Origin of the sequence: Acinetobacter sp. Res13-Abat-PEC15-P4-01 (assembly GCF_015676285.1) — a bacterium.
GTDB classification, from domain to species: domain Bacteria; phylum Pseudomonadota; class Gammaproteobacteria; order Pseudomonadales; family Moraxellaceae; genus Acinetobacter; species Acinetobacter nematophilus.
Genome location: NZ_JADAIN010000010.1, coordinates 1 through 57523, shown reverse-complemented (window position 1 = coordinate 57523; position 57523 = coordinate 1). Strand labels below are relative to the sequence as shown.

General features: G+C 38.2%; 60 protein-coding genes (1 of these 60 cut by a window edge). 37 read left to right on the top strand and 23 right to left on the bottom strand.

Features of this window, described 5'->3' with window-relative positions; genetic code table 11:
* Positions 1-372 carry the 3' portion of a 3-deoxy-7-phosphoheptulonate synthase gene (locus IMO47_RS03085; RefSeq protein ID WP_196076883.1) on the top strand. Its footprint begins 684 nt before the window's first position, so only the last 372 of its 1056 coding nucleotides appear in the window; its start codon lies off the left edge, out of view; its stop codon occupies positions 370-372.
* 156 nt (positions 373-528) lie between these two features.
* Here IMO47_RS03085 and IMO47_RS03080 read toward each other — a convergent pair whose 3' ends face one another.
* The 5 genes from IMO47_RS03080 to IMO47_RS03060 all read right to left on the bottom strand — a co-directional run bounded on the left by IMO47_RS03080 (position 529) and on the right by IMO47_RS03060 (position 2257).
* Positions 529-837 (bottom strand): ABC transporter ATP-binding protein, encoded by a 309-nt coding sequence (locus IMO47_RS03080; protein ID WP_196076881.1) that lies wholly within the window; start codon positions 835-837, stop codon positions 529-531.
* A 59-nt stretch (positions 838-896) separates the two neighbouring features.
* Positions 897-1232, bottom strand: coding sequence for a hypothetical protein (locus IMO47_RS03075; protein WP_196076880.1), 336 nt, complete (start codon positions 1230-1232; stop codon positions 897-899).
* 12 nt (positions 1233-1244) lie between these two features.
* Positions 1245-1475, bottom strand: a complete 231-nt coding sequence (locus tag IMO47_RS03070) for a hypothetical protein (protein WP_227552137.1) — start codon at positions 1473-1475, stop codon at positions 1245-1247.
* A 119-nt stretch (positions 1476-1594) separates the two neighbouring features.
* Positions 1595-1912, bottom strand: a complete 318-nt coding sequence (locus tag IMO47_RS03065) for a hypothetical protein (RefSeq protein WP_196076878.1) — start codon at positions 1910-1912, stop codon at positions 1595-1597.
* Positions 1913-1921: 9 nt separating this feature from the next.
* Positions 1922-2257, bottom strand: a complete 336-nt coding sequence (locus IMO47_RS03060) for a hypothetical protein (RefSeq protein ID WP_196076877.1) — start codon at positions 2255-2257, stop codon at positions 1922-1924.
* A gap of 110 nt (positions 2258-2367) precedes the next feature.
* Between IMO47_RS03060 and IMO47_RS03055 the strand changes: the two genes are divergently transcribed.
* From IMO47_RS03055 to IMO47_RS03040, 4 genes are read left to right on the top strand one after another with little or no spacing between them, the layout of a single operon-like run.
* The gene (locus IMO47_RS03055) at positions 2368-2709 is read left to right on the top strand and encodes a hypothetical protein (RefSeq protein WP_196076875.1); all 342 of its coding nucleotides are present in this window, start codon (positions 2368-2370) and stop codon (positions 2707-2709) included.
* Positions 2710-2746: 37 nt separating this feature from the next.
* The gene (locus IMO47_RS03050) at positions 2747-7540 is read left to right on the top strand and encodes an RHS repeat protein (protein WP_196076873.1); all 4794 of its coding nucleotides are present in this window, start codon (positions 2747-2749) and stop codon (positions 7538-7540) included.
* A 34-nt stretch (positions 7541-7574) separates the two neighbouring features.
* Positions 7575-8618 carry an RHS repeat-associated core domain-containing protein gene (locus IMO47_RS03045; protein WP_196076885.1) on the top strand — a complete coding sequence of 348 codons (1044 nt, stop codon included), beginning with the start codon at positions 7575-7577 and terminating at the stop codon, positions 8616-8618.
* Between the two features lie 16 nt (positions 8619-8634).
* Positions 8635-9159 carry a hypothetical protein gene (locus tag IMO47_RS03040; protein ID WP_196076872.1) on the top strand — a complete coding sequence of 175 codons (525 nt, stop codon included), beginning with the start codon at positions 8635-8637 and terminating at the stop codon, positions 9157-9159.
* Here IMO47_RS03040 and IMO47_RS03035 read toward each other — a convergent pair.
* Complete coding sequence (locus IMO47_RS03035) at positions 9149-9745, bottom strand: DUF4291 domain-containing protein (RefSeq protein WP_196076870.1); 597 nt, start codon at positions 9743-9745, stop codon at positions 9149-9151. The two genes, IMO47_RS03040 and IMO47_RS03035, sit on opposite strands and share 11 nt — an antisense overlap.
* A gap of 99 nt (positions 9746-9844) precedes the next feature.
* On the opposite strand from IMO47_RS03035, the gene IMO47_RS03030 reads away from it, so the two are divergent.
* Positions 9845-10171 (top strand): hypothetical protein, encoded by a 327-nt coding sequence (locus tag IMO47_RS03030; RefSeq protein WP_196077859.1) that lies wholly within the window; start codon positions 9845-9847, stop codon positions 10169-10171.
* A gap of 73 nt (positions 10172-10244) precedes the next feature.
* On the opposite strand, the gene gcvH is transcribed toward IMO47_RS03030, so the two are convergent.
* The 8 genes from gcvH to IMO47_RS02990 all read right to left on the bottom strand — a co-directional run bounded on the left by gcvH (position 10245) and on the right by IMO47_RS02990 (position 17750).
* The gene (gcvH, locus tag IMO47_RS03025; RefSeq protein ID WP_196076654.1) at positions 10245-10619 is read right to left on the bottom strand and encodes a glycine cleavage system protein GcvH; all 375 of its coding nucleotides are present in this window, start codon (positions 10617-10619) and stop codon (positions 10245-10247) included.
* 117 nt (positions 10620-10736) lie between these two features.
* Positions 10737-11768, bottom strand: a complete 1032-nt coding sequence (locus tag IMO47_RS03020) for an AraC family transcriptional regulator (protein WP_196076653.1) — start codon at positions 11766-11768, stop codon at positions 10737-10739.
* 93 nt (positions 11769-11861) lie between these two features.
* Complete coding sequence (locus tag IMO47_RS03015) at positions 11862-12311, bottom strand: MaoC family dehydratase (protein ID WP_004830661.1); 450 nt, start codon at positions 12309-12311, stop codon at positions 11862-11864.
* A 247-nt stretch (positions 12312-12558) separates the two neighbouring features.
* Entirely contained in the window at positions 12559-13044 is a 486-nt protein-coding gene (locus IMO47_RS03010) for a GNAT family N-acetyltransferase (protein WP_196076652.1), read from the bottom strand.
* Positions 13045-13161: 117 nt separating this feature from the next.
* Entirely contained in the window at positions 13162-14361 is a 1200-nt protein-coding gene (locus IMO47_RS03005; protein WP_196076651.1) for an acyl-CoA dehydrogenase family protein, read from the bottom strand.
* A 23-nt stretch (positions 14362-14384) separates the two neighbouring features.
* Complete coding sequence (locus IMO47_RS03000) at positions 14385-15671, bottom strand: acyl-CoA dehydrogenase family protein (RefSeq protein WP_196076656.1); 1287 nt, start codon at positions 15669-15671, stop codon at positions 14385-14387.
* A gap of 249 nt (positions 15672-15920) precedes the next feature.
* Complete coding sequence (locus IMO47_RS02995; RefSeq protein ID WP_196076650.1) at positions 15921-17294, bottom strand: AarF/ABC1/UbiB kinase family protein; 1374 nt, start codon at positions 17292-17294, stop codon at positions 15921-15923.
* Between the two features lie 150 nt (positions 17295-17444).
* Positions 17445-17750, bottom strand: a complete 306-nt coding sequence (locus IMO47_RS02990) for a hypothetical protein (RefSeq protein WP_196076649.1) — start codon at positions 17748-17750, stop codon at positions 17445-17447.
* 219 nt (positions 17751-17969) lie between these two features.
* Between IMO47_RS02990 and IMO47_RS02985 the strand changes: the two genes are divergently transcribed.
* The 3 genes from IMO47_RS02985 (at position 17970) to aroC (ending at position 20585) form a co-directional block, all read left to right on the top strand.
* Entirely contained in the window at positions 17970-18353 is a 384-nt protein-coding gene (locus tag IMO47_RS02985; protein ID WP_196076648.1) for a lysozyme inhibitor LprI family protein, read from the top strand.
* Positions 18354-18467: 114 nt separating this feature from the next.
* Entirely contained in the window at positions 18468-19478 is a 1011-nt protein-coding gene (gene prmB / locus IMO47_RS02980; RefSeq protein WP_196076647.1) for a 50S ribosomal protein L3 N(5)-glutamine methyltransferase, read from the top strand.
* A 12-nt stretch (positions 19479-19490) separates the two neighbouring features.
* Complete coding sequence (gene aroC, locus IMO47_RS02975) at positions 19491-20585, top strand: chorismate synthase (protein WP_196076646.1); 1095 nt, start codon at positions 19491-19493, stop codon at positions 20583-20585.
* Positions 20586-20727: 142 nt separating this feature from the next.
* On the opposite strand, the gene IMO47_RS02970 is transcribed toward aroC, so the two are convergent.
* Positions 20728-21201, bottom strand: coding sequence for a hypothetical protein (locus IMO47_RS02970; RefSeq protein WP_196076645.1), 474 nt, complete (start codon positions 21199-21201; stop codon positions 20728-20730).
* A gap of 131 nt (positions 21202-21332) precedes the next feature.
* Entirely contained in the window at positions 21333-21812 is a 480-nt protein-coding gene (locus IMO47_RS02965; protein ID WP_196076644.1) for a CinA family protein, read from the bottom strand.
* Positions 21813-22195: 383 nt separating this feature from the next.
* On the opposite strand from IMO47_RS02965, the gene IMO47_RS02960 reads away from it, so the two are divergent.
* Complete coding sequence (locus IMO47_RS02960) at positions 22196-22429, top strand: hypothetical protein (RefSeq protein WP_196077645.1); 234 nt, start codon at positions 22196-22198, stop codon at positions 22427-22429.
* 68 nt (positions 22430-22497) lie between these two features.
* On the opposite strand, the gene IMO47_RS02955 is transcribed toward IMO47_RS02960, so the two are convergent.
* Together IMO47_RS02955 and IMO47_RS02950 are read right to left on the bottom strand one after the other, a co-directional pair.
* Positions 22498-22941 (bottom strand): universal stress protein, encoded by a 444-nt coding sequence (locus IMO47_RS02955; protein ID WP_196077646.1) that lies wholly within the window; start codon positions 22939-22941, stop codon positions 22498-22500.
* Positions 22942-22976: 35 nt separating this feature from the next.
* A complete protein-coding gene (locus IMO47_RS02950) occupies positions 22977-23438 on the bottom strand; it encodes a universal stress protein (RefSeq protein WP_196077647.1) in 462 nt (153 codons plus the stop codon).
* 366 nt (positions 23439-23804) lie between these two features.
* Between IMO47_RS02950 and ureE the strand changes: the two genes are divergently transcribed.
* From ureE to IMO47_RS02870, 16 genes are all read left to right on the top strand, one after another.
* Positions 23805-24287 (top strand): urease accessory protein UreE, encoded by a 483-nt coding sequence (gene ureE, locus IMO47_RS02945; RefSeq protein WP_196077655.1) that lies wholly within the window; start codon positions 23805-23807, stop codon positions 24285-24287.
* Entirely contained in the window at positions 24274-24939 is a 666-nt protein-coding gene (locus IMO47_RS02940; RefSeq protein ID WP_196077648.1) for an urease accessory UreF family protein, read from the top strand. The genes ureE and IMO47_RS02940 overlap by 14 nt, the downstream gene beginning before the upstream one ends.
* Before the next feature lie 66 nt (positions 24940-25005).
* Positions 25006-25620, top strand: coding sequence for an urease accessory protein UreG (gene ureG, locus IMO47_RS02935; RefSeq protein WP_196077649.1), 615 nt, complete (start codon positions 25006-25008; stop codon positions 25618-25620).
* 52 nt (positions 25621-25672) lie between these two features.
* Complete coding sequence (locus tag IMO47_RS02930) at positions 25673-26239, top strand: HupE/UreJ family protein (protein WP_196077650.1); 567 nt, start codon at positions 25673-25675, stop codon at positions 26237-26239.
* Between the two features lie 40 nt (positions 26240-26279).
* Complete coding sequence (locus IMO47_RS02925; RefSeq protein WP_196077651.1) at positions 26280-27149, top strand: urease accessory protein UreD; 870 nt, start codon at positions 26280-26282, stop codon at positions 27147-27149.
* 73 nt (positions 27150-27222) lie between these two features.
* Positions 27223-27525 carry an urease subunit gamma gene (gene ureA / locus IMO47_RS02920; protein WP_004830684.1) on the top strand — a complete coding sequence of 101 codons (303 nt, stop codon included), beginning with the start codon at positions 27223-27225 and terminating at the stop codon, positions 27523-27525.
* A gap of 27 nt (positions 27526-27552) precedes the next feature.
* Positions 27553-27873, top strand: a complete 321-nt coding sequence (locus IMO47_RS02915; protein WP_196077652.1) for an urease subunit beta — start codon at positions 27553-27555, stop codon at positions 27871-27873.
* Positions 27874-27875: 2 nt separating this feature from the next.
* The gene (gene ureC, locus IMO47_RS02910) at positions 27876-29576 is read left to right on the top strand and encodes an urease subunit alpha (RefSeq protein WP_196077653.1); all 1701 of its coding nucleotides are present in this window, start codon (positions 27876-27878) and stop codon (positions 29574-29576) included.
* Positions 29577-29730: 154 nt separating this feature from the next.
* Positions 29731-30333, top strand: coding sequence for a lysozyme (locus IMO47_RS02905; protein ID WP_196077957.1), 603 nt, complete (start codon positions 29731-29733; stop codon positions 30331-30333).
* 54 nt (positions 30334-30387) lie between these two features.
* Complete coding sequence (locus tag IMO47_RS19535) at positions 30388-31506, top strand: hypothetical protein (protein ID WP_196083703.1); 1119 nt, start codon at positions 30388-30390, stop codon at positions 31504-31506.
* Between the two features lie 92 nt (positions 31507-31598).
* Positions 31599-32180: a histidine phosphatase family protein gene (locus IMO47_RS02895; protein WP_196077233.1), complete on the top strand. Its 582-nt coding sequence runs from the start codon at positions 31599-31601 to the stop codon at positions 32178-32180.
* 176 nt (positions 32181-32356) lie between these two features.
* Positions 32357-33253, top strand: a complete 897-nt coding sequence (locus IMO47_RS02890; protein ID WP_227552135.1) for a hypothetical protein — start codon at positions 32357-32359, stop codon at positions 33251-33253.
* Between the two features lie 79 nt (positions 33254-33332).
* On the top strand, positions 33333-34298 hold the full coding sequence (gene puuE, locus IMO47_RS02885; RefSeq protein ID WP_196077235.1) for an allantoinase PuuE: 966 nt from the start codon (positions 33333-33335) through the stop codon (positions 34296-34298).
* A gap of 82 nt (positions 34299-34380) precedes the next feature.
* Positions 34381-34887 (top strand): 2-oxo-4-hydroxy-4-carboxy-5-ureidoimidazoline decarboxylase, encoded by a 507-nt coding sequence (gene uraD / locus IMO47_RS02880; protein ID WP_196077236.1) that lies wholly within the window; start codon positions 34381-34383, stop codon positions 34885-34887.
* Between the two features lie 24 nt (positions 34888-34911).
* Positions 34912-35232 carry a hydroxyisourate hydrolase gene (uraH, locus tag IMO47_RS02875; RefSeq protein ID WP_196077237.1) on the top strand — a complete coding sequence of 107 codons (321 nt, stop codon included), beginning with the start codon at positions 34912-34914 and terminating at the stop codon, positions 35230-35232.
* A gap of 143 nt (positions 35233-35375) precedes the next feature.
* Positions 35376-36098: an outer membrane protein OmpK gene (locus tag IMO47_RS02870; protein WP_196077238.1), complete on the top strand. Its 723-nt coding sequence runs from the start codon at positions 35376-35378 to the stop codon at positions 36096-36098.
* A gap of 469 nt (positions 36099-36567) precedes the next feature.
* Here the strand turns inward: IMO47_RS02870 and IMO47_RS02865 are convergent, their stop codons facing one another.
* Positions 36568-37062, bottom strand: coding sequence for an ureidoglycolate lyase (locus IMO47_RS02865; protein WP_196077253.1), 495 nt, complete (start codon positions 37060-37062; stop codon positions 36568-36570).
* Between the two features lie 4 nt (positions 37063-37066).
* Positions 37067-38074 carry an allantoicase gene (gene alc, locus IMO47_RS02860; RefSeq protein ID WP_196077239.1) on the bottom strand — a complete coding sequence of 336 codons (1008 nt, stop codon included), beginning with the start codon at positions 38072-38074 and terminating at the stop codon, positions 37067-37069.
* Between the two features lie 212 nt (positions 38075-38286).
* On the opposite strand from alc, the gene hpxO reads away from it, so the two are divergent.
* Entirely contained in the window at positions 38287-39444 is a 1158-nt protein-coding gene (gene hpxO, locus IMO47_RS02855; protein ID WP_196077240.1) for an FAD-dependent urate hydroxylase HpxO, read from the top strand.
* 171 nt (positions 39445-39615) lie between these two features.
* Here the strand turns inward: hpxO and IMO47_RS02850 are convergent, their stop codons facing one another.
* Positions 39616-40542, bottom strand: coding sequence for a LysR family transcriptional regulator (locus IMO47_RS02850; RefSeq protein WP_196077254.1), 927 nt, complete (start codon positions 40540-40542; stop codon positions 39616-39618).
* Positions 40543-40836: 294 nt separating this feature from the next.
* Here IMO47_RS02850 and IMO47_RS02845 point away from each other — a divergent pair, with 294 nt between their 5' ends.
* On the top strand, positions 40837-41892 hold the full coding sequence (locus tag IMO47_RS02845) for an aromatic ring-hydroxylating dioxygenase subunit alpha (protein ID WP_196077241.1): 1056 nt from the start codon (positions 40837-40839) through the stop codon (positions 41890-41892).
* A gap of 174 nt (positions 41893-42066) precedes the next feature.
* Here IMO47_RS02845 and yddG read toward each other — a convergent pair whose 3' ends face one another.
* Positions 42067-42993, bottom strand: coding sequence for an aromatic amino acid DMT transporter YddG (gene yddG, locus IMO47_RS02840; protein WP_196077242.1), 927 nt, complete (start codon positions 42991-42993; stop codon positions 42067-42069).
* A 428-nt stretch (positions 42994-43421) separates the two neighbouring features.
* Between yddG and IMO47_RS02835 the strand changes: the two genes are divergently transcribed.
* Positions 43422-45629 (top strand): OsmC domain/YcaO domain-containing protein, encoded by a 2208-nt coding sequence (locus tag IMO47_RS02835; RefSeq protein ID WP_196077243.1) that lies wholly within the window; start codon positions 43422-43424, stop codon positions 45627-45629.
* A 77-nt stretch (positions 45630-45706) separates the two neighbouring features.
* Here the strand turns inward: IMO47_RS02835 and IMO47_RS02830 are convergent, their stop codons facing one another.
* Positions 45707-46588, bottom strand: a complete 882-nt coding sequence (locus IMO47_RS02830; protein WP_196077244.1) for a LysR family transcriptional regulator — start codon at positions 46586-46588, stop codon at positions 45707-45709.
* A gap of 165 nt (positions 46589-46753) precedes the next feature.
* Between IMO47_RS02830 and IMO47_RS02825 the strand changes: the two genes are divergently transcribed.
* From IMO47_RS02825 to IMO47_RS02790, 8 genes are all read left to right on the top strand, one after another.
* Complete coding sequence (locus tag IMO47_RS02825) at positions 46754-48271, top strand: CoA-acylating methylmalonate-semialdehyde dehydrogenase (RefSeq protein ID WP_196077245.1); 1518 nt, start codon at positions 46754-46756, stop codon at positions 48269-48271.
* A gap of 15 nt (positions 48272-48286) precedes the next feature.
* Complete coding sequence (gene mmsB / locus IMO47_RS02820; RefSeq protein ID WP_196077246.1) at positions 48287-49177, top strand: 3-hydroxyisobutyrate dehydrogenase; 891 nt, start codon at positions 48287-48289, stop codon at positions 49175-49177.
* Positions 49178-49278: 101 nt separating this feature from the next.
* Entirely contained in the window at positions 49279-50940 is a 1662-nt protein-coding gene (locus IMO47_RS02815) for an AMP-binding protein (RefSeq protein ID WP_196077247.1), read from the top strand.
* Positions 50941-51003: 63 nt separating this feature from the next.
* Positions 51004-52131 carry an acyl-CoA dehydrogenase family protein gene (locus tag IMO47_RS02810; RefSeq protein WP_196077248.1) on the top strand — a complete coding sequence of 376 codons (1128 nt, stop codon included), beginning with the start codon at positions 51004-51006 and terminating at the stop codon, positions 52129-52131.
* A 52-nt stretch (positions 52132-52183) separates the two neighbouring features.
* The gene (locus IMO47_RS02805) at positions 52184-52957 is read left to right on the top strand and encodes an enoyl-CoA hydratase (RefSeq protein WP_196077249.1); all 774 of its coding nucleotides are present in this window, start codon (positions 52184-52186) and stop codon (positions 52955-52957) included.
* A 15-nt stretch (positions 52958-52972) separates the two neighbouring features.
* Complete coding sequence (locus tag IMO47_RS02800) at positions 52973-53998, top strand: enoyl-CoA hydratase/isomerase family protein (RefSeq protein WP_196077250.1); 1026 nt, start codon at positions 52973-52975, stop codon at positions 53996-53998.
* Positions 53999-54146: 148 nt separating this feature from the next.
* Positions 54147-55484: an MFS transporter gene (locus IMO47_RS02795; protein ID WP_196077251.1), complete on the top strand. Its 1338-nt coding sequence runs from the start codon at positions 54147-54149 to the stop codon at positions 55482-55484.
* 221 nt (positions 55485-55705) lie between these two features.
* Positions 55706-56923, top strand: a complete 1218-nt coding sequence (locus IMO47_RS02790; protein WP_196077252.1) for an acetamidase/formamidase family protein — start codon at positions 55706-55708, stop codon at positions 56921-56923.
* The last annotated feature ends 600 nt before the right edge of the window (positions 56924-57523 follow it).

Sequence of the window (57523 nt, the reverse complement as noted above, 5' to 3'; positions counted from 1 at the left end):
CCTTTGGCGCATATCATCTTGCGTGGTTCAAACAAAGGGACCAATTATGATGCAGAATCGATTCAGCAAATCCGTCATCAACATCAGGGAAAATTACCTGCATTGGTGATTGACTGTAGCCATGGCAACAGCAGTAAAGATCCTTTAAAACAACCATTGGTTTTACAGCAGATTATTGAAGAAAGACATTTAACCCATGTATGTGGTGTCATGTTGGAAAGTCATTTGGTTGATGGCAATCAGAAAATTTCTTGTAATATGACCTATGGTCAATCTGTTACGGATGGTTGTCTAGGTTGGACTAAGACTGAGCAGTTGCTTTTAGATGTGGCTGAACAGCTTTCTGAAAAGACTTTAGCGTGTTCGGCGTAAATACAAATTAAATTGTATTTCTAAATAACAGGTTGTCTTAAAATCCCCCACTTAATTTTTTATAGATAAAGTGGGGTATATTTAAATATTTTGTATAGTGCGATGAATCAGAAATATATCTTTAAATATCTGTAAGGCTTAAATTTATATATTTCACTAGCCAGGTTGTACTTGGGTCACTCTACAAAACCCATTACCAGAATAAGGTTCAACGTAGACAACTACACTTCGCTTCTTTTGATACCATTGGGCCAAAGTTACCCCTAGGATAACTTTACTAGTTTGAGGAATCAGCATCCAACCGTAAGGAGTGCCATTACAAACTGTGGGAAGATTTCCTTCTTCAAGTCGAATAAGTAATCCTTCAGTAATGCTAGTTATTGAGGTTATATTTCCATGTACATATGTTTCAGCTGCAAAAACTTGCTGAGTAAGTAGAATCACCAGTAATAATATTTTCTTCATCGCTGTATTTCCTTGATTTAAATGTTATTGTTTGAATTTTAGAATGCATTTGTAGTCAATTAATCGTTTAAAATATAATGATAAAATCCTCCAGCTAAAGTCCATGGTTGAAAATCTGAGCAACTTTGTGGACCAGAAAAAAATAAAGTTACTGATTTCTTTGTAACCTGTGCGGTGAGCAATACAGCAAATAACTTATTACAATTTGAGGGAGAAATTTCATTTAATGTTGTTGATGTACTGCACAGTAAAGGGCTACTTAAACCTCCTACACTAGAGGCAAAAACTCCACCTGTACGCGGATTTATTGACACACCACTTACTCGTCCTGTACACATTGCAGCAAAAACAGATTGGTTGAGCAAAATAAGTAACAACAAGATTATTCTTTTCATTTTTTTGCTACCTTAATTGACGTGATAATAGGTAATGGTTGGACTACCTGTTTCATAACAACCATCTATATAAACTTCTACAGTTTTTTTTGATAAGAAAGCGCCATAAAAACTAGCATAAGCCCTACGCCCATGGATTGAACTGCTATTAAATCTAAATGTATTTGTCATTTTACTTGGACAATTTTCATATGCGCCAAATGATTCACCAGTTAGAGTTACGTAACATGTTCCATCAGTCATGTGGCACCCTATGTCTAATATTTATCTATTTAAAACATTTTCACCAGCAGAAGTAATTGATGATAAAAGTAAGGCAATTACGAATATAATTTTTTATTCATTTTAATTTTCCGATTAAGTTATGACATTCTTAGCATCCACGGTACGGTTACATAGTCAGTTTCATCACAATTATAACTGTCAGCAATATAGCGCAAAGTAATATTCTTTTTCATTGCATAGGCTTGCATAAGAATCGCTAAATATGGTTTTGTTGATGGTTTTGACCATGAACCGATTTGCCTCCATGATTCTCGACCATTTTGGGATTTTAGTAATGCTAATAAATCTGTTTCTTGTGTTTGAATACTCATAACTTTATAAGGTCCACAATCAACTTGTGCGAAAGAGAGATTGCAAAAAAACATACTGAATATTAAAACTAAAATGTATTTCATTTTTTACCTCTAATAAATCGTATACCATGCGATAGATGGTCTTCCATCCGATGAACACCCGTCTAAATAAACATCAACAAATTTTTTAGCTAAGTAAGCAGCATAAAGTGATGCATATGTTCGTTTCCCAATAACAGTAGATGCGTCAAAACGAAATTGATTTATATTTTTATATGGACAACTCAAAGTGTTGCCGAAAGGTTCTCCTGATAAACTTACATAGCATGTACCATCAATATGGTGACAACCAATACTCGTAATTTTTCTATATGTAATATTCTCAGCAGCAAACGATGAAAAATTAATCGTCATCAGTATGAAGAGCAACATCATTTTTTTCAGCATTTGAAGCCTCACTAATAAATATTATGAATTAATTGTGTGGATATTGTATTTTTTCTTAAAAATATGTATTTTTTATATACGACTTATTAGAAAAAGTAAACAGGATTAAAATGAAAAAAATATCATTCGTTGTTTTTATCATGTTTCAATTGATCTTTGTTGGAAATGCTTTAGCGAGTACATACAAGGGGAAAGTTCAGGCGATTAACGTGAGAGATGAAGATGGTTTAGTTTGGGTATATATCTCAGGTGAACGAATAGGAAATAGACCTACGTGCGCAACGAATTGGTACATGGTGATTAAAAATGAAAATAGCCCAGCGGGGAAAAGGCAATTAGCACTCTTGATGATGGCTCAGGCTACTAATAAAACTGTATTTATAGAAGGATCAAATACTTGTAATCGTTGGGGTGATGGTGAAGATATAAGTATGGTTAGTGTAGAACGCTAATTATAAATACAATCTAATTATAAAAATGGAAATACTTATGAAAATAATACTTAGTTTGATATTCAGTTTATTTTGTTCGGTCCTCTATGCAGGACCAATTGACTGGTCTGTTGCAATGACTTCATTTCCTTCTGATCAAAGTGTTGGGGATACAGGACAAGAAAAAACACCGAATGGTTATGTTGACTTAATGAGTGGAAACCTTGTCTATGATATTCCAGAAGTTACTTTAAAGGGCGAGCGAGGGTTGAATTTTACACTTTCCCGTTCTTATGGAAAGGTCAATAATGGTTTTCGTTCTATGGGGAATTGGGAGTTAGAGTCACCAAGATTGGTGATGATGACTGGACCCTCAACTAAGCTCCAAGGCGACAGTGGTTCAGGCATATGTGAAGAGAATGGTGATGCAACCAATAATAGTTCTGGACGACCAAGTTATTCTGCATCTCTTACAAATTCTAGTTTTAGAGATAAAATTGAAAAGACGTATGTAAATCAAGCAAATGCAGCATTAGCTAATCAAACATTAAATACAATTATAAATTTAGTGCAGTATTTTGGTAGTTTAACAGGGGATGCAAATGCCCAATATAATAAACAACAAGCGCAAAATGCTACTTTTAACTTGCAAATGCAATTATTTAATGCATTCAAAAACAATGTAAATGCTTTAAGTATATCTCAGGCTCAGGCTACAACTGAAAAAGGAAAATATAGGCAAAGTATAACTAATGTGTTGCAAACTGGGCAGGTAACGATTTTAATTAATGGTACAAGATTAACGACAGGCAATATTAGTACAGTTTTAGATAATCTTGCAGTTAATTCATCTTTTACAGTACAAACAAATAACGCACTGATGGATGGCGTTATTAGACAAGTAATAATAGGATATCTGTATTATCACAATATTGAAAAAATAAAATCTCCATTTCTTCTAAATGGAATATCACAAACTTCATCTTTAAATACTTCATCTAATGTTGATTCAAGACAAAGACCAATTAGTCTATATTTACCTGGTCAAAAAAATATAACTTTTTACCCAATTAAGGCAGGTATTTCTGGGTACCCCCAATCAGCAAAATATATTTCTCAAGATAATTGGTATATCAGCTGTACAAATTCAGGAAAAGATTTTGTTGTAAGATCAATCAGTGGTGTTACGTACCATTTCCCTAGTGAAAACCGAGAAAATCAAACAGGTTTCACTTCATTTTTTGGGAGTGAATATATTCCTGGACGTGTTTCAATTTATGCTTCAAGAATTGAAAATCAATTTAATGAAGCTTATCTACTTAATTATTCTAATAAAAAAACCAATACTTTGATTTACAATGGATTCAATTATACAAATAAATTTTTCTTAAAATCAGTGCAACATACCCTTGATGGGAAAATTGTGAATGAAAATGCTCCTGAACTCGTACTCAACTATGTAAAGAGCAAAAATGGAACTGAAAATGCAGATGAAAGCCAATTCGATAATATTTCAGGAGATATAACACTTAAGAAAATTCTTAGGTATATCAATGGGGGTTATAAGCAATGGACTTCTTATAACTACACGAGCCAAAAAAATTTATCGAACTATAAGTTGACAGATACAATACCAACAGGAGGTACTATAGGCGATTTTCAAGACAAAAATTCTGCATTTATTTATTTACAAACAGCTGGTTATATTTCAGGTGACGCTGTAAATTATAGTTATGGTGGTCCTTATCGAATTGTTGGTAATGCTACACCAGCATCGACAAGTATGACAGACCAAGATTTTCTATGGTTTTACAGCGATTTAACGGGTATTAATTATTATAAGAGTTCTTCAAATGGTTTAGTGAATACAAAATCAGTCAACTGGACATATTCACTCATCAATGAATCTCGTCCAGGGTTTGCTGAAACGAAATCTTATAAAGTAACCAGTTCAAGTTATTCAGGTATAGATACCAATTCATTGCAAATTAGCTATGTATACAGCCGTAATAAAGATGCAAAAGAACAAACAACTACTGTAACAACCAAAGATACAACTACAGGTCTTACGAAGGCATATGTTTATGTCATGAATGCTTTTGAAGGTGGAATTGCTGAAAGCTTTTTACATGGTTTACTTAAGCGAGTAACGATTGATTCACGAACTGAATCCTATGAATGGGTGTTACTCAATCTCATTGGGCAAAAACCAAAAACAACCAATGATAATTATACGGATAACGAAGATGTTTCACTGGTGAGAATGTCTAAAAAAACAGTGAATCATCATGGTTCGTATAGCACAATCTATAAAGATTTTGACCAATATGGAAATGCTCAAACAGTTGAGTCGACAGGACTAAAAGGCACCAGCAATCTATCTTTGCCAAGTGTCAGCATAAGTTATTTTAATGCAGATTCGAATAATAGCGCTGTAAATGATGGTAATTTACCGTGGATTACGGGATTACCTCGTCAAAAAACTACAGGTGCTTATACAACTCAAACCATTGAATATGATGCTCAAGGTGCAATTACATCAGAAACTAAAGAGGGGCGTATAACCAAGTTTAAGTACGAAACAGTTTCATTTAGTGCTTGTCTTGGGAATTTAGCAGATTTTGCTTGGTCTAAATTTGCGAGCTGTTTCTCTGGTTATATGACAGGAGAAAAACATACAGGTTTACCTTTAGAAGTAGATGTTGGAAATGGTCAGCAAATTACACAATACTCAGGGTATAAAAAGGGTATACCAATCAATATACGTTTAGCCAATGGTGGACAAGAAACGAATACAGTTGATGATCTTGGTAATATTACCTTCCATACTGACGCAGATGGTATACGTTCACAAAAGCAATATGATGATGCAGGTCGTTTAATAGTTGAAACTCCTGTTGTTGGTTTGAGTTATACCCATATTAATTATGATGGTTTAAACATTACCAGAACCATGCAAAATGGTGGTAGTTATAGTAAGTCTGAAAAATACAATGGTGATGGACTTCTTATTTATTCATCAGAAAACACTTCAAATAAAACAGTGGTGAATTCTAATAGCTATGATGCTTTTGGCAACGTGACCTTTAGTTCAAACCCTTCAACGAACGGCACAAGTGAAGGCGTCCGAACCAGTTATGATATTTTTGATCGACCATTGACCGTAAACGACAACGGTGTAACGATTAACTATTGTTATCAATCCTGTAGTGGACGTACGGGTGCAATCAGTCTCAGTTCTGATGCTTATGGAACGACTGAATCTGATTATTTAGCGGTCGGTGATTTTAGTGCAAACCTTAAAACACTGGTCAACCGCAAAGGTAGTGATGGTTCTGTGTTTACGACCTCTACAGACTACAATCTAGGTTTATTAAAGCCTACTGTAGCTACATCAGGAGCGTCTACACAAAGTTATAGCTATAACAGTAATGGTTCTTTAGCGACTGAACGTGATAATGGCATCAATGGTCAAAAAGTTTATGGCTATGATGCGACAGGTAGAATCAAAACGATCAGCCACCAAGATGGTTCAGTTGAGACAATCCAATATTATCCAATCAATGATTTGATCAGTTCTCGTACGTGGCGTGGTGTAACAACCAATTATGGGTATAGTTTAGCAGGTCGTTTAAACTCAAGCAGTAATGCCAATACATCTCAAGGTTATGGGCGTGATGGCTTTGGTCGTGTTGTTTCATTGACACAAAATATTAATTCCAACAATGCCAACTATGGCTATACCACAACATTTGGCTATAACAATCTCAATCAAGTGGTTTCAATTATTTATCCAAATGGGAAGTTGGTGAGTTTGTCTGATCAGAATGCCTTTGGTGAAGTTTATTCGATACCAAACGTGATTCAGGGACTGAATTATAATTCAATGCATCAACTGACATCGGTACAGGCAAATGGAGATGTGGCTTGGACATATGCGTACTCCAACAGTGGCTTACCTACTGGGGTAAGTTCGACCAGTTTGAATAAATGTGTGCTGAATATTGGTTATGGTTATGATGCTTTGAATCGTATCAATAGAATGAGTGATTATTGTGGGGCGACTTATAATGCTGTCATTGATCGCTATGGTACAGGCTTAATGAAACAAGTCGAGCTCGATCAGGCACGTTATCAGTATTCTTATAACAATGATGATATTAGTTCAGTCAATATCACCTCCAAGAGTCAAATCGTTGCACCTGCTTCATATACCTATAATTATGTAAATGGAACATCACGTTTAGGTAATGTGAATGGCTCACCATATAACTTTAGTTATGATGCCATGGGTAATGTCACCAATGACGGTATTCGTGCTTTGGATTATGACGCTTATTACCGTATCAGTAAAAATGGAAATGAAAGCTATATTTATAATACTGAAGGCTTACGTGTTCGTGCCGTACGTGATGATGGAATTACTGACTATATCTATGATTCCGCAGGTAATCTCGTTTATGACATTAACCATCAATCTGGTTATAACAAAGCTTATGTTTATGTCGCTGGAAAATTAGTTGCAACATTAGAGCGCTATCCAGATACCAACAGTAAAGGCTTCGATTTGATGAATGATTTTGAAGGCGCTGAGTTTGGTATCAATAACTTGTTGGACAGTTATGTGGACAGCGATGATGATGGCTTACCTGATTATCTTGAACGTTTTATTGGTTCTGATCCGAATAACCCTGACTCAGATGGTGATGGTCACAAAGATGGTTATGAATATAAGTTATTGGGGGCTAAAGGCGTTTTAGATCCTCTGATTCATCCGAATGAACCTGATCCTGACGAAGATATGGCAGCTTGGTTACCTGCAATCTTAGATATGATCTTGGAAGATGACTAAGGGGAAAATCATGAGAATAAAAATGATAAAAGCGATGAAAAATAAAAATATGCAGTCAAACAAAGTTTGGTCATCTGCTGTTCAATTGATGTTGTTGAGTTTTGTTTTACTCCTTAGTCAGCTCACACTGGCGAAGGATCGGATTCAATATCATGTTCAGAACTTTGATGGCTCAACTTTAAAAGTGATCAATGAACAGGGTGTAGTCAGTCAGTCTTATCAATACGCACCTTTTGGTCAACAACTGCAATATAAGAAGCCAAGCAATTTAAAGAACCCCAATGCTTTTGTCGGTGGGGTTCAAGACGCTGATGATTTGGTTTATTTAAAGCAACGTCACTATAACCCTGTGTTGGGGAGGTTTTATCAACCTGATCCTGTGACTTTTATTATGAAAGGGCATGGGCAGACCAATCGTTATCAATATGGGTGGAATGATACTTATGCTTTTAGTGATCCTGATGGAAGAGCAGTTCAAATACCTTTAATTGCCTTTGGAATATGGGCTTTAGATAATTTAAGATCAGATTCGCCTAATGTAAATAATATTCCTCCAAGCGGAGTCGGTGATGCAGCCTTATTAGGCTATAGCGGAGCTTCATTATTATTTGAAGCTAATATGTTACGAACAGGAATGGCATTATCAGCTTCTAGCCTTCCGCTTTATACTTTTCTTTCAAAACCTGCTACAGTTTATAGAACTATGGATCAAGCTGATTATTTGATACTCCAAACTACAGGAAGATTGCCTGGAACAGCAAGTGGAACATTTATTTCACCTAACTTAGCTTATGCTCAAGGAACCTATAAAGGAGTAACCGTTGAGTTCCAGATTAACCCACAGTTCTATGATCAGATGCTAAAAATTGCCACAAGAGATACATCAAAAGCTGTAAGTAGTTTTCCGCAATATGCTAGTTTACCAATTAATAGAAGTGGTTGGGGATCAAGTAGTGTTCTTATTAAAAGTGAAGAATATGGAATGTCTGGTGGAATCATAAGTATTGGTCTAGGTCGGGGTAAGGGATTAGATTTATTTAATCAAAATATTATAAGATTTAAAGAAGTTCCAAGATAATTTTAGGAGTTTTATTATGATATTTAGTGTTGAACAAAAAAAAGCTCTGGAAGATCATTTCTTTAAAAATATTGAAGTAGATACATTAAAGGCAATACTTGGACTTGATATTGAAAACAATCAGATTTTCGGTTTTGAATTATTAAAGTTGGCTGAATTTAATAAGGATGAATATGCATTAATACTTGGAATGTTTTATATTATTATTGATAATCAGGATGTCGATGATAATATATTTTGTTTTATTAAAAAAATATACTTTAGTGAGTGGCACCATGAGCATGAAAACATTCTTAGTATTTTTTCTAAAAAAATAAGTTGTAAATATCTTGATTTTTTATATGAAGCGATAATATTTATACCTCAATATTTAGTAGGTTTTGAGGAGCGATCTATTGCTAGAAGGGCTTTCTTTGGATTCGGAAGAAATATTTCTTGTCCTAAAGCTTTGGAATATCTAAATCAATTTCTGAATGATCCAGACCCCACGCTAAGAGGATTCGCAAATGAGCAATTTAAGATCTTAGGAATTAAAGTTTAGCCACCTCAATAGTTTGATCTGGAATATAAATACTTTCATTTGGAAGTAATAAACTTGCTTCCTTAAATTTATGTTGTACAACTAAATTAGAGATTTCTTTTGCTTCTTCTGTTATATCGATGATACCAGTTATCCATCTATTAATGTAATGTTCAACTGCAATACCACTTAGACCGATCTGAATAGTTCTGTACTTTAAAGGTTCTAACAATAAATTTCGTTCAGGATCCCACTGAACTCTTACAGGAGTTTTCGATTTAACTATATTCCATTCATCAGTTGAAATTGCTATAGGTTTATGGCTTGAACAACTATGAGCTAATGCCCAGTCAAAGCCTTCTTTTGATATATCGATTGCTAAAATCCTTTGTTGCTTATTATCTTTATTTCCCCAGCCAGCACGATACATCATCCATAGAAATGAAGGCTTAATCCATGTCATTCGAGTTAATTTGAAATGGGGATTATCTTTAAAAGAATTATGCTTAACCGCCAGTGATGCCAATTCATCTGAAAAGGCTTGATAGACTCTAATGGTAGAGTCAGTTTGATAAGCTCGGATCACTTTTTCATCATATTGATTCATTGTAAAACTCAGATTAAAATATATTTATATTTTATAGAATAAATTGATAATTAGATCATTTTTGTTATAATAACTTAAAATATAAAAACTGGTCAAAATATGAAAAAAATATTTATCGTATTATGCTTTAACCTCCTATTTTGCAATTCTGTATTTGCAAATAGTGGCTTCTCTAACTCAAAAATTAGTGCAATCACAATTCATGATTATTGGAATGTACTTGTTATTGAATTAAAAAGTCCAGTTGCAACTGGAGAAGGGTGTGCTGTTTCTAATGCAGTAGTTTTACAAAAAAATCATTACATGTTTAAAGAAATGTATGCTGCACTTCTTTCAGCTTTTCATGCACAGACTGTGATTAGTGGTTGGGCAAATGGTTGTTTTATAGAATATCCAATATTAACCAGATTAGACCTAAGAAAATAATAAATTATGTCATCTAATTTAAGAAAAACAAAAGACCAGAATATTCTGGTCTTTTTATTGCTGCGTTTTAAAATTAAAGCCCAGCTTCATATTCAGTATTACTGAGTAGCTTTTCAACATCAGCGATATTGTCTGGTTTAATCTTATAAATCCAACCTTTGCCATATGGGTCTTCATTGACAAAATCAGGATCATCTTCAAGCGCAGTATTCACTTCGACCACTTCACCAGAAACAGGAGCATGAATATCCGATGCTGTTTTCACTGATTCAACGACACCTGCCTGAGCGCCTGCAGTTACACGGCTGCCGGCTTCTGGTGCTTCCACATAAACAAGATCACCTAAAGCATCTTGAGCATGGTCAGAAATACCAGTAACCACAAGATCACCTTCAATTTTTACCCATTCATGTGTAGCTGCATATTTCAAATCAGAAGGATGATTCATAATGACTCCATTAATCCATTTATTTTTGCCACGATTTATACCGCTTTTTCAAACAAAACAAAAAGCAGAGATACTGATAAACTTATTCATATAAATCAATAATCAGTGTAAAACATATTATAAGTACGGATCTTTACGCCAACTGCTAGGACTGCGTCCACTCCAGCGTTTGAATGCACGGCTAAAATTTGCCACATCACTATAACCAAGTTCATCCGCGATTTGCTCAAGGGTATAGTCGGTACGAGAAAGTAGCGAAGTCGCATGGCGATAACGCACTTCATCGACCAAAGTCGAAAAAGAAGTACCTTCAGCAGCCAACTGACGCTTTAATGTACGGTCTGACATATGCAGACGGTCTGCAACATTTTCAATACTGAGGTAATGCTGCTCTGAATGAGTCAGAATATCGCGTACACGCATAGCTAAACGACGTCTTTCACCTAAAGCTGAAAGTTCAGCTTCACATTGGTTAATGGCAATTTGACTGGCAATCGGATCTGCATTGACCATTTTCAAACCTAAATATGATTTGTCAAAACTTGCAATCAAATGAGGCTGTTCAAAACGCATGGTGTATTGTTTGGATAATTTTTCAATATATTTGTCAAAACCATCAGGTTTTGGAAAATCAAAATCAATATCGCCATGCAGGTCATTAATCCCAGTTAATGCCTTTGCCATGGTCATGATCCCAAAAGTCAGCCCCATCACAATTTCAGTACGCAAAGGTTCGATTTCAATATCACACTGCAATTGCAATGTGGCTTTTTCACCGAATGTAGAGAAGTACAATTGCAAAAAGGGCATACGCAATTGAATGAATCGATTTGCCAGTACCAATGCATCAGTGATGTCATTCGCGGTCATGATGGCATAGCCAATAAATCCATGAATTGAAATACGCATCTGCGTTCCAAGGTGAAAACCCAAGGTACTTTCGCCTGTGAGTTTCAGCGCATGTTTAATGAGTTCATTGGCAAGTGGTGTAGGAATACGGCAATCAGGTTCAGCGAGCTGTTCACTGGTAAAGTTAAACGGTGCAAATAATGTTTCCGCACTATATCCCCAACGCGAAACGATATCTAATAATAATAGTCCATAAACACCAGGAATTCCCTGATCTTGGCGAGCTGAGACTGTTTTCATGTGCTTTCCATTGCTCTGAACATTGCTTTTACTTGTTTCATCATATTGTCATGATATGGAAAAACCCTTAAATATTGTAAGACAAATTCAGGATTAATGCGCATCAAAATTACGTTTAAATACCACAATTTTGGTGGTTGAAATAAGCAATACATCATCATTTTGATTTTTAGCTTGTGTGATATAAGTCACAATAGCACGATCATTTTTAGTTTTAGAAGGTGTAATCGAAACAATTTCAACATCGACATGAATGCGATCACCGACTCGTGTCGGTCTAGGCCAACGTAAGCTGGATTCTGAACCAATCAGTCCATACGCAACGGGAAAGCATTCAGTCCAAAGACGCATAGTAACAGCGGATGTATGCCAGCCACTTGCAGCTAATCCTTTAAAAATAGGGTGATCTTTGGCTTTTTCAGCATCTGTATGGAAAACTTGTGGATCATACTTATGTGCAAATTCTAAAACTTCATCCAAAGTCATTTCGTATTCACGACTTTTAAAATGATCACCTACGTTTAAATCTTCCAGATACAACATTGTTTATACATTCCCTTAATTTCAAACGATACTTATAAAATCATGAATTTCTAAGTATAAAAATTAAATTATCTAAACATTTTCATTGTAAATTACCGTTATGCAATTTCAATGACTGTTTTGCCAAGGTTTCAATTTTTTAAGCCGTATTAAAAAATACATTTCAGTTTTTAAATGATTCTAATCTTCGTATTGTCCAATGACTTTAAAGCAATGCAAATACGACCAAAGTGAATGAAGTGGACTTCTATAATGTTTTGAGCATCCACAATTCACAAGCATGACTATGACCTGTGTTGCCTTTAGGTGCAGACAAACGCTCAAAACCTAATTTTTCATAGAGTTTTACGGCTTGCCACAGATTTTCAGTCGTTTCTAAATAACAGGCTTGAAAGCCATGATGCTGAGCAAATTCAAAACATTGTTCAAGAATTTTTTTCGCAAATCCAAGACCACGAAGTTCAGGTAAAAAATACATTTTTTGAATTTCTAAAATAGAGGAGTCTCCCTGTAACGGTGAAAGCCCCCCACCACCTACAATTCGGTTATTGGTATCCTCAATTACCCAATATTTCGCACTTTCTTGTGCATATACCTGATATAAATCATCCAGAACAGGGTCGGCAACAGCAAAGCCAGATTCAGCCGCAAGACCAAATTCTTTAGATACTTCCCGAATGACCTGTGCAATAGCTGCGTTATCTTGTCTTTGTATAGTCCGAATTTGATACATATAGATATGAAAATAAAAAAGATAGAATTTTTATAACAAAAATTCTATCTTTTGTGATCAGTTGAAAATTTGACTGATCAAAATTCTAGCAGTTAAGATTTAATCAATCATTCAAAACTATTTCAGTTCACTGGATGATTTACCTAACTCACGACGTGCAATAATCAACTGTTGAATTTGTTGTGTACCCTCGAAAATATCTAAAATTTTTGAGTCGCGTGCCCATTTCTCGAGTAGTTCATCTTCGTTGTAACCGACACTGGCTGCAAGTTCTACACATTTCAATGTAATTTCATTGCCAATACGTCCAGCTTTGGCTTTGGCAATTGAGGCTTCACGAGAATTCGGTTTTTTATTATCCGCCATCCAAGTTGCTTTAATGGTGAGTAAACGTGCAGCTTCCCATTCTGCCTCCATTCGGTAGATTTGCGCTGCTAGATTCGAACTTTGCAAGTAAGGTGTAGCATAGTCAGCATCCAGTTCATCTTTAAAAATCTCTTTGATCCGTTCTAAAGAGGCTTTGGCACAACCTACCGCCATTGCAGCAACCAGAGGGCGGGTATTGTCAAAGGTTTCCATGACACCTGCAAAACCTTTTGCGACATCAATCTCAGCATTTCCAAGCAAATTGGCAGCAGGAACACGACAATCAATGAAACTGATCGCAGCAGTATCCGATGCTTTAATTCCCAGTTTATGTTCTAAACGTTCAACTTTCATCCCCGGTGTACCTTTAGGTACAACAAAAGACTTGATTGCAGCTCGACCTAACTTTTTATCTAATGTTGCCCAGACCACCACAGAATCTGCACGTTCACCTGAAGTCACAAAGATTTTCTCACCATTGAGAATATATTCATCACCATCTTGAGTTGCAGTTGTACGAATGGCAGCAGAGTCAGAACCACATCCCGGCTCAGTGATCGCCATTGCTGCCCATGTACCTTTAAAGCGTTCAAGCTGTTCATCATTGGCAACTGCAGCAATCGCCGAATTTCCCAGTCCTTGACGTGGCATAGACAGAAGCAGACCAGTATCACCATAGCACATTTCGATAATGCCCAATGCCGTGGACATGTTGGTGCCATTTTTATTGCTATTGTCATGGTCACCACGTTTGTTGATTGCAGCACCAGCATTTAAGCCATCACCCCCATCATTCATACCATCCAGCAAAGAGGCAAGCATATCTAACTCTTTGGGATAGGCATGTTCTGCTTTGTCGTATTTACGTGAAATTGGACGTAACACATTGATTGCTGTTTCATGCGCTTGGTCTAAAAGCATTTTGAATTTTTTTGGATTTTGTAAATTCATGATCAGTATCCTTTTATATGCTTTTAAGCATGTAAACCAGAATGTAAAACAGCAGTAGCACGCAAATCACGGTACCAACGTTCAGCAGGATGTTCTTTGGTAAAACCATGTCCACCTAAAATTTGTACGCCATCAGTGGCAATTTTCATCGACTTTTCAGCACACAGTAAGCGTGCCAGATACGCTTCGCGATGGAAAGATTGACCTGATTCAGCCAAACTTGCTGCATTTAAGATCAGCATACGCATTGCATCAATCTCAATTGCCATATCGGCAATCATAAATGCCACACTTTGACGGTGTGAAATAGGTTCACCAAATGCGGTGCGTTCGTTGGCATAATTGATACTATATTCTTTGACCGCTTCACATGTACCTACGGCCAACGCACACCACATTAAATTGCCCAGATCAAGGAATGCAGGGTAGTTAAAGTCTTCATCACCCAATCGCAGTGCAGGTGTGTTCTCAAATTTAAGTGTTACAGTTTCTGTGGCTTTTAACCCCATGGCTGGAGACTTTTTCACAGTGATACTTGCGTCACGATTGACGATAAACACATCAGCTTTGCCATTGAAATCTGCACTAACCAACAACAAATCAGCAGTTTCACCCAACAAAACCAGTGTTTTTTCACCCGTCAGGCTAAATTGACCATTATTCGAGACTGCTTTGGTTTTTAAACGCAATGGGTTAAAGGCAGGGGTAGCTTCTTGTACTGCAAAAGTCGCTTGAATATCGGGATCATTGGCGAAACTGGCTAAGTAAATGGATTGGACTTTCTCAGCCCCCCATTGTGTGATCGCATTAATCACACTAAATGTTGAAAGCAGTCCTGCCGCAAGTGAGAAATCACCTTTAGCCAAACGTTCAGCAATCAATATGTTACTGACAATATTTTTTTCAGAAGCTACCCCACCCAATGCTTCAGGCAAGGCATAGTAATTTAAGCCTAAATCGGTACTGTGCTGCCAAAGTTCTACAGGGAATTTTTCATGGTGGTCAGCTTGGTGTGCCAATGGATAAAGTACTTCAGCCGCAAATTGATCCATTGCATCAACCGTCATCTGCTGTTCTTCACTTAAACTCAGATCAAAAAGTGATTTTTGTTGGTTGGGTAGGCGCTGTTTGCTTACATTTGAGTCCGATTTAAAGGCTTTTTGTGTGGCACTGAGCGTTTTAAAACCTGCCTTTGATCCTTGGTAAAGTGATTTCTCAATAAATTTTCGCAATTTAAATTGATCAAGTAAATCGCTGCCTGCAATTTTTGTAATTAAGTTTAAGCCCAACCCCTGAGCTTTATTTACCATATTGGTCATTCCGAAATACCCTGTATTTGAGTGTTGGTATGCAATCATCCTGACATGCAAAAAAAGAAAAAACTATGTCATAGATGACAAAGTGATTGACCTTAGATAAATGGCAAATAAGGTGTTTAAATTTTATCTAAGCTGTTGTATGTAATTAATTATTTAAAAATAAAAATACCCAACAAATGTTGGGTATTGGTAAAATTGACATTTTTAACGGATATGTTTTACAGGACTTTTATTGAATATTTAAAGAAACGGAGTGATCATTTTACGGACATTGGTTTTTGCTTCAATTACCGTCATGAACGTATAGGCACCAATAAATTTTCGGCTGATAAACATGAATTCTTTAGGCGGTATGCTGAAATAACGCGAAGCCATGGATTTAGATGCACGTTGCATCACACGACTGTGAAGTTGGCTCTTTTTCCAGTCATAGCGATTATTTTGATCCATCACGCCGGCAGGCAAATCAGGATTATTTAAAGGTGTGCTAAATGCTTCTGTCGCCAATAAAAATACTTTTGCCATATCCGGTTTAATACTCAGCGGCATTGCATCAAAGAATTCATAGCCTGACATTGCATTGACCATGGCTTCCGCATCATGGTGATAGCCTGCCTTGATCAAATTGCAGGCAACTTTGAGCAATTGGTTGTCAAACTGACGAATCGCACCAAAATCGAGCAGGATGATTTTGTCTTTGATGTTTTCGCCATTACCCAGACGAACCAGATAATTACCAAAGTTCGGATCAGTTTGCATTTCACCCCACTCAAATATTTCACGCACCGCAATTTCCAGTGAAGCTTCACCCAGTAGATTGCGTCTTTCTTGAGGTAATGAAAGCATGACAGGGCTGTTAATTGGCACGCCACGTTCAAAGGTCATGCACAGCACTTGGCTGGTACAATAATCATCGATGATTTGTGGTACACCATAACGTGGATCTTCTTTTAAACGTTGCGCAAATCGGCGTGTAGTTGCGGCTTCGACTTCATAATTCACTTCACGATGCATCATTTCACGAACTTCATCAAACCATTGGTCAAATTCGCGGGTTTGCGGCACCATTCGAGTCAGTTTAAGCATATTTTTAAATAGACTCATGTCTGAATCTATCGCATCTGCTACACCTGGGTACTGAATTTTTAACACCAGTTCCAAACCATCGGATTTGCGTGTTGCACGGTGAACCTGCGCAAGGGAAGCGGTCCCGATGGGTTCATGGTCGATGGTCAGATCATTCAATTTAGATCCCAACTGACTGACCAATTGTTCTTTGATTGCTGGCCAAGCGAGTGCGACGGTTTGATTATTGAGTGTATTGAGTGCTTGAGTAATTTCTTCAGGTAAAAAATGCTCGCCATAAAGCGCCATCATTTGACCTATTTTTACAATTGAACCTTTTAACTTGCCGATTTCTTGAACAAGATAATTGGCTTGCTCTTTCATCGCTTGTTTACGTTTTTTTTCTTTTTCTTCTTCACTTGAAAAGATTGAACTCGCACTTGAAGCCGCCCAGCGTGTACCTGCCAATAAAGATGCTTTTGCAATTGATAAACGGCGATCCATTGACGAGGTTTTTAACTGTTTGAGCTTTTCGTTCTGATCTGACATGAAGATAAAATCCTTTATAAGCGATTCGAAAAGATAAATAAGAATGAATTGTAAGGAATATTACATGGAATGACTGTATTTAAATAGTTCAATTCGCTGAATGGGGGAATTAAATTCGCTGAGTTAAACAGATTCAGTAAAAATAAATGCTTACATCCTGAATTGAATCTTAATCTGGTTTCGAGCAGATAGCGTATGTCGGTTGATCTCTATGTGTTGGTTGATCATGTCTTTGACGAGTTGATTTGTAAATCCTAATGCATAACCTTTAACGATAATAATACTGGGAAGACTAAAGAAAAAATATTTTACATCATCAAGTGATGGTGTTGCATAAACACCTTTTTCACTGAGTGTTTGCTGTAAAAATTGTTTTTCAGCCGCAACTGATGGAGTAGATTGATCATCCCACCATGATTGACGCATAGCCATGAGATTATTGTGTTTGTAGCTCATAAATTGACAGAATTCAGAATAAATTTGAGGACCTCTATATATATAAAGGTCAATGCCTATAATTTCAAGTTGACCCTGATTGCAAGGTTTTGCTGAAATCACCAAAGGAATCGTAATAATCGAAGCAAATACAGAGTGATTGTAATTTATCTTAAATCTTTTAAACTGGTATTTTAAGGGGTTAAATGACAATTGGCAGTTTTTTCTTGGGGAAGTTGAATGTTGTTAAAATATTGGGGCTTAGGGCTTATTTTAATATTGCCTATGCATGCTCAAGCGATGGGTTATAGTGCGGAATACGTGAAGTGTATGAATTCTGCTGGCACAGGTTCGACCAGTCTTGCTAACTGCATGCAAAGTGAATTTAGTAAACAAGATGATCGTTTAAAGTCACTGTTTAAACAGACGCTTGCTTTATATTCAGATAAAGAAAAGAAAGCTCAAAAAAAATATCAAAAGCAATGGTTGAAACAACGTAGTCAACAGTGTGATAAAGATCAAAAGTCTGTTTCAGACGACTATAAAATGAAATATTACAATTGCGCACTGAAACAAACTGTAAATCGTGCGAATAGCCTGGAAAAACTGACGTATCGGCTGTAATTTTTGTCTAAGTGTGGAAATAGTTGCTAAGTAAATTATAGTAAAAGATTATAAATCTGCTTGAAAACAAGGTATCATAAGGCGTTTGAAATTATGACCTTGGAGAAACCTTAAGTGGATCGACCGACTATTAGCCCTGAACATTTACAGGAAGCTGCTGAAAACCTTTCGACAATTCGTGATTTTATTCGTTTTGGGGTTACAGCTTTACGTCAATACGATGCACATTTGGGTCAAGGTACAGAAGATTATTTTGCAGAAAGTTCTGCATTGGTTTTACAGACACTGTCTCTAGAATGGAATGCGGATGCTGAAATTTTGGATGCGACATTATTGCCCAGTGAAAAAGCTGAGTTTCTTAACTTATTAGAACGTCGAATCAACGAAAAAATTCCAACATCTTATTTATTAAATTTGTCTTACTTCTTTGGCAAACCATTTTATGTTGATGAGCGTGTACTTATTCCACGTTCACCGATTGCTGAATTGATTGAAAACCGTTTTGCACCTTATTGTTTGGATGAAAATGGGCAGCTTCTAGAGGCTAAAAACAATTTACCAGAAAACCCGAATCCAAAAACACCGCAACGGATTTTGGACATGTGTACGGGGTCAGGATGTATTGCGATTGCTTTAGCATATGCATTCCCAGACTCAGAAGTGGATGCAACGGATATTTCTAAAGAAGCTTTAGAAGTCGCTTCCATCAATACAGAACATCACAATAAACAGTATCAGGTTGCACTGCTTGAATCAGATTTATTTGCAAAAATTCCTGCTGAAAATCAATATGATCTGATCGTTTCAAACCCACCTTATGTCGATGCTGAAGATATGGCAGATTTGCCGGAAGAGTTTCACCACGAACCTGAATTGGCATTGGCAGCAGGTCAGGATGGTCTGGATTTGGTGCGTAAAATGTTGGCTCAGGCAGCAGATTATTTGACTGAAGATGGTTTAATTGTCATCGAAGTGGGTAATTCGGAATGGGCAATGAAACAGAATTTCAATACGATCGATTTCTATTGGTTACAGTTCCAAAAAGGCGGGTCAGGCATATTTGCGCTTACTGCTCAGCAATGCCGTACTTTCCGTGATCTTTTCATTCAATCCCTCCAAGCATAAGGAATTGTCAGCATGGCAGGCAACAGTATTGGACAACTCTTCCGTGTAACGACCTGTGGCGAATCTCACGGTGTAGGTTTGATGGCAATCGTGGATGGTGTACCACCGGGATTGCAATTATCTGCCGAAGATTTACAGATTGATCTTGATCGTCGTAAACCAGGTACCTCTAAATTTTCCACCCAACGTAAAGAACCCGATGAAGTAGAAATTATTTCAGGCGTTTTTGAAGGGAAAACAACGGGGACTTCAATTGGTTTGTTGATCCGCAATACAGATCAAAAATCCAAAGATTATGGCAATATTGCTCAAACCTTCCGACCAGGGCATGCTGATTATACCTATACACAAAAGTATGGTTTCCGTGATTATCGGGGTGGTGGACGCTCAAGTGCTCGTGAAACAGCAATGCGTGTTGCAGCAGGTGCCATCGCTAAAAAATTCCTTGCTGAAAAGTTTGGTATTGTGATTCGTGGGCATGTGACGCAGATCGGCACTGAAAAAACAGAAACATTGGATTGGAATGAAGTCCCTAATAATCCTTTCTTTTGCGGTGACATCAATGCAGTACCGCGTTTTGAAGCTTTAGTGACCTCTTTACGTGAACAGGGTACAAGCTGTGGTGCAAAACTTGAAATACTGGCTGAAAAAGTTCCTGTTGGTTGGGGCGAACCAGTCTTTGATCGTCTAGATGCAGATATTGCACATGCGATGATGTCAATTAATGCGGTAAAAGGCGTAGAAATTGGTGATGGTTTTGCTGTTGCAGAACAGTTTGGTCACGAAACACGTGATGAATTGACCACAGAGGGTTTCCTTGCCAATCATGCTGGCGGGATACTGGGTGGAATTTCTTCAGGTCAAACCATTCGTGTGGCAATTGCTCTTAAACCTACAGCAAGTATCACCACACCAGGAAAGACCATCAACTTGAATCGTGAAGATACGGATGTATTGACTAAAGGTCGTCATGATCCTTGTGTGGGTGTCCGTGCGACACCTATTGCTGAAGCAATGCTGGCCATCGTATTGATGGATCACTTTATGCGACATCGTGCGCAAAATGCTGATGTGGTTGCACCATTTACGCCAATCGAGCCTAAATAGGCTCAACAAAAGATATTTTTAATGAAAAAATATCCTGTGTGATTTGAAGTAAATGATTTAATTGGCGTTAAAAACGTGATTTCTCTGAATAAAAAACCAGACGACAAGTCTGGTTTTTTATTCAAACTATTTATAATTTCAATTATTTTTCAACGATCTGACCTGTATAACCTTTTAAGAACGTCAAATAAGCAGAAGATTGTTGCCCGTCCGCTTTTAAAATTGAACGTTCAACATCACCTTGGTTGGTAATCAGTTTAAGTGAGATCTCTTTACCGTTACGGAACGAGTTTAGAAAGCTTACAGGAACATTGATTGAGTTTGATGACACAGTACCTGCATATTGAGTCGCATTGATAGTTGAATACGTATAAGGCTGACCATCGACTAAAAATACAAACTGAGTGATATCATATTTTGTTGGATTGTTGATTTCAGCTGTGATTTTAAATCCATCACGGATTTCATCTTTCCAACGCATTGAAAGCTCAGGGCAGACTTCATTTGCTTCACAGATTAAAGGACCTTTGGTCACAACTCTTTCTGGATAAGAACCCGCACAACCAGCCAAAGTTAAACATGCTAAAGAAGAAATTAAAGCAAATTGAAGTTTCATAACGCTTCCTAAATAAGTTCGTTCGTGTTATTGATTGTTCATAATGTATATAAAATTTACCGCTTTTTAGTAAAAAAGTGAATTAAAATATTTCAGTAAATTGTACAGCGTCTATATTTAAAGCAGTGATGTTAATCCATTGTAAGAATATTCAAAATTTCTCTAGCAACATTGACAGTTAACTGCTCCAAGCGGGCGATAGGCGTTGCATCAATAAAATATTGATAACTGTATTGTTGTTGCTGGTAAAGGATGCTAATAAAAAATGTACCTTCGGGTTTATCAACCGTTGCACTGCCACCCGGTTTAAGCAAACCCGTACAACTCACAATAAGATCTGCCAAAGGAAAAAGTTGCTTACCATGCACAGCCATTGCTTCAGTCACTTGAGCTGATTCAGCCGTATATTGTTCAATCAGAGCAGGATCAATTTTCAAAACTGAAACTTTAATAGAAGGATCATAACTGACCAATCCACCCAGTAAAATATCAGCACCACTATGTTTGTAAATTGAAAATTGGCTACATAAATAGCCAGAACTGGCACTTTCAATAAAGGCAACTTTTAAACCTTTTTGTTCGAGAAGGTTACAACACTGTATTAAAGCCATTTGTTATGAACTCTTGATTAATTATCTGGTATTCAATTGGATAAATAGTGAAACAATAGCAAGAATGATGAAATTGCTGAATTGTGTACTCTTATGCTTAAAAAGTGACCATATTGAATGTGCCTGAGTAATATTGAAATAACACTGTCATATTCTTTTGTCATACTGTGCCCAGACAAAATAAAAACAAATAATAATTAAAAAAGTTAAAAAATAATTAGCGTAAAAGTCTGTATCTACAGTCGACCCACTTTTAATCAGTGGGTTTTCCTTTTTGTGCTATTTGGAGAATTACTATTCAATATTATCAAATTTTATCTTTCATAGAGCTAAAAAAGTGATATAAATAAAAATAAAGTGCATATGAAAAAGGAGTGTGAATAATGAAAACAACTGTGAAATATGTTGTCTTGAAGAGCAGAGAATATCAGCTTGGCACACCTCTATTTGAAGAAACTGTTGATGCAGCAGGTGATTATTTTGATCAAATACCTGATGTAATCCATTATCAAAATCACCAATTCAAGGTCAAGTCCAAAGAGCTGAATCGCAAACAAATTTTTGATGATTTTGAAGAGTCGCAAACCATTTTAGTCAAAGTGATTGCAACCCATTGATTCATTTTTAGGTTTAAAAAATTAAACCCACTTATTCTTGTGGGTTTAATTTTACAACATGCTAAGAACTATTGCTTGATGATCAGTACGGGAAGTTGAGTTTTTCCAAGTACATCTTGAGCAAAACTTCCCAGTAAGAACTTCTGAAATCCTTTACGCCCATGTGATCCCATCACAATAAGGTCTGTATTGAATGATTCAGCTGTTTTAATGAAAGTTTCTGCAGAAACCGAATTTCTCACCACCTGAGTTTCGATTTGTGCACCTTGTTGTTCAGCCAGTTGTCTTGCCTTGCCTAGAGCTTCTTCAGCATTTTTGATGGCTTCTTGAATGTATTCTTTTAACATATCCGGAGAATAATAAAAATCCGCTGCTGCAAATGGATCATCTGCAACAACACTGATCGCAGTAAGTTTACTTCCAAATGCTTTTGCAATCGAAGCAGCATGTTTGACTGCCGAAAAAGAAATGTCTGAACCGTCAACTGGAACAAGAATATTTTGATAAGACATAAGTTTCACCTTTTAATTATTGAGCTTGAAAAATACTAATCTTCACTGAGGGTCGATTTGATAATCAACACTGGAAGCGGGCAAATCGATAAAACTTCCTGAGCAACACTACCTAAAAAGAATTTTTTGAAACCTGTACGTCCATGTGAACCCATGACAATAAGATCTGCATTCAATTCATCAGCAGCATTTAAAATACCTGTTGCTGGAGGAACTTCACGAACGACTTTCGTGTCTACGACACTAACACCGTGATGCAGTAATGTTTCTTGGATGTCTTTTAAACGGGCAAGGGCATTTTTTTCAGCTTCAAGTAGGTATTGTGTCACTGCTGGCGCAACTTTATAGAAATCGACGCCTTTAAATGGGTCGACAGCAATCACACTGGTTACGGTAATTTTACAGTTAAAAGCAAGTGCAAGTTTCTCCGCATGTTCAACCGCAGCATAAGAAATAGGAGAGTCATCTACAGCAAGAAGGATATGTTGATAAGCCATTATAAGTTTCTCCCTTTTATCTCGTTGTTGATTCATTGATAACATATTGTCGGCATTGCCGCAATTCGATAATTGCAGCTAAATTTGATTAAACATGTGCTATTTCAATATTTTGTGAAATATACATACTTTTTTTATGGTTTTATTTTGTAATCTTTATTTTTGATTTGAGCACAGTGCAGCATTTTATAAAAAATACTGAATTTTATTTATCCCAACTTCTCTGGACACACTGTCTTTGATTTTTACAAAGCAAAAATTGGCATGATAAATGCATTAATTTAATGCAAGCTAATATCAATGAATAAATTTTTGGCATCAATTTGGAACATTTTAAATGCGATGTCTTATAAAAAGTGGATGACCATGAAAATTTATACGCAACGTCTAGAAAGCATACAGCCTGATAAAAAAGTAGACAGTGTCGCGCTCACTTTTGATACTCGGCAAAAGAGCCGTTTTCGTGCAACTTTAAATAATGGGCACGATATTGGTGCAGATTTGCCAAGAACAGGAATCCTGCGCAGTGGTTCTTATATTGCCACTGAACAAGGTGAAGTACTTAGGATAGATGCAAAACCTGAAAAGTTGATGCAGGTCACTGCATCAAATAGTTTTGATTTATTGAAAGCTGCTTATCATCTAGGCAATCGGCATGTGCCTTTAATGCTGACCCCAACAGCTCTCTATTTTGAACCAGATCATGTGCTTGCTGAGATGATTCTAGGGCTTGGACTCACAGTGAATGAGGTTGAACACCCATTTGAACCCGAAAGTGGAGCCTATGCACAACATCAACATGATCATCGTTTGAGCCCCATCAAGGCTTTACATCATGTCCATCACTAATGCATCGCAATTACTCAGTTTACTCACCTTGTCATCTACAGCTTTGCCTATAGGCACCTATTGCTATTCGCAAGGCGTGGAAAGTGCGATTGAACAGGGCTTAATTCATGATGAAGTTTCAAGTATTGCTTATTTTAATGAAGTGCTGGAGATGGTTTTGGTGCGTTTTGAATTGCCGATTTTAAAGCGCTTAATGCAGCATTATGCTGATGATGAACAGTTTCTGGTGTGGGCAAATTTTTATCGAGCCAGTCGAGAATCCAGAGAATTATTGGCTGAATCTCAGCAATTGGCATTTTCTTTAAATGCATGGATTCGGGATGTACTTTTGCAAAAAGTTGAAGTGAAAAAGCAATTTGGCTTTGTCCCTGTTTATGCACATTTATGCGGTAGTCTACAACTCAATTTAAATGATGTTCTGACTGCTTATACTTTTACTGTTTTGGAAAATCAAGTTCTTGCCGCAGTAAAAACCGTGCCACTTGGGCAAATGAGTGGGCAAAGAATTTTATGGCATTTGCACCGTTTAATTCCTCAAGCCATTGAACAAGCCGTGCAGCTTGAAAATGATGAGTTAAGCAGTGCTCTGCCCAAGTTTGCGATGTTAAGCATGTCGCATGAAACTCAATATTCACGGTTATTTAGATCATAGTTTAACACTTGCTGTTTCAATCATATTTTGATGACTCAGTACCATGCACAGAAAAAGGAAAATATCATGACAGAACGTAGCCCTTTGCGTGTCGGAATTGGTGGGCCTGTAGGCTCGGGAAAAACAGCTTTAACTTTAAATTTATGTCTGGCGCTGCGCAATAAATACAATATGGCGGTCGTTACCAATGACATTTATACCAAAGAAGATTCCAACTTTTTAACACGTCATGAAGCCATGTCACCTGAGCGAATCGTGGGTGTTGAAACTGGAGGATGTCCACATACTGCAATTCGTGAAGATGCTTCCATTAATCTTGCAGCGATCGATGATCTATGTGAAAAGTTTGATGGACTAGAACTGATTATTATTGAAAGTGGCGGTGATAATTTAGCAGCGACATTTAGCCCAGAATTATCAGATTTAACCTTATATGTGATTGATGTTGCAGGTGGTGAGAAAATTCCGCGGAAAGGTGGACCCGGGATCACAAAATCTGATTTATTAATCATCAATAAAACAGATTTAGCACCGATGGTTGGGGCAAACCTGGAGGTGATGGATCAGGATGCAAAACGTATGCGGGGTGAAAAGCCGTTTTTATTTTCAAATATGAAAACTCAAGACGGTTTAAGTCAGATTATTGAATTTATAGAAAAACAAGGCTTACTTAAAGCCTGATTTATCGCTTAAATAGTGCAAAAAACCTATAAAAGATTAGAGGAAAATTGGTATGCGTTTAGTTCAAAAAAGTTTGATTGCAGGGTTAGCTTATATTCCAGTTTTAGCCTTGGCTCATCCTGGGCATGATCATCACACAGGTTTTTGGGCAGGTTTTATTCACCCATTTACGGGCTTAGATCATTTGATGATGGCAATCGCTTTGGGCGTGCTGATGTGGACAGCAAATCAGCGCTGGAAATTATTGGGTTTAATTGGTCTCGCCCTTGCAATGGTGGGTGGCTTTATGATAGGCAGTCAAGGGCTTATCCCATCGACCGTTGCCGAGTACGGCATTATCGCTTCTTTGATTTTATTGGCGATTGCACTTTGGACAAAATCCAATCAGGTATTGCCTGCCGCAGCAGTCTTATTGGCAAGTTTTCATGGTGTCGCCCATGGTGCTGAATTAGGTCAATCTGGTCATGCAATTGTTCTGGTTTTTGGGATGGTCACTGCGATGTCACTGATCTACGCAGGCGGATTGGGTATTGGGGCATTTATAAAAAAATATGTCCCTTATGGAAAAAAGATCATTGGTACATTGGCAGCATTCGTCGCTGTAATTGGACTGGCTTGATGCCACATACATCTTTTAATGACTTTGATGTATAACCTTGATGACGAATTCAATCACCCGGCAATGCCATGATTTACTATGGTATGCCAAACTAGAACTGGGCTTTAAGGTACAGGCTGATCGAACAGTATTGAGTCATCGCAAGCATTATGGTCCCGTACGTATTCAAAAAATGCTTTGGCCTGAGAGAACAGGAGTTTGTCATGCCATTATTGTACACCCACCTGCAGGTATTGCAGGGGGTGACCATTTAACCTTCGATATTCATGTAGATGCTTCTGCTCATGCATTGGTTACCACACCTGGTGCAGGAAAATGGTACCGAACCAATGCCAAACAAGCGTTCCAGCATATCTACATACAGGTAGAAAATAACGCTGTATTTGAATGGTTACCACAAGAAACCATGTTGTTCGATGGTGCGAATGCCCATACGGAAACAATCATTCAACTCGCTTCACAGTCGAGTTTCATTGGATGGGATATGTTGGTCATTGGCCGACAGGCACGGGAGGAAAAATTTCAAACAGGTGCTTATAAAAATAAATTTCAACTGAAACGCAATGAGCAATTATTGGTTGCAGATACACTGCATTTTAAAGGCAATGATCGTTGGTTAAGTTCTTGTTTAGGAATGAATCGTCATGCGGTGATGGGAAGTTTTTGGGCTGTACCACCTGAAAAGTTTCGTTCAGGTTTTTATTTGGATCAACACATCGATTTAATCCGAGAATTGATCATGAGAATGAATCTGCCCGTCACTTTAACCTTATTGGGAGATGTGGTTTGTGCTCGTTATCTCGGTGATGATGTACGGCATTGTCATGATGCTTTTGCTGCCATTCGTGCCAAATTAAGACGCTTTTGGTTTGATCTCGATGAAGAATTTCCTCGGATTTGGCGAACATAAAAATTTTCAATCACACTCAACATTGTTGCATAGATATTGCATGTACAACAAATGAATTAGCTAGGAATGGATCATGGAACTCAACCCTACAGAAAAAGACAAACTTCTGATTTTTACAGCCGGTTTAGTTGCAGAAAGACGTAAAGCCCGTGGATTGAAACTGAACTACCCAGAATCCATTGCTTTTATTTCCGCAGCATTGCTTGAGGGGGCGCGTGATGGTATGACGGTCAGCGAGCTGATGCATTACGGTACCACACTACTCAGCCGTGAAGATGTCATGGATGGGGTTGCAGAAATGATTGCGGAAGTACAGGTTGAAGCAACTTTTCCAGATGGCTCAAAGCTAGTGACTGTTCATCAACCGATTGAATAAGAAAATTTTTGAATTGGGAGCAAACCAATGATACCTGGAGAAATTATCACCCCTGACAGTGATATTGAAATGAATGTTGGTCGTGAAGTTTTGAAAATAAGTGTTGCAAATATTGGGGATCGTCCGATTCAAGTGGGCTCGCATTTTCATTTTTATGAAGCCAATGATGCTCTGCAATTTGATCGCGAGCGTACCAAAGGTTTTCGTTTGAATATTGCAGCAGGGACGGCGATACGTTTTGAACCGGGGCAAAGTCGTGATGTAGAAATCGTTGCACTTGCAGGTAAACGTGAGGTATATGGCTTCGCAGGTCGAGTTATGGGCAAATTAGACCCACAGGATAAATAACCATGAAAATGTCACGTCGTGCTTATGCTGAGATGTTTGGTCCTACAGTAGGAGATCGTGTTCGCCTAGCTGACACTGAACTGTTCATTGAAGTTGAACAGGATCTAACCATCTATGGTGAAGAGGTTAAGTTTGGTGGTGGTAAAGTCATTCGTGATGGCATGGGGCAATCACAACTTCTGGCAGATGATGTTGCTGATACGGTGATTACCAATGCTTTGATTGTCGATTGGTGGGGAATTATAAAGGCAGATGTGGGCTTAAAAAATGGTCGGATCTGGAAAATAGGCAAGGCAGGGAATCCTGATATTCAGCCAGACATAACCATTCCTCTTGGTGCGGCAACTGAAGTTATTGCGGGTGAAGGGCAAATATTAACAGCAGGTGGCATAGATACCCATATCCATTGGATTTGTCCGCAGCAAGTCGAAACAGCATTGATGTCCGGAACGACCACAATGATTGGCGGTGGTACAGGACCAGCAGCAGGAACATCCGCCACGACTGTAACCCCAGGTCCGTGGCATATTGCAACCATGTTGCAGGCAATAGATGACTTGCCCATGAATATCGGTTTATTGGGCAAGGGAAATTTGAGTCAGCCTGCACCCATTGCAGAGCAGATTCAAGCCGGTGTGGTTGGACTGAAACTCCATGAAGACTGGGGCTCTACACCAGCTGCAATTGATAATTGCCTGACCGTCGCAGACGAGTATGATGTACAGGTTGCAATTCATACCGATACTTTAAATGAAGGCGGTTTTCTTGAAGAAACATTGGCAGCTTTTAAAGATCGTACAATCCATACTTATCATACAGAAGGTGCAGGTGGTGGACATGCACCTGATATTTTAAAAGCGATTGGGCAGGCGAATGTGTTGCCGTCTTCTACCAACCCAACACGACCTTATACAATCAATACCATTGATGAGCATTTAGATATGCTCATGGTTTGCCATCATTTAGATCCTGCTATAGCAGAAGATGTTGCTTTTGCTGAAAGCCGTATTCGCAGGGAAACGATTGCCGCAGAAGATATTTTACAGGATCTCGGTGCTATCTCAATGATGTCATCGGATTCACAGGCGATGGGACGTGTGGGAGAAGTAATTTTAAGAACATGGCAAACCGCACATAAAATGAAAGTGCAGCGGGGACCATTGGAGGGTGATAATCAATATCACGATAACAATCGTGTAAAACGTTATATTGCAAAATATACGATTAATCCTGCGATTACACATGGTTTAAGTCACGAAGTGGGTTCAGTTGAAGAAGGAAAGCTGGCGGATTTGGTGTTATGGAAACCTGCATTTTTTGGGGTAAAACCGTCAATGATTATCAAAGGTGGAATGATTGCTGCTGCCCCGATGGGAGACATCAATGCTTCGATTCCTACGCCACAGCCCGTTCACTATCGTCCGATGTTTGGTGCATATCCAAGAGGTGTTCATAACACCTGTATTACTTTTTTATCGCAGGTTGCAATTGATCAGGGCGTTGCACAGAAGTTACAACTGAAAAAGTTGATTTCTGCATGTAAAAATACCCGAAATATCAGTAAAAAAGACATGAAGCATAATAGTTATTGCCCAGTCATGGATGTACATCCTGAAACCTATGAAGTGCGTGCAGACGGGGTACATTTGACTTGTGAGCCAGCGGAAGTTTTGCCAATGGCACAGCGTTATTTTCTGTTTTAATCTTTATTGATCACTCATTTAAAACTCCTTTTTTGCTGAAAAAGGAGTTTTATTTATGAGAATAATTCTACCAAAGACCACTATATTTCATCATAAAGCTTTGCATAGAATGAAAAATCAAAGCTGTGTCACATCAATTTTCAGAGTTTTCTGCATGTCTCATTTTTGGTCTAAATGGTTTCACTTATTCTTCAATAAATCACAATTTAAATCGGATAAACATAAGGCTGATTATTCTAATTTGAATCATTCACATATCGGTACCGCTTTTGATTCTGATCAAAATATCATTGGTACTGCCCAAGATAAAATCACTCGAGTCAGTCCTAAAGGTATTGATTTGATGTGTAGCTTTGAAGGCTTGGAACTGAAAGCCTATGATGATGGTACTGGCGTGTATACAATTGGCTATGGTACAACCGTCTATCCGAATGGAAAAGCTGTTCAATATGGTGACCAATGTACCATTGAACAAGCAAAAAGCTATATGCAATTTGACCTGAATCGTTTTGAACAAGCCGTGAGTCGTGCTGTTCAAGTGCCACTGCGCCAGAATCAGTTTGATGCATTGGTGTCATTGGCGTATAACATTGGTATCAGTGCTTTTCAGAATTCGACTTTATTAAAGCGATTAAATACATTGGACTATCTTGGCGCAAGTCAGCAGTTTGATGTATGGATTAAAGCGGGTGGAAAAACTGTACAAGGTTTAGTCAACCGTAGAGCGGTCGAGAAAGCTTTGTTTTTAAAACATTGATTGAATTAACTTACTTTTTTAAATAATTATTTAAATTATTAATTGTGGAGAAATATGAAATTTTTATTTAATAATCAAACTTATGAATCAGATTTTAATAAAGTATGTAATATCATTCATAACTTAAAAAAAGAAAAAATCTTCAATAATGATGACTTAGAAGTAAGGCTAGCTGAGCAAATTATAAAGATAAAGGGAATATTAAATATATGTAATTTTGATGAAATTTGTGTTCTAGTCCAAGAAATGCCTGTCTATAATATAGAAAATGAACTTGAGAAAGTTTTCTACAATTATAGAAATAATGATATTTTTTCTGATAAAAGGGCAATTAGAGCCATACTTGAAACTACTTATGCTCTATTTTTTGCTTACTTTCAGGAATATCGATTGAGAAAAATTGATTGGGACTCGACTCATAGTGCAGTATTAGAAAACTACATTGATTTAGGATATTACAATTTACATCATTTTAGTTTTGCAAAAGATAAGTTAAATTATGCTTCAAATCACTTAATCTTCCAAGTAATAAGAGATAAATATATAAAATCTAGATTACATGATTTTGATAGTGAGAGTGAAAAAATTGAGAATATTTTAGAAAAAATTGATAGTTGGGATGCAAAAATAACTGAAAAAGAAAAAAATGTAAAAGAACTGGCGATAAAACTAGACAATCAAAAATCTACTTATAATTTTATTTCATTAAATGATGGATTTAAAAAAATTTATGAAAAGAAAAATGCTGAGCTTAATAAGATAAATTTATCTTTAAGAAACTGGTTAATTGCAATAGTACTAATACCATTTGTTAATTTATCAACTGGTTATGCTTTTATTTATAAGAATAAAGTTGATTTTAGTAATGTATTATTACTTGAATTACCTACACTTACTGCTTTATTTCTTTTTATTTACTTTTTTAGAATTGCTCTTCAAGAGAAAAAATCTATTCAATCCCAGATTATGCAACTTGAGTTACGTATGGCACTTTGTCAATTTATTCATAATTATGCTGAAGATTCTGAATCACTTTATAGTAAAAATAAAAATGGTTTTGAGAAATTTGAAAACATTATATTTTCGCCAATTGTTGCCTCAGATGATAAAATTCCTACAACTTTCGATGGAATAGATCAAATTGCGAAATTAATTGAGGTTTTTCGTAAATAGACGTTAAATCAATTGGAGTATAGAAATTTATTAGTTTATTACTAAAAATCCTGAAGTATTTTTATAATAAAACAAAGTAGAGCAAAGTTGAAATGAGCATTTATTTGATTCGCCATGCGCAAAGTTTAGGTAACGTCAATGAAAGAGTAGAATCTCATGCCAGTATTCCTTTGACTGAATATGGGCATCAACAGGCTCAAAATCTGGCGGATACTCTACCAAAAGCTAAACACGTCTATATTTCACCTTTTTTACGGACACGATTGACTGCCGAACCTATTTTACTTCGCGATCAAATAACACCTAAAGTTTTGAATATTCAAGAATTTTCGTATTTATCAGATCGACGTTGTAGAAATACCACTTTAGAAGAACGTAAACCCTGGGTAGATGATTATTGGAATCGTGCAGATGTGAATCTCATTACAAGTGATGATGCTGAATCTTTTGCCAACTTCTATCGCCGCGTTACAGATTTTATGCAACATTTAGACGCACTTAAATCGCACTACAGCGATCAACATTTGCTGGTCTTTAGCCACGGTCAGTTTTTACAACTGTTTAGAATCATGATGGCGCAGAAACGAGTATTAAACTCAGCGCTGATGCGTGAATTTCGCTTTGATTTACTCAATCACCAATTAGACAATACTGAGTTTTTTATTTATAAATAAAATATGAGAATAACATCATGAAATTGATGATGAGAAAAATAGCCTTATTGGGATTTTTGAGCGGTATATCACTGTCGACATATGCAGATATTGTCGCTCTAAAAGCGGATTTAACTCAACTTGCCCAACCACTGCAAACACAATGTGAGGGTGTTGACTATATGCCTCTTAAAGTTTTGAATGAATTTTTAAACGGTGATAATTCAGAAAAAATAGATGTTTATCAGATGGATGTTATTTTTGTTTCTGATTTTTTAGGGTATTTAGACCATAAAAATTGTGCCTTAGCTGCTTCTGACTTTACCATTGCTGGCGTTAGAATCTTGAACCAATATCGTGATTTATGGGAGAAAAACTTAGCTAAGGATAGAACAATGCTGCGATATGAAACTTATCTCGCAGCAGGCGAAGCAAGTTTGGTGAAATACAAATGGACGCATAATCCACAATATCTCGATGATGCCGATCAACTTTATAAGCAGTATCTCCAAACAAGTGCAATAAGCCAACAACAGAAAGCACAATGTAGAAAGAAATGTTCAGATTATTTAGTCTCCTTAGACCGAAAGCAGTATTTTAGATTGTCAGATTATGCTTCGATTTCATATACATATCAGCAACTCTTTAATGAGATTTATCGGCAATATTCTGATCAGGATCCAAATTTTACAGATGCTAAAAAAAGCCTAAATGCAGTGTTTGAGCATACAGATCAATTTGAAGTGAATGCCATACAAACAACAGGATTAAAAATAATCGATAAAAATGTTGCTACATTAAATGAATTCAAAACAATTTTTAATTCTCGCAATAAAGATTTGATGGAAATTTATATACAACGTTTAGATCAATATCTTCAAAATAGAATTGTGAATAAATTATTAGATCCGCAAATGAATGGGAAAATTTATCAATTTTTATTCGATGAATCTGCTGAAAATGATTCAAAAATTATACTTAATCAGTTGAGTCCAGATCAGCAGTCCAATCGCAGTTTTGAACTCGGAAAGCATCAATATATTTTTAGTGGAGATAATCAGCATTTGCAGTTAAGTTCTCAACCCATTCAATAGTCCATCTCAGAAATTGGCATAAAAACTGCTTGACCATGAATACAGAAATAATGATTGAAAAAAGGTTAAGGCAGTTTCAGTGAATAAAACTTATTTACGCGGTCAAGCATTGATTGATCAAATTCAAAATGCTTCTTATTCACGGGATTTGATCGGCTATCACGGTTCAATGCCTAAAGTTGAATGGCCGAACCAAGCTCGACTGGCAGTACAGTTTGTCCTGAACTACGAAGAAGGTGGCGAAAATCATATAGAACATGGTGATGCTGGTTCTGAGCAGTTTTTATCCGATATTGTCGGTGCTGCAAGTTTTCCAGATAAACATATGTCTATGGATTCGATGTACGAGTATGGTTCTCGTGCAGGGTTTTGGCGTATTCATCAGGAATTTCAAAAACGAAAGTTACCCATGACCATTTTTGGGGTAGGGATGGCATTGGCACGCAATCCCTATGTCGTCAATGCGATTAAAAATGCAGATTATGATGTGGTTGCACATGGGCAACGATGGCTAAATTACCAAAACCTCGATATAGACACAGAACGTCAGCATATGGATCAGGCGATCAGCGTGCTTGAAGCATTGTTTGGACAAGCACCCATTGGTTGGTACACAGGTCGTGATAGCCCCAATACACGTCAATTATTGGCTGAATTCCCTCAGATTAAGTATGACTGTGACTACTATGGGGATGATTTACCGTTTTGGACGAGTTTGTCCAATGCTCAAGGCGAAAGCCGTCCTCATTTAATTATTCCTTATACCCTAGAAAGCAATGATATGAAGTTCTGTGCGCCAGCAGGGTTTAACAGTGGTGAGCAGTTTTATCAATATCTCAAAGATGCATTTGATGTGCTTTATGCAGAAGGCGAAACTGCGCCAAAAATCCTTTCGATTGGCATGCACTGCCGTATATTGGGGCGTCCGGGACGCTTTAAAGCACTGCAACGTTTTCTAGATTATGTTCAATTACATGACAAGGTTTGGATATGCCGGCGTGGAGATATTGCAGCACATTGGTTTAAATATCATCCGGCGCAATAATGTTCAACACGATTCTAAAAGCGACTGAAAAGCTTTAGCAAGCGCTTCAATCTATAGCCATTTTGAAGGATAGGTATAATTTGTGAATTTAGATGAATTTAATCAAATTTCTGAACAACAAGCTCAACAACTTCTCATGCATTGTGTACAGATTCCACGTTGGACAGATGAAATTTCCTCTGATCGTCCATTTATAAGTTTAGATGACCTTTTGGATTATGCAAAAAAACAAGCATCAACATGGACTTGGGATGAGATTTTAACAGCCTTAAACAATCATCCTCGAATCGGTGAAAAAAAGGCTCAAGCGAGTCTCACTGAACAGGAACGTGAATTTTCCAATCGTGAACAATCTGCAATCAAACGGAGCAGTGAAATAGATGATGCTTTATTAAAAGGCAATTTGGCCTATGAAAAAAAATTTGGATTTCTGTTTTTGATTCGTGCTTTAGGCTTGGATCACACTGAAATCTTACAGGCATTAAACTATCGATTGTTGAATGATGCTGAAACAGAACAACGCATTGTTAAACAACAGTTAAGTGAAATTGCACTTTTACGCTTAACTCAGGCAGTGAATGGACAATAGAGTTTAGGACATGGAGGAAACCCAATGATTAGCAGCCATATTTTAGATACCCATTTGGGAAAACCTGCAACAGATGTTGTAATCCAATTATTTGATGCACAGGGACAACTGATTGGCGAGTCGAAAACCAACAATGATGGACGTGTTGCAGATTTCAATTTAGCTCATATTCAATCAGGGCAATACAGTCTAGTGTTTTATACTGCTGAATATTTTAATCGTTTTGATTTAGATACCTTTTTTCCTAAAGTTGTGATTTATTTTTCCGTGAATGATATTAATCAGCATTATCATATTCCTTTATTAATCAGTCCTTTTGCGTACTCTACCTATCGCGGAAGTTGAATGATAAAACAAATTTTATCAAACACTTAAAGCTCATTTATTTGGGCTTTTTTTATCTTTTTTTACCGAATATAAAAATCTTGGCTTTGTTTTTGCTTATCTATTGCGGCGCTTTTCTTTGTTTCTTGTGGGGAATTTATAAAATGAAATTGACACAGTTTACTGCGTTTACAACACTGTTATGTACTGCTTTGGGTACGCAAGCTGCTCCAATCTGGCAGGATTTCAGTATTACAGGACTATACGGTAAAAACTATGAACTGATTGCTCGAGAAGATGACCAGTCTACGATAACTTTTGAGTACACGGCAAAGTTGAAATATGGTGATTTTTTTGCATTTGCTGATCGTACCAATAACGATGTTTCAGGTAACCAGACCTATTTTGAGGTTTCACCACGCTTGAGCTTAGGGGCGATTTCAGGTCGAAAGTTAGAAGCTGGTCCAATTAAAGATGTCTTAATTGCAACAACTTGGGAAGGTGGAGAGGGGTTTAATAATTATTTATATGGGATCGGCGTGGATTTGGCAATTCCATATTTTCAATATGCCCAATTAAACTTTTACAAGGCAGACAATTATAAAAATACAGATGATGATTATCAATTGACTTTTGTCTTTGGTGTACCGTTTACCATTGCTTCAGAAGATTTTTTGATTGATGGGTTTCTGGATTGGTCAACGGCTGAAGATGACCATGCCAGTGAGCTGAACTGGACGACACAATGGAAATGGAATGCAGGTAAACATATTTCACCCAATACCAAATTGTATTTAGGGGTTGAATATTCTGTATGGAATAATAAATACGGTATTTCAGGCAAAGATGAAAATAATGTCAGTGCATTGATCAAGTATCATTTTTAATGACTTAAATGCATTGTACGCCTGAGAAAATGAATGGAGAATATTGATCTTTATGATAATTAACGTGAGCCCGAAGCAACCATATCTTTAACCTATTGAAAAAATAAAACTCTGCGGAGTCTTGTTGAGTTTTTACCCAATTTCAGGATCAGCCTGCGGCTAGCCCTACTTTTCTTTCGGGATGAGGAGGGACGCGCCGTAAGGGCAATCATCTTGCGCTGCGAAATCGCAGCTCACTGCAAAACTCGTCAGCCACCCACAACAAATTTAATCAGGTGAAGTAACAATATTTTATCGTAATAGTCCTGCCTCAAACAGTTGCGGATGAGATTTACGAGTATCATGTTTGACCAAGATTTTCATATCCAGCTGAGGTTAATCAAATGATGGTTTTATAGCGTTCGAGGCATATGAATTTATCTAGTATTGGCTTATTACTCAACCCAATCAGGCATGCATAAGCCAATGATTAAAAAGTTAACACAATATTTTCCTTGAATGGAAAAACATCACAGTTATGACCCTCTCCAATACGATCGACCACAGCAAAATCACTCGGTGCTTCAAGTGTCAATAAAGGATGATGCCAGGTCCCGGTGTGGTAGTTAATTGCTTGTTTTCCATTACTGATAAATGCATAAATATGCTCAAGATCAGGTGTGTTTTGGTCAAGTTGTGCCGCAACCACGATTAAAAACGATTGACCATGCATGGGAATAAAAGCTTGCGAACCTTGAGGATGACGTTCAAGCATTTCGATTGTACAAGGCACCGTTGTTTTTTGAATATTCCGAAAAATACTGAAGCCGACTTGTCCTGTATTGACCTGTGCAAAAGCCAAGGCATGATAACGTTCAGTCTGCGCACTGTTGATCGCAAAGAAATCATTGCCTTCACATGTAACCACATCACCAAAAGGTGCAAAAGCATCTTTGGTGAGTGGCTGAATTTGGATATATTTCATCAGATCAGTCACTGATTTTTCCCCATAGGCGAATCCGGCTAATACCACCATCTGGAATCATGTTGACCCGGATATGGGAAATTTTATCTTGCTTTAAAATTTCGTGGATGTATTGATGAATATGATCCATTTGCATGTCTTGAGGATTTAATAAATAAGTCCAAAACATGCTTTGTGGAATTAATTGAGGGTCTGTCGCATTTTCAACATAGGTGGCTTGAATGGAGACTTGAGCAGGATAATTGCCTTTAAAATGTGCTGTATCGATTTCAATTTTTTCAATCACGCCAGTTTTGGCAAGTGCTAAAATACACCAATCAAATCCTGGTGTTCGGCGACGTTTCGTTTCCCAGCCATCGCCCATATTGATTCCGCGTCCCGGATTGATCAAGTTACGAGGGTGTCCAAAATGCGCATCACTATAAGCAATCACCCGTCCACCATTTTCCAATGCCAATAAATCTAAAGTCTGTGTTTGGTCCTGTATAGGAATGTTCACTTCACCATAAACTCTAAAACGTGCAATGCCGCCATCGGGGAAAATGTTTAATCGAACATGGGTAAAAACATGTTCACTTTCAACATTGAAAATATGATGTTGGCTTGGTCCGAGTATAGAATTGGCTAAAATGGGTTGCCATAGTGCATCATTCAAGTTCGCATTTGGTGCATAACATGCTTCTATGGCAGCGGATGCAGGGTAGTTACCGGTAAAAAAAGTCGTATCTATATCAAATGCACTGATTTTACCTGCAACAGCCAACTCAATAATTGCCCAATCATAGCCCGAATGGCGCTTACGGCGTGTCTCCCAACCATCCATCCATTTGCCATTCTCATCAAATTTATCTTCGACAAAAATAGGTGAATTAAATTGTAACATTCGTGATGCTTCAGCAAAAAAATCATCCGAACATTCAAGTATTTTTGCTCCAATTCGGGGATCTGCCAAATTTGTATATCGCTGTAAATGTGCAGGAAGTTCAAAATCTGGTGCAAGTAAAGTTGCCATATTTATTTACCATTTATATTAAGATTCACATTAATCTAAGCGTTGTTATCAGTGACAAATATTATATAAGCACTTATAAAAACAATATCTTATACGGCATATCATGCACAGCCTATGCCAACTCTTCTGTAAAAATGAATGGATTTATATATAAATGGCACGTTTTTAGCATTTTAGACATGAGGTGCTAGAAAATATCACAGGAGAAATAGATGGAGATTACAATTATTGGTGCAGGTATGGGGGGATTAACCGCAGGCATTGCACTAAAAAAATTCGGTCATTCGGTCACCATCTATGAACAAACTGAGCAGATCAGAGCTGTAGGAGCTGCAATTTCATTGTGGTCAAATGGAGTAAAATGTTTGAACTACTTGGGCTTAACGGAGCAGATTGCCCAACTTGGTGGTCAAATGGATCATTTGGCTTATTTCGATGGCTTAACTGGTGACAAGATGACGCAATTTAGCTTGTTGCCTTTAATTGAAGAGGTAGGACAACGTCCTTATCCCGTATCTCGTGCAGATTTGCAAAATATGCTGATGGATGAATTTGGTCGAGACAATATCCACCTCGGTAAAAAAATGGTCGCATTAAAACAAATAGATCAACAGGTTCAGGTTAACTTTGCGGATGGAACCGAAATTACCACCGCATTAGTGATTGGTGCAGATGGTACGCATTCACTGACGCGTCAGTATGTTCTTGGTGAGCAGGTTGAACGTCGCTATGCGGGCTATGTGAATTGGAATGGCTTGGTTGAGATTTCCGATCAGTTGGCACAAGCAGATCAATGGACAACATTTGTCGGCGATGGAAAACGCGTTTCTCTGATGCCCATTGCAGAAAATCGCTTTTACTTTTTCTTTGATGTGCCATTGCCTGTAGGCTTGGACAACAACAAAAGCCAATATAAAACATTGTTCAAGCAATATTTTAAGAATTGGTGCTCACCTGTACAAAATTTAATTGAGGCCATAGATGTAGAAACTACCAATCGTGTAGAAATTCATGATATTGAACCATTTACTCAATTTTACAAAGGGCGTGTGGTGATTTTGGGTGATGCTGCACACAGTACTACGCCTGATATTGGTCAAGGGGGGTGTCAAGCCATGGAAGATGCAATCTATTTGGCAAGAGCGCTGCAAATCAACACATTAGGACTGGAAGATGCGTTGAAGCGTTATCAAAATAAACGTAATGAACGTGCCAATGAATTGGTATTGCGCGCCCGTAAACGTTGTGATGTGACACATATGAAAGACGAGGCAGTGACCAGAGAATGGTATGCAGACTTACGCCGAGAACAAGGTCCGCATATCATGCGAGGTATTATTAGCAATATCGTCGGCAATCCTTTGGATTAATATGCGGTTTATAGGCTTAATCCAAAATTGATTCAGACTGCCGAAGCTTAGTTGTTATCCGGGTTTATCTTATTGAGTGCCGACAAGGATGTCGACTTCAATATGCCACAAGATATATTTATGCGTGAGATATATCTTTAAAAATGTATGGCGATGAATGATTTGAACCGATTATTGATAAGTGATCAATTTAAGCTTAAATAGCTCTATTTGTTCAATCAAATGTTTAATCATCACTTGTGAGATACGAGAAAGTTGTCGCTTTGGTGCAACACATAATGCCAATGTTAAGGGATATAAACCTTTTTCACGAATGGGTTTAAAGCACAGCTCATCTTGTTCCAAATGTGGATAAGCATCGATAAAAGACAGTACACCAATGCCTAAATTCTTATGAATTAATGACATAATCATTCGAATGTCATTACATTCAAGCTGATGTTGTGGTGCAATTTGATAATGTTTATACAGTGTTTGTACATAATCTTGAATAATTAATGGTGCGCTTGGAATTAGATGTTGATCATTTAAGGTATCTGACAAATGGATTTTTTCAGTTTTAGTCAGGGGATGAGCTTTTGGTAAGACGAATCCGATGGGGATTTCTACAAATGCTAAAACCTCAAGTTGATGATGTCCTTTAGGATTTAATAAAATACCAAAATCAATTTCAGCATCCATAATCATATCGGAAACTTTTTCACTGTCCTGGATATGAAAGTTAAAATTGATCCAAGGATAGTTGTCATACATATATTGAATAGAATCGAGAACAAAGCCGTCACTCATGGCTGCTATCAATCCGCAGTTGATGGTTCCGCGCGAAAGCCCCTGGATTTCATCAAAACGATTACGGGTAAGTTGGAATTCTTTCTGCCATTTGATCAAATCTGCATAGAGTAATTCTCCTGCAAGGGTAAGCTTTAAGCCATTGGGTAAACGTTCAAATAGGTCAATTCCAAATTCTTCTTCTGCTAAAGCAATCTGGCGGTGTATGGCTGAAACCGAAATATACAGCTGATCAGCAGCCTTTCTTAAACTCCCTGTTTTTGCGACAGCGATAAAATAATCAGAAAATCGTGAAAAGGTCATATTCATTGGCATATAGCGCTGTCCATGGTAATACGAAAGACATATTGCTCATTGAATAAACTAAGCAAATAAGCAGATCAGTAAAAAACCAAGCGATTTTTATGCCAATCTTGAGCGTAAGAACTAAATAATGCTTTTGAATGGTGTTCTAATTTTTAGAATGATCGATATCAAACACTCTAATAGACAGAATCTCACTAAATACGTAACTTAAAAACAAGCCCTGAAGCCAAAACTGAAATTTGGTACATAATCATGGTATAAGGTAATGAATTTAAATATAAATTTTGTGAGTTTAGTATGAATGCCATTCCAGTTCTTCAACTATTTAGCCAACCGCAATCTAGTACTTTTGAAGCTAAAGACTGGGAGATACTTGCTCAACACTGGTATCCAGTGGCACGTATTCAAGATGTCACAATACAACCTCAACAAGTACAACTACTGGATATAAAAATGGCACTCTACCAGACACAAAGTGGTGCAATTCAGTTGGTTCGAGATATTTGTCCACATCGTGGCGTCCCTTTAACCAAGGGCTGGGTAGAGGGAGAGGAAATTATTTGTCCTTATCATGGTTTGCATTACAACACCAAAGGTCAATGTACCAAGATTCCGGCACAACCAGAACTGAGCAGAATTTCCGAACGCTTCAGCTTGACCAAATTCCCTGTGGTTTTGAAATATGGCTTGGTCTGGACAAGCCTATTTAGCCGTGATGAAGAGCAGGCAAACTTTCCAGTTCTGGATACTTGGGAGGATCCACAACATCAGTCAATACTGCCTCCGTTTGTTGATATTGCAGGGTCTAGTGGTCGTCAGCTCGAAGGTTTTATTGATGTTGCACATTTTGCTTGGGTGCATCACCAATCTTTTGCAGATGCTGAAAATCCGATCGTACCTAAATACACGACTGAACGAACCTCTTTTGGCTTGCATACTGAATATATCAGTAGTGTCAGCAATTACCCGCATGGTTTACAGCATTTAGCACCAGAGGGCTTTCTATGGAAACGTATTTTTGATATTTATCCACCATTTTCAGCCGTGTTAAAGGTTGAATTTCCACGACAAGGTGTATTAAAAATTTTAAATGCCTGTTGTCCTATTGCTTCTAACAAAACCCGTTTATTTGTACCACTCACACGTAATTTCGATACAACAGGAGATTTACAGGCAGTTTATGATTTTAATGCCCAGATTTTTGCGGAAGATCAGGGCATGGTAGAAAGTCAGAAACCCGAAGAACTCCCATTGGATATTTCAATGGAGGCACATTTTGAAGCAGACCGTTCATCTACCATGTATCGTCGGATTCTCGCCGAGTGGGGGTTAAGCAAGCGTTATATTGTTTAATGTTTTGTGCTTTGCACCTTCGGGTGCTTTTTTCATGCCTTATATACTTTCAATCATCCTGTTTTAAATGTTCAGCCTAAGTGTCTGTTCATTCAAGTTTTTTCCAGTAGGAGCATCAAGTCTCAACATCATTTGTTTTGATCAATGAGTAACTATCAAAAAAACCAAAAAAATTTAACTGAGCGCTGCCAGTAATTTCTCTTTAAGTTGTTGCCAGTTGGTTGAAACCCAACATACCAATGAACCTGAAGTCACTAAAATCACACCATACCAGAATTCTGCAGGCAACCGGGTTTGTAAAATCGTCATGGATATCACAGTTGAAATGACTGGACTGAAATAAGACAAGGTCACCAATATGGTAATATTGCCTTTGATAATTCCAATATTCCATGCGGCATAACCCAATGCCATAACCACAGACACCATCGCTAAAAGTCCAAAGGTAGACAGTTCAAGATGAGAGATTAAATTAAAACTGAATTCATGTGACCACAGATACTTTGCCCACAATACACAACTGATCGCAACGAAAAAGAATGAAATCGGATTATGACCATCACTGTATTTTTTGGTAATGACACAATATAACGACCAAAGTGATGCGCCAAGAAAAGCAAGAATATAACTGATGGGATTGGCTTGAATATTAGAGAGAATATTTGTCCAATTTAAAGCGCCTTGTCCTGCTTGAATGATGACAATGCCACTTAGACTAATGACCAAGCCGATCACAACAAAAATATTGAATTTGATTTCCTTAAATACAATCAGCATGGCGACGGTTAAACCTGGCCAGAGGTAATTCACTAAACTGACTTCAATGGCTTGTTGAGCTGTTTGTGCCAAAGCAATTGCATAAGAAAAACACAGCTCATAAATCACAAACAGTAAAGTAGAAAAGACCAAATATTTCTTTGAAATGAGTTTTAAATCTGGAATTTTAAAAAAGATCAATAAAATGCAGGTGCTGAATGTATACATAAGCAATACCGCTAAGTCTGCCCCCATACTAAAACTGATTTTTTTCAGTAAACCCACGATGGATGACCACTGTAAAATAGCACTGAAACCAATCAATGTAGCAAGATTTTTTGACATAGCGAGCTTCAAACTCTGTGGCAACAGAGTTTTATGGAAGGGAAAATAATGTAAGCAATTATAACTTAAACATCGCTTGAAAAAGCACAGTATAGCTTGCTTTCAGATCTAAATTACAAAAAATATTTTCGGAAAAATTCAATTATTCGTTTCTTATTCAATAAAAAATTCAATTGATCAATATACGATTTAGCACATCATCAAGTTTAAGCTATTTGATTCGGGTTCAAGCTAATTTTGGCAGATTTTCGATTAAAATCAGCGAGGCATTATCAATTTAATAAAATAATCCTATAATAGCGCCCATTCTGGCTGATATCTGTGGATATTGGTTTCTTTTTAAGTCAATTTCTTTTGCGTCATTTGACTTATTTCAATATTTAAATTTATGTGTCCATGCTCACACATAAGAATCTTTAGGTGCCCACATGGAAATCAAGGTTAATTATCTCGATAATCTTCGACAAGAAGCGAAGTTCGATGATTTTACCGTCATTGCTGATCAGCCAATTCGCTACAAGGGTGATGGTTCTGCACCGGGTCCTTTTGATTATTTTCTGGCATCATCTGCGCTATGTGCAGCGTATTTTGTTAAAGTCTATTGTGCTGCACGCAATATCCCGACCGATAATATTCGTCTGTCTCAGAACAACATTGTTGATCCTGAAAATCGTTATAAACAGATTTTTAAGATTCAAGTTGAATTACCAGCCGATATCTCAGACAAAGACCGTCAAGGGATTCTGCGTTCGATTGACCGTTGTACGGTTAAAAAAGTCATTCAAACAGGTCCTGAATTTGTTATTGAAGAAGTCGAGAGTATCGATGCTGATGCACAAGCATTGCTTATGCCAAATTTAGCGCAAGACAGCAGCACTTACATTGCGGGTAAAGATTTACCGCTTGAAGAAACCATTGCCAACATGTCAGGGATTCTGGCAGACCTGGGCATGAAAATTGAGATTGCATCTTGGCGAAATATTGTTCCTAATGTTTGGTCATTGCATATTCGAGATGCACAGTCACCCATGTGTTTTACCAATGGTAAAGGTGCAACCAAAGAAAGTGCTTTGGCATCTGCTTTGGGTGAATTTATTGAACGCTTGAACTGTAATTTCTTTTATAATGATCAGTTTTGGGGTGAAGACATCGCCAATGCGGAGTTTGTACATTACCCTGATGAAAAATGGTTCCAACCTGGTCCAAATGGCGAATTGCCTAAAGAAATTTTAGATGAATATACGTTAGACATTTATAATCCTGACAACGAATTATTGGGCACACATCTATACGATACCAATTCAGGCAATACGGCACGGGGAATTTGCTCGTTACCTTTTGTACGTCAGTCTGATCAGCAAATTGTTTATTTCCCGTCTAATTTGATTGAAAACTTGTATTTAAGTAATGGTATGAGTGCGGGTAATACCTTGGCTGAAGCGCAAGTTCAGTGCTTATCTGAGATTTTTGAACGTGCTGTTAAACGAGAAATTCTGGAAGGCGAGATTACTCTTCCTGATGTACCCGAAGATGTTTTGGCAAAATATCCCCGTATTGTTGAAGGGATCAAAGGCTTGGAGGAACAAGGTTTTCCAGTCTTAGTCAAAGACGCATCATTGGGCGGTGAGTTTCCTGTCATGTGTGTGACATTAATGAACCCACGTACAGGCGGGGTATTTGCGTCATTTGGTGCGCATCCAAAGCTTGAAGTCGCATTGGAGCGTAGCTTGACCGAGTTATTACAGGGTCGCAGTTTTGAAGGTTTAAATGATTTGCCCAAACCGACCTTTAGCAGTAATGCGGTGACTGAACCGAACAACTTTGTTGAACATTTTATTGATTCAAGCGGTGTGGTGTCTTGGCGTTTCTTTAGTGCTCAAGCTGACCATGACTTTGTCGAGTGGGATTTTAGCAGCACGGGCGAACATGCCAATGCGGATGAAGTTGCAACCATGATGGGCATTCTTGAAGAAATGGGCAAAGAAGTTTACATGGCGGTCTATGAGCATTTAGGTGCAACGGCTTGCCGTATAATTGTGCCAGATTATTCTGAAATTTATTTGGTTGAAGACTTAATTTGGGACAATACCAATAAAGCCTTGTTGTTCCGTGAAGATATTTTAAATTTACATCGTTTGGATGATGAACAGCTGGAAGCTTTGGTTGAGCGTCTTGAAGAAGTTGAGGTCGATGACTATACCGATATCGTGACGTTGATTGGTATTGAATTCGATGATAATACAGTGTGGGGACAACTCACTATTCTTGAATTAAAACTGTTGATTTATCTTGCTTTACAGCAGTTTGAAGAAGCCAAAGATCTGGTGGAACAGTTCCTTCAATACAACACCAATACAGTTGAACGCGGTCTGTTCTATCAGTGTATGAATGTCATGCTCGAAGTTGAACTGGATGACGATATGGATCTCGATGACTATGAAGTGAATTTCCGTCGCATGTTTGGTGATGAGCGTATGGATGCCGTGATTGGTTCTTTGGAGGGAAGCATCCGTTTTTATGGTTTAACAGAAACCAGCATGAAGCTAGAAGGTTTAGACCGTCATTTACGTTTGATCGACAGTTATCAAAAATTGCATAAGGCACGTGCTAAAGCGGTGAGTCTAGCAAACCAATAATTTGTATCTGAACAGTATCACCACCAAATAATTTGCTGGTGATACATCTTTCACTAAAACGCTGTTCTGCGTAATGATCAATCCATTAATAAATTCTGATATTTGTCCGCCTGTGCTCTTAAAAAATCCCAGACCAATTTAATACGGGGCTCGTGCTGTAAATCTACCAAAGTCAGCATCCAGAAGGTATGAATAAAACGTACATCTTCTTCTAAAACCTGTTCAAGTTCGGGTTTATTATCGGCTAAAAATTTGGGCAAAATGGCCAATCCAGCACCAGCACTGACAGCAATTTGTTGGGCTAAAATACTGCTGCTTCGAAAATTAGCATTCAGTTGTAAAGGCAAGCGTTCTAAACAATACAGTTCAGGACTGTAAATTAAGTCATCAATGTAATTTACAAATTTATGATTTTTTAAATCTTCAAGCTTTTTAACAGGTTGTGTGCTTTCTAAATAGCTTTTACTGCCATAAATTTTAAGACAATAGTCCGTTAAGCGAGTAATAATGTAAGGACCGGATTTAGGACGATCAATCGAAATAACAATATCTGCTTCACGATGCGAAAGTTTGATCATTTTAGGCACTGGGATGAGATCAATGGTGAGGAGAGGATATTGTCTGGATAATTCTGCCAATAGCTGAGCTAAAAATGCTGTACCAAAACCCTCAGGTGTGCCAATTCGCACATGTCCCTGTAATGGTAAGTTTGGTTTTTCAATCTGCAAGAAGGCCTGTTCCATTTGTTCAACACGCGGTACAAGCGCTAAGCCCTCCATTGTGAGTTCATAGCCTGTCGCTTCCCTTCTAAATAAAGGAGTACCTAAAGCAAGTTCTAAAGCCTGTATTCGTCGAGATACTGTACTGTGTTCAACCCCGATGATGCGTGCAGTATTGGTGAGCGTTTTTGCCCGTGCGAGCACCAAAAAAAACTGCAAGTGATCCCAATCAACTTTCATTATTTCTGACATCCTTGTGCATATTTGCACATTCATTGTGCGTTAATTTCTATTGGTCATCTATATTTTCTTTGTTAGTTTGAATTGAAACAGAGCTGATGAAAATACTGCTTTTGGCTATTTTCTAAGAAAGTAACAACAAAAAATAGTGCCTATGGAGAGGTTATGAACACGATGTCCAATATTCATTCGACGACGGCTAAATTATTGATTAATGGAAAATTTACCGAATCCAATACCACAGAGTGGCAAGATATTTTAAATCCTGCAACACAAGAAGTTCTGGGTCGTGTACCTATGGCGACTTTAGCTGAAGTGGATGCTGCAGTTGCGGCTGCACAGGAAGCTTTTAAAACTTGGCGTTTAACTCCGATTCAAGCCCGTATGCGCATTATGTTGAAGTTGCAGGATTTAATCCGTACCAACATGAAAGAGATTGCACGTGTATTGACCGCTGAACAAGGTAAAACTTTGGCAGATGCTGAAGGCGACATCCAACGTGGCTTGGAAGTAGTTGAACATGCCTGTTCAATAGGTACTTTACAAATGGGTGAATATATCGAAGGTGTGGCACGTGGGGTAGATACCTATACCTTGCAACAACCACTCGGTGTATGTGCGGGTATTACGCCATTCAACTTTCCAGCCATGATTCCTTTATGGATGTTTCCAATGGCGATCGTGTGCGGTAACACCTTTGTTCTTAAACCTTCTGAACAAGATCCTTTATCGACCATGATGTTGGTTGAACTGGCTGTGCAAGCAGGCGTTCCAGCCGGTGTATTGAATGTTGTTCATGGCGGGAAAGAAGTGGTAGACCGTCTATGTACCCATCAAGACATTAAAGCCATTTCATTTGTCGGATCAACGGCTGTGGGAACACATGTCTACAATCTGGCAGGACAACATGCGAAACGCGTGCAATCCATGATGGGCGCAAAAAACCATGTTGTGGTGATGCCGGATGCCAATAAAGAACAAACCTTAAATGCTTTGGTAGGTGCTGCTTTTGGCGCTGCTGGGCAACGCTGCATGGCGCTTTCTGTTGCGGTGATGGTGGGTGAAACTAAAAATTGGGTTGATGAATTGGTCGAAAAAGCCAAGACATTAAAAGTCAATGCTGGACATGAACCTCAAACAGATATAGGTCCAGTGATTTCACCACGAGCAAAAGCCCGTGTTGTAGACTTGATCAATAGTGGTGTTGATCAAGGCGCACAATTATTACTCGATGGTCGAGATGTCAAAGTCTCAGGTTATGAAAACGGTAACTTTGTGGGTGCAACCATTTTCAACCACGTCACGACCGACATGCGTATTTATACCGAAGAGATTTTTGGACCTGTACTCGCCATTATTCATGTGGATACACTTGAACAAGCCATTGAGTTGATCAACGCAAATCCATTTGGAAATGGCGTAGGTTTGTTCACTCAAAGTGGTGCGATTGCCCGTACTTTCCAAAACAATATCGATATCGGTCAAGTCGGAATCAATATTCCCATTCCAGTACCAGTACCATTCTTCAGCTTTACGGGTTCACGAGGATCGAAACTGGGGGACTTAGGACCTTATGGCAAACAAGCCGTGCAGTTTTATACTCAAACCAAAACCATTACCAGCCGTTGGTTTGAAGATACACAAGAAAAAGGTGAAGTGAATACTACCATTAGCTTACGTTAATCGAGGAGTTCAAGGATGAATATTGCATTTATTGGTTTAGGCAATATGGGCGGAAAGATGGCTCATAATCTCCTCAACGCTGGTTTAACTGTACATGGCTTTGATTTGAGCGAAGTTGCCATTGCTCATTTCACTGAAGCAGGCGGTATAGCATATGCCAACCCGCAGGCGGCAGCTGAACGGGCGGATGTGGTGATTACCATGCTTCCAGCAGCAAAACATGTCAAAGAAGTTTATCTGGGGGAAAATGGCGTACTGGCTGTACTTAAAAAAGGCAGCTTGTGTATTGACAGCAGTACCATTGATCCACAAACCATTAAAGACATTGCAGCCGTAGGTGCAAAGCAGGGCATCCAGGTATGTGATGCTCCAGTTTCAGGTGGTACGATTGGCGCACAAGCGGGAACACTGACATTTATGGTCGGTACCCAATCAAATGCCTTTGAACGGGTTCAATCTGTACTTAAACCCATGGGTAAAAATATCGTGCATTGTGGTGAAGTCGGTGCAGGTCAAATTGCGAAAATTTGCAATAATCTTATTTTAGGTATTTCGATGGCTGCCGTTGCTGAAGGCATGGCGCTTGGCGCAAAACTCGGTATTGATCCGCAAGCTTTAGCAGGTGTGATCAATAGTTCAAGTGGACGCTGCTGGAGTTCTGAAATCTGCAATCCTTGGCCGGGGATTTCTGCCAATGCACCCGCCGGGCGTGGCTATAGCGATGGTTTCGCTACGCAATTGATGCTGAAAGATCTTGGGCTGGCCATCGAGGCAGCCGGACAGGTCAAGCAACCTCTGCTTTTAGGTGGTTTGGTCCAACAGCTGTATCAACAACTGTGTATGCAGGGCAATGCACAGCTCGATTTTTCGAGCATCATCCAGCAATATTTACCCAAAGAAGCTTAATCATTAATCCACACATATGACGTTTTACCATCAAATGATGGTGAAACCTCTTGATTCACTCGTGTCATGAATAACAATAAATCCAGGCTGGAGTAAATAATATGTTGAATTATCATCATGTTGCTAAATCATTTAATTTAGACGCTGCGGTAAAAGACTTGCTATCGGGCTCAGTCGAACAACTGAACGCATGTTATGAATGCTGTGATCGACACGCTGAAGCCAACAGCGAAAAAATAGCCTTGTATTGGCAGGGTAAAGATGGACGTAAACAACAATATACATTTAGTCAATTGAAAAAATGGTCAAGCCAGTTTGCCAATTTTTTAAAATCACAAGGCGTTCAAACAGGTGATCGTATCTCAGGCTTATTGCCAAGAACACCAGAACTGTTGATTATCATTCTGGGAGCTTGGAGAATTGGTGCCGTTTATCAGCCACTTTTTACTGCATTTGGTCCCAAAGCTATTGAACATCGCCTTCAATTGGCAAAAAGTAAATTGGTGGTGACTGATCCCTGTAATCGAAGCAAATTAGATGAAGTCGCCCAATGCCCGCAGATTATGACGGTTGCCGATCAGCATGGTCATGGGGTTATCGATGGCGATTTAAATTTTTGGCAAGAGCTTGAACAGCAGTCTGAACATTGTGATTTGGTGATGCAAAACATTCAAGCACCATTTTTGTTGATGTTTACATCAGGAACGACTGGACCTGCAAAACCGTTACAAGTACCACTTAAAGCTTTAATCGCTTTCGGCAATTACATGAAAGATGCCATTGGATTACGTGAAGAAGATAACTTCTGGAACATTGCTGATCCCGGTTGGGCATATGGACTGTACTATGGCATCACAGGACCATTGCTTTTAGGGCATGCAACTTTATTTTATGAAGGTGGTTTTAGCATAGAAAGTTTATGCCAAATTATTGATGATTATAAGATTACCAATTTGGCAGGCGCACCAACTGCTTATCGTATGATGATGGCTGCAGATCCAGCTCAAATGGCGCAATTGAAAGGTAAGTTTCGTGTGGTCAGTAGTGCGGGAGAGCCTTTAAATCCTGAAGTTTTCCGGTGGTTTAAGCAGGTACTCGATGCACCAATTTTCGATCATTATGGACAAACTGAGGTTGGCATGGTGGTGTGTAATCACCATGGTTTGGAACATGAGGTACGTGCAGGCGCTGCGGGTTTTGCAAGTCCAGGATACCGGGTTGCTGTGTTGGATGAACAAGGCAATGAGCTTCCCGCAGATACCCCCGGAATTTTAGCAGTGGATATTGCTCAGTCCCCAATGATGTGGTTTACAGGCTATCAAGAAAGCTGGAAATCACCATTTATAAAAGATTACTATTTGACTGGTGATACGGCTGAACTACATGCGGATGGCAGTATGAGTTTTGTTGGCCGCAGTGATGATGTGATTACCACCTCAGGATATCGGATTGGTCCTTTCGATGTAGAAAGTGCTTTGCTTGAACACGAGGCCGTCATTGAAGCAGCCGTAATTGGGGTCCCTGATGCTGAAAGAACTGAAATCGTAAAAGCTTTTGTAATTTTGGCAGATCATCAAACTGCCTCTGCCAGCTTAGCAGAGCAGCTGGGACAATTTGTTAAAAAGCGTTTATCGGCACATGCATATCCAAGGCAAGTTGAGTTCGTCACGGAACTTCCAAAAACACCAAGTGGAAAAATTCAACGTTTTTTACTGCGTAATCAAGAGATTGCTAAACAACAATTAGCAAAGAATGCAGGTTAGGATAAATCCTGCATAAGGCAGACTCGCCTTATGCAGTGAATGTAACAGATCAAGGAATGAAAAATGCAGTTTACTGAAGAACAATTATTGATTCAGGATATGGCGAAAAATTTCGCTCAGGAACAAATTAAACCCTATGCTGCTGAATGGGACAAACACAGCGTATTCCCTAAAACAGCATTGTCTCACATGGGACAATTGGGCTTTATGGGGATGTTGATTTCTGAACAATGGGGTGGTTCTGAGACTGGAAATTTGGCTTATGTGCTCGCATTAGAGGAAATTGCAGCAGCAGATGGTGCAACTTCAACCATCATGAGTGTACATAATTCAGTGGGTTGTGTGCCGATCGCTAAATTCGGTACAGATGAACAAAAACAAAAATATTTGCTGCCTTTGGCACAAGGTCAAATGATTGGTGCATTTGCTTTGACTGAACCGCATACAGGGTCTGATGCAGCAGCACTGAAAACACGTGCAGTCAAAGATGGTGAACATTGGATCATCAATGGTGCTAAACAGTTCATCACGTCTGGCAACAATGCTGGTGTCATTATCGTCTTTGCAGTAACGGATGCTCAAGCAGGTAAAAAAGGGATCAGTGCGTTTATTGTGCCACGCGAAACACCCGGCTATGAAGTCATTCGTACAGAAGAAAAACTGGGGTTACACGCTTCAGATACTTGTCAAATTGCACTGACAGATGTTCGTATTCACCAAAGCTTAATGTTGGGTAAAGAAGGTGAAGGCTTGAAGATCGCCTTGTCTAATCTTGAAGGTGGACGTATTGGTATTGCAGCCCAAGCCGTAGGTTTAGCACGTGCTGCTTTGGAACAAGCAACCCAATACGCGAAAGAACGCATCACTTTTGGAAAGCCGATTTTTGAACATCAAGCGGTTGCATTCCGCTTAGCCAGTATGGCAACAGAAATCGAAGCCGCACGACAGTTGGTGCATCATGCTGCTCGTTTGAAAGAAGCAGGCAAACCCTGTCTAAATGAAGCATCTATGGCAAAACTATTTTCATCAGAAATGGCAGAGCGTGTTTGTTCCTCAGCGCTACAAGTATTTGGTGGCTACGGTTATTTAAAAGATTTTCCGATTGAGCGTATTTATCGTGATGCTCGTATTTGTCAAATTTATGAAGGTACCAGTGATATCCAGCGTTTGGTCATTGCACGTAGTTTATAAGTATCGGCAATTGGCATTAAACATCGTGTAGCAAAAGATGAGGAGTGGAAATATGCAATTTGAAACAGTTTTATTGGAAAAGCGAAACGGTGTAGGTCTGATTACCCTGAACCGTCCCCAGGCTCTAAATGCGTTGAATTCCATCTTGATTGATGAATTAAATTCAGCTTTGGACGATTTAGAAAAAGACCAGAATATTGGCTGTATGGTCATTGCCGGGTCAGAGAAAGCCTTTGCAGCAGGTGCTGATATTAAAGAAATGGCAGGATTAAATTTTCCCAATATCTATTTTGATGATTTTTTCAACCTTGCCGATCGTATTGCACAGCGTCGTAAACCGTTGATTGCCGCAGTCAGTGGCTACGCTTTAGGTGGAGGATGTGAATTGGCATTGATGTGTGATTTTATCTATTGTGCTGATAATGCCAAGTTTGGTTTACCTGAAGTAACGCTTGGAGTCATTCCTGGGATTGGCGGTACACAGCGCCTGACTTTGGCGATTGGTAAAGCCAAAGCCATGGAAATGTGTTTGACTGCCCGACAAATGGGGGCGGTTGAAGCTGAACACAGTGGTCTAGTTGCACGCATTTTCCCCAAAGATGAACTCTTAGCTGAAACTTTGCAAGCTGCTGAGAAAATCGCTGAAAAATCTTTAGTGGCGACAATGATGATTAAAGAGTCGATTAACCGTGCTTTTGAACTGAGTCTAGCCGAAGGTTTACGTTTTGAGCGACGTAGTTTTCATTCAATTTTCGCGACTTTGGATCAAAAAGAAGGTATGCAAGCCTTTGTAGAAAAGCGCCAAGCGCAATTTAAAAATCAATAATAAAAGGATTAAATCATGGACAACGAAAATCATTTAATCATTGAACAAAAAGGTGCTTTGGGCATCATTATATTAAATCGTATTTCGACTCTGAATGCACTGACCTTAGACATGATCAAAGGGATTCACCAGCAAATTGAAAGTTGGCAGCACGATACGACGATTCAGGCAATATTGATTAAATCCAATAGCCCCAAAGCCTTTTGTGCAGGTGGTGATATTCGTTATCTCTATGATCATTTTAAAAATGGCACAGCGGGGCATAAAGGCTATTTCATAGCAGAATATGCCATGTTGAACTGTATTCGTGCCTCAAAGAAAACGGTTGTGGTGTTACTGGATGGCTATGTTTTGGGTGGTGGTTTTGGCTTGGCGCAAGCATGCCATATTATCGTCAGTAGTGAAAAATCACGCTTTGCCATGCCTGAAACGGCAATTGGATTTTTTCCAGATGTTGCAGCCACTCACTTCTTATCACGTCTGGATGATGTTGGCGTATATCTGGCGACTACAGGTGAACAGATCAGTAGCAGCGATGCATTGTATCTAGATTTGATTGATTATCATGTACCCAGTCAACAATTTTCTGCACTAGAAGAGGCTTTAAGCCAAACAGATCATTTAAGCAAAGACGATATTGATCAGATCATTGCAAAATATATCACGCGACCTGTAGAAAGTGAGTTGAGTGGGTGGGTAGACAATATTCGTAAGCATTTTGGTTTTGAAAACGTACATGAAATTGAACAAAGCCTTGCCAATGAGTCAGATCAACAACAGCAAGCATGGGCAAGTAAGGTTTTAAATATCTTGCAGCAACGTTCCTTAATCGCCAAGCAAACCAGTTTAAGACTGCAATATTTAGGTCGAGGGCTGTCTTTACAGCAATGTATGCAACTTGAACGAGATTTACAGGATATCTGGTTTGAGCATGGCGATATTCTAGAAGGTGTGCGTGCCCTCATCATCGATAAAGACAAACAGCCAAAGTGGCAACAAAGCAATCCTGTTTTAGACAGAATATTGGCTGAATTGGGTTAGCCGTAAAGCAGCTGATGCCAAAACAATGTGTGAATGCACATCAATAAAGGGAGAATGAGAAAAAATTTCTAAGTGAATCCAAGGATCATACAGGATATATGGAAAATATCTCAATGGATGTAAAAAACGGTTAAGAAGGAATAGAGCAATGAAGGATGTACAAGGAACAAATCCGAATAATAAAAAGTCATCACACCGCTTAGCAGGCATTTCAAGTATGGTCGGGACGACCATTGAATGGTATGACTTTTTTATCTATGGTGCTGCAGCAGCACTGATTTTTAATAAGTTATTCTTTCCCAACCTGGACCCTTTGACAGGTGTTCTTGCGGCATTTGCAACCTACGCTGTGGGTTTTATTGGACGGCCATTGGGTGGGATCGTATTTGGACATTTTGGTGACAAAATTGGCCGTAAATCGATGTTGTTGGTGACCTTGATGTTGATGGGTATTCCGACCGTCATGATTGGGCTTTTACCCACATTCGAATCGATCGGTTATTGGGCAACCATTTGCTTGATTATCTTGCGCTTTATCCAAGGTATGGCAATGGGCGGTGAATGGGGCGGAGCAGTGCTCATGGCTGTCGAACATGCACCAGAAGGTAATAAAGGTTTTTGGGGGAGCCTGCCGCAAGCCAGTACTGGTGGTGGCTTAATGCTGGCATCGATTGCTTTGGGACTGGTTTCACTTTTACCTGAGCAAGCACTATTTAGCTGGGGTTGGAGAATACCGTTTTTAGCCAGCATTGTATTATTGGCAGTAGGCTGGTATATCCGAGTCAAGGTGCCTGAATCTCCTGACTTTGAGAAAGTTAAACAACAGGCAGAAGAAATTAAAGTCCCAGCATTACAAGTCTTTAAAAATCATCCCAAGGAATTACTGACCATTGTATTGTCGCGTGCCGCTGAAAATGCATGGTTCTATCTTGCTTCAACTTTTACCTTGGCATACACCACCACACAGTTGGGTATCGCGAGACAAGAGATATTGTTTGCAACGATTTGCGGTGCCGGAGTGATTATGGTGATGACACCGCTGTGTGGACACTTATCAGACAAAGTAGGGCAACGCAATATGTTTAGGTTTGGTCTATGTATATTGGCACTCTACAGCTATCCATTCTTTGCCATGTTGAATACGAAAGACCCAGTACTGGTTTGGACCGCGATTGTATTGGCGATTGGCGTTGTATTTCCAATTATGTATGCACCACAATCTCAGCTTTTTGCCCGTCAATTCCCTGCGGAAATCCGTTATAGCGGTATTTCGATCTCTGTACAGTTTGCGGGTGTACTGGGAGGCGGATTAGCCCCTTTAATTGCAACCAAGCTGTTAAGTATCGGTGGCGGCAGTACGCATTTGGTCATCACTTATATCGTGAGTTTTGCTGTAATCGCCATCATTGCTTCATCGTTCTTAAAACCTGATGTATTTCCAAACAAAGCCAAATCTTTTGCACAAAAAGAAATTAAATCCTCATAAAATCTAGAATACTCAGCAACATGCAAAGTCTAGGCTATATTCATGTTGCTGTTATTTTTACCAATAATTAAAAATGCCCGCTATTGGTTCATTGCGAGGTCTTTAAACAGCGCATTTTAAATAAAAATCCTCTAATTCCTGTCATTTTTTAGCGTGGCATGAAACTTGCTGTATTTCATATGCACAATATTTTTATTTTTCAATGATTAAGGGTATGTCATATGTTTAAGCACACGGTTCTGTCTTTATTTATTTTTGCCACTTTTGGTTCTTCAGTCGCTCAAGCGGATAATTTTAATGTTCTTAAACAGCTTTCCAATAAACCAGTTCAGCTGAAAGACGGTGAATATAAAGGTAATTATTATGTTCCCTCAAACTTGAATACGATTACATGGGGATATCTACCGAATAAGGATGCTAAACCTGTTCTCTCGGTTCCGTCAGGGAGTACTGTTACATTCGATACAGTTTCACACGAAGGTTTGCTAGAAGACCAAGGACGGGATGCAGAGAAATTCTTTAAATCCAAGGGTGTTCAAGATGAATATATTTTGGATGAAGCAAAGACTATTACCAAATCTCATTTAAAGCATGATTTTCACAAAGATGGACCACACATTGTTACTGGTCCAATTGCAATTCAAGGTGCACAACCGGGTGATATTTTAAAAGTAGAGGTGCTTAAAGTTGAACCGCGTGTTCCTTATGGAGTCATTTCAAATCGCCATGGCAAAGGTGCTTTGGTTGGTGAGTTTCCTAAAAAACCGCAACAGGCTGATGCTTCAGCCGAGCATCCTGAACGCTATGGCAACGTTTCAGTATTTACTCCCATCGAAAAAAATGCCAAAGGTGAATATGAAGGAGTCTTAAAAACAGAATCAGGTAAGTCAATTCGATTTCCGTTGAGCCCGTTCATGGGCATCATGGGTGTTGCACCGAATACTTCAGAACCCGTTCATTCAGTTCCACCGGCAATGTATGGAGGCAATATTGATATCAATGAACTAGGCGCTGGGTCTACAGCTTACTATCCTGTTCAGGTTGCAGGTGCTTTGTTTTATACGGGTGATAGTCATTTTGCGCAGGGGGATGGTGAAGTGGCTTTAACCGCATTGGAAGCTTCTGCTCGTGCAACATTAAAGTTTACTGTATTAAAAGCAGGTAAAGATAAGATTCCAGGACACGAAATTACACAACCTTTAGCAGAAAATGCCGAGTTCTGGATTACACCTGGCTTGGATGCTGATCTTGACGAAGCGATGAAAAAGTCTACCCGTGAAGCGATTCGTTTCTTAAATAAAGAGTATGGTATTGATGAGGCAATCGCTTATGCATATTTAAGTGCTGCAACTGATTTTGAAGTATCCCAAGTCGTTGATAAGACCAAAGGAATTCACGCTAAAATTCGAAAAGCTGATTTCAGAGAGTTTAGTGAGTAAATACTTTATCTTTATATAAGTTTGCTATCTGGAAAAGTTTTTATTTTGTAGATTAAAGGCTTTTCCAATTGAATTTAACTATAGATTGTGATTTATTTTAAGACTATTAATTTTATCTATAAAAATTTTTTAACAGATTTTTTCTAAAGAAAATATCTCAATTATGGGGTAAATTGTGAGAATTCATATTTTATTGTGTCATTCCTAATGAAATAAAAACCGAAAAATATATGACGACTGCTCCTAGAATTTATAATAAATAGCATACATGTAAGTATGCTAAATAAAGAGCATGATTCAGATTACATGCAATTAGCTATTATGATGAAAAATAATGATCTGTAATTAGAGTGCCTATACCCAAAAATCCCGATTAAATTTCAATTGAGAGGAATAAATTTGTATTTTTCTCAGATTTTAAACCATGCATAGATCAATATTTTGATTAACCTAAATTTTTGCTAGTCGTTGGATCATCTTAGAAAAACCAAAGTTCAAATATTGATTTTTCCACATGAATACAAAAAATTTGACTTATTGATATTTATTTTAAAATTTAAATTACAAATAAAAACATTACCTTAAAACAATAATAAAAGT

What these genes read in the sequence shown, in the direction of transcription:
- ureE (WP_196077655.1), top strand. Translation starts at nt 23,805, where the DNA reads ATGAAAATTTATACGCAACGTCTAGAAAGCATACAGCCTGATAAAAAA.
- IMO47_RS02825 (WP_196077245.1), top strand. Translation starts at nt 46,754, where the DNA reads ATGAACACGATGTCCAATATTCATTCGACGACGGCTAAATTATTGATT.
- IMO47_RS03030 (WP_196077859.1), top strand. Translation starts at nt 9,845, where the DNA reads ATGAAAAAAATATTTATCGTATTATGCTTTAACCTCCTATTTTGCAAT.
- IMO47_RS02905 (WP_196077957.1), top strand. Translation starts at nt 29,731, where the DNA reads ATGTCTCATTTTTGGTCTAAATGGTTTCACTTATTCTTCAATAAATCA.
- yddG (WP_196077242.1), bottom strand. Translation starts at nt 42,993, where the DNA reads ATGTCAAAAAATCTTGCTACATTGATTGGTTTCAGTGCTATTTTACAG.
- IMO47_RS02940 (WP_196077648.1), top strand. Translation starts at nt 24,274, where the DNA reads ATGTCCATCACTAATGCATCGCAATTACTCAGTTTACTCACCTTGTCA.
- IMO47_RS02970 (WP_196076645.1), bottom strand. Translation starts at nt 21,201, where the DNA reads ATGAAACTTCAATTTGCTTTAATTTCTTCTTTAGCATGTTTAACTTTG.
- ureG (WP_196077649.1), top strand. Translation starts at nt 25,006, where the DNA reads ATGACAGAACGTAGCCCTTTGCGTGTCGGAATTGGTGGGCCTGTAGGC.
- ureA (WP_004830684.1), top strand. Translation starts at nt 27,223, where the DNA reads ATGGAACTCAACCCTACAGAAAAAGACAAACTTCTGATTTTTACAGCC.
- aroC (WP_196076646.1), top strand. Translation starts at nt 19,491, where the DNA reads ATGGCAGGCAACAGTATTGGACAACTCTTCCGTGTAACGACCTGTGGC.
- IMO47_RS02925 (WP_196077651.1), top strand. Translation starts at nt 26,280, where the DNA reads ATGACGAATTCAATCACCCGGCAATGCCATGATTTACTATGGTATGCC.
- IMO47_RS02995 (WP_196076650.1), bottom strand. Translation starts at nt 17,294, where the DNA reads ATGTCAGATCAGAACGAAAAGCTCAAACAGTTAAAAACCTCGTCAATG.
- IMO47_RS02795 (WP_196077251.1), top strand. Translation starts at nt 54,147, where the DNA reads ATGAAGGATGTACAAGGAACAAATCCGAATAATAAAAAGTCATCACAC.
- IMO47_RS03070 (WP_227552137.1), bottom strand. Translation starts at nt 1,475, where the DNA reads ATGACTGATGGAACATGTTACGTAACTCTAACTGGTGAATCATTTGGC.
- IMO47_RS19535 (WP_196083703.1), top strand. Translation starts at nt 30,388, where the DNA reads ATGAAATTTTTATTTAATAATCAAACTTATGAATCAGATTTTAATAAA.
- IMO47_RS02805 (WP_196077249.1), top strand. Translation starts at nt 52,184, where the DNA reads ATGCAATTTGAAACAGTTTTATTGGAAAAGCGAAACGGTGTAGGTCTG.
- IMO47_RS02990 (WP_196076649.1), bottom strand. Translation starts at nt 17,750, where the DNA reads ATGAGCTACAAACACAATAATCTCATGGCTATGCGTCAATCATGGTGG.
- IMO47_RS03080 (WP_196076881.1), bottom strand. Translation starts at nt 837, where the DNA reads ATGAAGAAAATATTATTACTGGTGATTCTACTTACTCAGCAAGTTTTT.
- ureC (WP_196077653.1), top strand. Translation starts at nt 27,876, where the DNA reads ATGAAAATGTCACGTCGTGCTTATGCTGAGATGTTTGGTCCTACAGTA.
- IMO47_RS02870 (WP_196077238.1), top strand. Translation starts at nt 35,376, where the DNA reads ATGAAATTGACACAGTTTACTGCGTTTACAACACTGTTATGTACTGCT.
- IMO47_RS02845 (WP_196077241.1), top strand. Translation starts at nt 40,837, where the DNA reads ATGAATGCCATTCCAGTTCTTCAACTATTTAGCCAACCGCAATCTAGT.
- IMO47_RS02790 (WP_196077252.1), top strand. Translation starts at nt 55,706, where the DNA reads ATGTTTAAGCACACGGTTCTGTCTTTATTTATTTTTGCCACTTTTGGT.
- gcvH (WP_196076654.1), bottom strand. Translation starts at nt 10,619, where the DNA reads ATGAATCATCCTTCTGATTTGAAATATGCAGCTACACATGAATGGGTA.
- mmsB (WP_196077246.1), top strand. Translation starts at nt 48,287, where the DNA reads ATGAATATTGCATTTATTGGTTTAGGCAATATGGGCGGAAAGATGGCT.
- IMO47_RS03060 (WP_196076877.1), bottom strand. Translation starts at nt 2,257, where the DNA reads ATGCTGAAAAAAATGATGTTGCTCTTCATACTGATGACGATTAATTTT.
- IMO47_RS03000 (WP_196076656.1), bottom strand. Translation starts at nt 15,671, where the DNA reads ATGGTAAATAAAGCTCAGGGGTTGGGCTTAAACTTAATTACAAAAATT.
- IMO47_RS03055 (WP_196076875.1), top strand. Translation starts at nt 2,368, where the DNA reads ATGAAAAAAATATCATTCGTTGTTTTTATCATGTTTCAATTGATCTTT.
- IMO47_RS02955 (WP_196077646.1), bottom strand. Translation starts at nt 22,941, where the DNA reads ATGTCTTATCAAAATATTCTTGTTCCAGTTGACGGTTCAGACATTTCT.
- IMO47_RS02915 (WP_196077652.1), top strand. Translation starts at nt 27,553, where the DNA reads ATGATACCTGGAGAAATTATCACCCCTGACAGTGATATTGAAATGAAT.
- IMO47_RS03020 (WP_196076653.1), bottom strand. Translation starts at nt 11,768, where the DNA reads ATGAAAACAGTCTCAGCTCGCCAAGATCAGGGAATTCCTGGTGTTTAT.
- IMO47_RS03050 (WP_196076873.1), top strand. Translation starts at nt 2,747, where the DNA reads ATGAAAATAATACTTAGTTTGATATTCAGTTTATTTTGTTCGGTCCTC.
- IMO47_RS03015 (WP_004830661.1), bottom strand. Translation starts at nt 12,311, where the DNA reads ATGTTGTATCTGGAAGATTTAAACGTAGGTGATCATTTTAAAAGTCGT.
- IMO47_RS03045 (WP_196076885.1), top strand. Translation starts at nt 7,575, where the DNA reads ATGAAAAATAAAAATATGCAGTCAAACAAAGTTTGGTCATCTGCTGTT.
- IMO47_RS03035 (WP_196076870.1), bottom strand. Translation starts at nt 9,745, where the DNA reads ATGAATCAATATGATGAAAAAGTGATCCGAGCTTATCAAACTGACTCT.
- IMO47_RS02850 (WP_196077254.1), bottom strand. Translation starts at nt 40,542, where the DNA reads ATGAATATGACCTTTTCACGATTTTCTGATTATTTTATCGCTGTCGCA.
- IMO47_RS02835 (WP_196077243.1), top strand. Translation starts at nt 43,422, where the DNA reads ATGGAAATCAAGGTTAATTATCTCGATAATCTTCGACAAGAAGCGAAG.
- alc (WP_196077239.1), bottom strand. Translation starts at nt 38,074, where the DNA reads ATGGCAACTTTACTTGCACCAGATTTTGAACTTCCTGCACATTTACAG.
- IMO47_RS02985 (WP_196076648.1), top strand. Translation starts at nt 17,970, where the DNA reads ATGTTGTTAAAATATTGGGGCTTAGGGCTTATTTTAATATTGCCTATG.
- IMO47_RS03065 (WP_196076878.1), bottom strand. Translation starts at nt 1,912, where the DNA reads ATGAAATACATTTTAGTTTTAATATTCAGTATGTTTTTTTGCAATCTC.
- IMO47_RS03005 (WP_196076651.1), bottom strand. Translation starts at nt 14,361, where the DNA reads ATGAATTTACAAAATCCAAAAAAATTCAAAATGCTTTTAGACCAAGCG.
- IMO47_RS02830 (WP_196077244.1), bottom strand. Translation starts at nt 46,588, where the DNA reads ATGAAAGTTGATTGGGATCACTTGCAGTTTTTTTTGGTGCTCGCACGG.
- IMO47_RS02815 (WP_196077247.1), top strand. Translation starts at nt 49,279, where the DNA reads ATGTTGAATTATCATCATGTTGCTAAATCATTTAATTTAGACGCTGCG.
- IMO47_RS02960 (WP_196077645.1), top strand. Translation starts at nt 22,196, where the DNA reads ATGAAAACAACTGTGAAATATGTTGTCTTGAAGAGCAGAGAATATCAG.
- IMO47_RS02950 (WP_196077647.1), bottom strand. Translation starts at nt 23,438, where the DNA reads ATGGCTTATCAACATATCCTTCTTGCTGTAGATGACTCTCCTATTTCT.
- IMO47_RS02810 (WP_196077248.1), top strand. Translation starts at nt 51,004, where the DNA reads ATGCAGTTTACTGAAGAACAATTATTGATTCAGGATATGGCGAAAAAT.
- IMO47_RS03040 (WP_196076872.1), top strand. Translation starts at nt 8,635, where the DNA reads ATGATATTTAGTGTTGAACAAAAAAAAGCTCTGGAAGATCATTTCTTT.
- IMO47_RS02865 (WP_196077253.1), bottom strand. Translation starts at nt 37,062, where the DNA reads ATGAAATATATCCAAATTCAGCCACTCACCAAAGATGCTTTTGCACCT.
- hpxO (WP_196077240.1), top strand. Translation starts at nt 38,287, where the DNA reads ATGGAGATTACAATTATTGGTGCAGGTATGGGGGGATTAACCGCAGGC.
- IMO47_RS02800 (WP_196077250.1), top strand. Translation starts at nt 52,973, where the DNA reads ATGGACAACGAAAATCATTTAATCATTGAACAAAAAGGTGCTTTGGGC.
- IMO47_RS02930 (WP_196077650.1), top strand. Translation starts at nt 25,673, where the DNA reads ATGCGTTTAGTTCAAAAAAGTTTGATTGCAGGGTTAGCTTATATTCCA.
- uraH (WP_196077237.1), top strand. Translation starts at nt 34,912, where the DNA reads ATGATTAGCAGCCATATTTTAGATACCCATTTGGGAAAACCTGCAACA.
- IMO47_RS02895 (WP_196077233.1), top strand. Translation starts at nt 31,599, where the DNA reads ATGAGCATTTATTTGATTCGCCATGCGCAAAGTTTAGGTAACGTCAAT.
- IMO47_RS02965 (WP_196076644.1), bottom strand. Translation starts at nt 21,812, where the DNA reads ATGGCTTTAATACAGTGTTGTAACCTTCTCGAACAAAAAGGTTTAAAA.
- IMO47_RS03010 (WP_196076652.1), bottom strand. Translation starts at nt 13,044, where the DNA reads ATGTATCAAATTCGGACTATACAAAGACAAGATAACGCAGCTATTGCA.
- IMO47_RS03075 (WP_196076880.1), bottom strand. Translation starts at nt 1,232, where the DNA reads ATGAAAAGAATAATCTTGTTGTTACTTATTTTGCTCAACCAATCTGTT.